Annotated in this window: 45 protein-coding genes, 1 tRNA gene and 1 pseudogene (2 of these 47 running past the window's edge); 18 read left to right on the top strand and 29 right to left on the bottom strand. The window is 66.0% G+C overall.

Annotated elements, in window-relative coordinates; genetic code table 11:
- The 4 genes from ACTZWT_RS18735 to ACTZWT_RS18750 form a co-directional block, all read right to left on the bottom strand.
- Nucleotides 1-1155, bottom strand: partial view of a substrate-binding protein gene (locus ACTZWT_RS18735; RefSeq protein ID WP_444771185.1) — the 5' portion only. It extends 69 nt beyond the left edge of the window; the window shows 1155 of its 1224 coding nt (coding positions 1-1155); its start codon is at nucleotides 1153-1155; its stop codon lies beyond the left edge, outside the window.
- 4 nt (nucleotides 1156-1159) lie between these two features.
- A complete protein-coding gene (locus tag ACTZWT_RS18740) occupies nucleotides 1160-2017 on the bottom strand; it encodes a branched-chain amino acid ABC transporter permease (protein ID WP_444771186.1) in 858 nt (285 codons plus the stop codon).
- Between the two features lie 32 nt (nucleotides 2018-2049).
- Nucleotides 2050-3564, bottom strand: a complete 1515-nt coding sequence (locus tag ACTZWT_RS18745; RefSeq protein ID WP_444771187.1) for an amidase — start codon at nucleotides 3562-3564, stop codon at nucleotides 2050-2052.
- A gap of 153 nt (nucleotides 3565-3717) precedes the next feature.
- Nucleotides 3718-4905, bottom strand: a complete 1188-nt coding sequence (locus tag ACTZWT_RS18750; RefSeq protein WP_444771188.1) for a substrate-binding domain-containing protein — start codon at nucleotides 4903-4905, stop codon at nucleotides 3718-3720.
- Nucleotides 4906-5064: 159 nt separating this feature from the next.
- Between ACTZWT_RS18750 and ACTZWT_RS18755 the strand changes: the two genes are divergently transcribed.
- Entirely contained in the window at nucleotides 5065-5508 is a 444-nt protein-coding gene (locus tag ACTZWT_RS18755; RefSeq protein ID WP_444771189.1) for a MarR family winged helix-turn-helix transcriptional regulator, read from the top strand.
- A gap of 61 nt (nucleotides 5509-5569) precedes the next feature.
- On the opposite strand, the gene ACTZWT_RS18760 is transcribed toward ACTZWT_RS18755, so the two are convergent.
- The 9 genes from ACTZWT_RS18760 to ACTZWT_RS18800 form a co-directional block, all read right to left on the bottom strand.
- Entirely contained in the window at nucleotides 5570-6511 is a 942-nt protein-coding gene (locus ACTZWT_RS18760; protein WP_444771190.1) for a LysR family transcriptional regulator, read from the bottom strand.
- A gap of 80 nt (nucleotides 6512-6591) precedes the next feature.
- A complete protein-coding gene (locus ACTZWT_RS18765) occupies nucleotides 6592-8265 on the bottom strand; it encodes a carbon-nitrogen hydrolase family protein (RefSeq protein ID WP_444771191.1) in 1674 nt (557 codons plus the stop codon).
- A gap of 60 nt (nucleotides 8266-8325) precedes the next feature.
- Complete coding sequence (locus ACTZWT_RS18770; RefSeq protein ID WP_444771192.1) at nucleotides 8326-9123, bottom strand: ABC transporter ATP-binding protein; 798 nt, start codon at nucleotides 9121-9123, stop codon at nucleotides 8326-8328.
- Nucleotides 9124-9158: 35 nt separating this feature from the next.
- Nucleotides 9159-10151, bottom strand: coding sequence for an ABC transporter substrate-binding protein (locus ACTZWT_RS18775; protein ID WP_444771193.1), 993 nt, complete (start codon nucleotides 10149-10151; stop codon nucleotides 9159-9161).
- Nucleotides 10152-10186: 35 nt separating this feature from the next.
- Nucleotides 10187-10972 carry an ABC transporter permease gene (locus ACTZWT_RS18780; protein ID WP_444771194.1) on the bottom strand — a complete coding sequence of 262 codons (786 nt, stop codon included), beginning with the start codon at nucleotides 10970-10972 and terminating at the stop codon, nucleotides 10187-10189.
- 598 nt (nucleotides 10973-11570) lie between these two features.
- Nucleotides 11571-12620 carry a glycosyltransferase family 4 protein gene (locus ACTZWT_RS18785; protein WP_444771195.1) on the bottom strand — a complete coding sequence of 350 codons (1050 nt, stop codon included), beginning with the start codon at nucleotides 12618-12620 and terminating at the stop codon, nucleotides 11571-11573.
- On the bottom strand, nucleotides 12620-13486 hold the full coding sequence (locus ACTZWT_RS18790) for a UDP-2,3-diacylglucosamine diphosphatase (RefSeq protein ID WP_444771277.1): 867 nt from the start codon (nucleotides 13484-13486) through the stop codon (nucleotides 12620-12622). The genes ACTZWT_RS18785 and ACTZWT_RS18790 overlap by 1 nt, the downstream gene beginning before the upstream one ends.
- A 239-nt stretch (nucleotides 13487-13725) precedes the next feature.
- Nucleotides 13726-14385, bottom strand: coding sequence for a DedA family protein (locus ACTZWT_RS18795; RefSeq protein WP_444771196.1), 660 nt, complete (start codon nucleotides 14383-14385; stop codon nucleotides 13726-13728).
- A gap of 6 nt (nucleotides 14386-14391) precedes the next feature.
- Entirely contained in the window at nucleotides 14392-14970 is a 579-nt protein-coding gene (locus ACTZWT_RS18800) for a class I SAM-dependent methyltransferase (RefSeq protein WP_444771197.1), read from the bottom strand.
- 330 nt (nucleotides 14971-15300) lie between these two features.
- Here ACTZWT_RS18800 and ACTZWT_RS18805 point away from each other — a divergent pair.
- Nucleotides 15301-15694, top strand: a pseudogene (locus tag ACTZWT_RS18805) (response regulator); the annotation flags it as partial.
- Between the two features lie 231 nt (nucleotides 15695-15925).
- Here ACTZWT_RS18805 and ACTZWT_RS18810 read toward each other — a convergent pair.
- From ACTZWT_RS18810 to ACTZWT_RS18830, 5 genes are all read right to left on the bottom strand, one after another.
- The gene (locus tag ACTZWT_RS18810; RefSeq protein WP_444771198.1) at nucleotides 15926-16174 is read right to left on the bottom strand and encodes a hypothetical protein; all 249 of its coding nucleotides are present in this window, start codon (nucleotides 16172-16174) and stop codon (nucleotides 15926-15928) included.
- 384 nt (nucleotides 16175-16558) lie between these two features.
- Nucleotides 16559-16648, bottom strand: a tRNA-Ser gene (locus ACTZWT_RS18815).
- A gap of 186 nt (nucleotides 16649-16834) precedes the next feature.
- The gene (otsA, locus tag ACTZWT_RS18820; RefSeq protein WP_444771199.1) at nucleotides 16835-18319 is read right to left on the bottom strand and encodes an alpha,alpha-trehalose-phosphate synthase (UDP-forming); all 1485 of its coding nucleotides are present in this window, start codon (nucleotides 18317-18319) and stop codon (nucleotides 16835-16837) included.
- A gap of 130 nt (nucleotides 18320-18449) precedes the next feature.
- The gene (gene otsB / locus ACTZWT_RS18825; protein WP_444771200.1) at nucleotides 18450-19256 is read right to left on the bottom strand and encodes a trehalose-phosphatase; all 807 of its coding nucleotides are present in this window, start codon (nucleotides 19254-19256) and stop codon (nucleotides 18450-18452) included.
- Nucleotides 19253-20728, bottom strand: a complete 1476-nt coding sequence (locus tag ACTZWT_RS18830; protein WP_444771201.1) for an MFS transporter — start codon at nucleotides 20726-20728, stop codon at nucleotides 19253-19255. The genes otsB and ACTZWT_RS18830 overlap by 4 nt, the downstream gene beginning before the upstream one ends.
- 444 nt (nucleotides 20729-21172) lie before the next feature.
- Between ACTZWT_RS18830 and ACTZWT_RS18835 the strand changes: the two genes are divergently transcribed.
- The 4 genes from ACTZWT_RS18835 to ACTZWT_RS18850 all read left to right on the top strand — a co-directional run bounded on the left by ACTZWT_RS18835 (nucleotide 21173) and on the right by ACTZWT_RS18850 (nucleotide 26626).
- Nucleotides 21173-21658: a (2Fe-2S)-binding protein gene (locus ACTZWT_RS18835; protein WP_444771202.1), complete on the top strand. Its 486-nt coding sequence runs from the start codon at nucleotides 21173-21175 to the stop codon at nucleotides 21656-21658.
- Nucleotides 21659-21759: 101 nt separating this feature from the next.
- Nucleotides 21760-24120: a xanthine dehydrogenase family protein molybdopterin-binding subunit gene (locus ACTZWT_RS18840; protein ID WP_444771203.1), complete on the top strand. Its 2361-nt coding sequence runs from the start codon at nucleotides 21760-21762 to the stop codon at nucleotides 24118-24120.
- Between the two features lie 173 nt (nucleotides 24121-24293).
- Nucleotides 24294-25094 carry an FAD binding domain-containing protein gene (locus ACTZWT_RS18845; protein WP_444771204.1) on the top strand — a complete coding sequence of 267 codons (801 nt, stop codon included), beginning with the start codon at nucleotides 24294-24296 and terminating at the stop codon, nucleotides 25092-25094.
- 416 nt (nucleotides 25095-25510) lie between these two features.
- On the top strand, nucleotides 25511-26626 hold the full coding sequence (locus ACTZWT_RS18850; protein WP_444771205.1) for a CaiB/BaiF CoA transferase family protein: 1116 nt from the start codon (nucleotides 25511-25513) through the stop codon (nucleotides 26624-26626).
- Nucleotides 26627-26869: 243 nt separating this feature from the next.
- On the opposite strand, the gene fahA is transcribed toward ACTZWT_RS18850, so the two are convergent.
- The 6 genes from fahA to ACTZWT_RS18880 all read right to left on the bottom strand — a co-directional run bounded on the left by fahA (nucleotide 26870) and on the right by ACTZWT_RS18880 (nucleotide 33641).
- Nucleotides 26870-28138 carry a fumarylacetoacetase gene (gene fahA, locus ACTZWT_RS18855; protein ID WP_444771206.1) on the bottom strand — a complete coding sequence of 423 codons (1269 nt, stop codon included), beginning with the start codon at nucleotides 28136-28138 and terminating at the stop codon, nucleotides 26870-26872.
- Between the two features lie 193 nt (nucleotides 28139-28331).
- On the bottom strand, nucleotides 28332-28988 hold the full coding sequence (maiA, locus tag ACTZWT_RS18860) for a maleylacetoacetate isomerase (RefSeq protein ID WP_444771207.1): 657 nt from the start codon (nucleotides 28986-28988) through the stop codon (nucleotides 28332-28334).
- Nucleotides 28985-30331, bottom strand: a complete 1347-nt coding sequence (gene hmgA, locus ACTZWT_RS18865) for a homogentisate 1,2-dioxygenase (RefSeq protein WP_444771208.1) — start codon at nucleotides 30329-30331, stop codon at nucleotides 28985-28987. The genes maiA and hmgA overlap by 4 nt, the downstream gene beginning before the upstream one ends.
- A 48-nt stretch (nucleotides 30332-30379) precedes the next feature.
- Nucleotides 30380-31330: an MBL fold metallo-hydrolase gene (locus tag ACTZWT_RS18870; protein WP_444771278.1), complete on the bottom strand. Its 951-nt coding sequence runs from the start codon at nucleotides 31328-31330 to the stop codon at nucleotides 30380-30382.
- 190 nt (nucleotides 31331-31520) lie between these two features.
- The gene (locus tag ACTZWT_RS18875; protein ID WP_444771209.1) at nucleotides 31521-31730 is read right to left on the bottom strand and encodes a DUF2783 domain-containing protein; all 210 of its coding nucleotides are present in this window, start codon (nucleotides 31728-31730) and stop codon (nucleotides 31521-31523) included.
- 237 nt (nucleotides 31731-31967) lie between these two features.
- Nucleotides 31968-33641 (bottom strand): FAD-dependent oxidoreductase, encoded by a 1674-nt coding sequence (locus ACTZWT_RS18880; protein WP_444771210.1) that lies wholly within the window; start codon nucleotides 33639-33641, stop codon nucleotides 31968-31970.
- Nucleotides 33642-33748: 107 nt separating this feature from the next.
- Between ACTZWT_RS18880 and ACTZWT_RS18885 the strand changes: the two genes are divergently transcribed.
- Nucleotides 33749-34246: a MarR family winged helix-turn-helix transcriptional regulator gene (locus ACTZWT_RS18885; protein ID WP_444771211.1), complete on the top strand. Its 498-nt coding sequence runs from the start codon at nucleotides 33749-33751 to the stop codon at nucleotides 34244-34246.
- A gap of 125 nt (nucleotides 34247-34371) precedes the next feature.
- Here the strand turns inward: ACTZWT_RS18885 and ACTZWT_RS18890 are convergent, their stop codons facing one another.
- Complete coding sequence (locus ACTZWT_RS18890) at nucleotides 34372-36252, bottom strand: autotransporter domain-containing protein (RefSeq protein WP_444771212.1); 1881 nt, start codon at nucleotides 36250-36252, stop codon at nucleotides 34372-34374.
- 546 nt (nucleotides 36253-36798) lie between these two features.
- Here ACTZWT_RS18890 and ACTZWT_RS18895 point away from each other — a divergent pair.
- From ACTZWT_RS18895 to ACTZWT_RS18915, 5 genes are all read left to right on the top strand, one after another.
- Entirely contained in the window at nucleotides 36799-37425 is a 627-nt protein-coding gene (locus ACTZWT_RS18895) for an OmpA family protein (protein WP_444771213.1), read from the top strand.
- Between the two features lie 297 nt (nucleotides 37426-37722).
- Nucleotides 37723-39858, top strand: a complete 2136-nt coding sequence (locus tag ACTZWT_RS18900) for a caspase family protein (protein ID WP_444771214.1) — start codon at nucleotides 37723-37725, stop codon at nucleotides 39856-39858.
- 103 nt (nucleotides 39859-39961) lie between these two features.
- Nucleotides 39962-40384, top strand: a complete 423-nt coding sequence (locus tag ACTZWT_RS18905; RefSeq protein WP_444771215.1) for a hypothetical protein — start codon at nucleotides 39962-39964, stop codon at nucleotides 40382-40384.
- A gap of 351 nt (nucleotides 40385-40735) precedes the next feature.
- Entirely contained in the window at nucleotides 40736-42379 is a 1644-nt protein-coding gene (locus ACTZWT_RS18910; protein WP_444771216.1) for a caspase family protein, read from the top strand.
- Between the two features lie 126 nt (nucleotides 42380-42505).
- Nucleotides 42506-43144 carry an OmpA family protein gene (locus ACTZWT_RS18915; RefSeq protein WP_444771217.1) on the top strand — a complete coding sequence of 213 codons (639 nt, stop codon included), beginning with the start codon at nucleotides 42506-42508 and terminating at the stop codon, nucleotides 43142-43144.
- 104 nt (nucleotides 43145-43248) lie between these two features.
- On the opposite strand, the gene ACTZWT_RS18920 is transcribed toward ACTZWT_RS18915, so the two are convergent.
- A complete protein-coding gene (locus tag ACTZWT_RS18920; RefSeq protein WP_444771218.1) occupies nucleotides 43249-43488 on the bottom strand; it encodes a hypothetical protein in 240 nt (79 codons plus the stop codon).
- A 22-nt stretch (nucleotides 43489-43510) separates the two neighbouring features.
- Between ACTZWT_RS18920 and ACTZWT_RS18925 the strand changes: the two genes are divergently transcribed.
- Nucleotides 43511-44359: an efflux RND transporter periplasmic adaptor subunit gene (locus tag ACTZWT_RS18925; protein WP_444771219.1), complete on the top strand. Its 849-nt coding sequence runs from the start codon at nucleotides 43511-43513 to the stop codon at nucleotides 44357-44359.
- Nucleotides 44359-47556: an efflux RND transporter permease subunit gene (locus ACTZWT_RS18930; protein ID WP_444771220.1), complete on the top strand. Its 3198-nt coding sequence runs from the start codon at nucleotides 44359-44361 to the stop codon at nucleotides 47554-47556. Before ACTZWT_RS18925 ends, ACTZWT_RS18930 begins: the two co-directional genes overlap by 1 nt.
- 427 nt (nucleotides 47557-47983) lie before the next feature.
- On the opposite strand, the gene ACTZWT_RS18935 is transcribed toward ACTZWT_RS18930, so the two are convergent.
- Entirely contained in the window at nucleotides 47984-48664 is a 681-nt protein-coding gene (locus ACTZWT_RS18935; protein WP_322514521.1) for a Crp/Fnr family transcriptional regulator, read from the bottom strand.
- A 270-nt stretch (nucleotides 48665-48934) separates the two neighbouring features.
- On the opposite strand from ACTZWT_RS18935, the gene ACTZWT_RS18940 reads away from it, so the two are divergent.
- The 3 genes from ACTZWT_RS18940 to ACTZWT_RS18950 all read left to right on the top strand — a co-directional run bounded on the left by ACTZWT_RS18940 (nucleotide 48935) and on the right by ACTZWT_RS18950 (nucleotide 54537).
- Nucleotides 48935-50902 (top strand): AsmA family protein, encoded by a 1968-nt coding sequence (locus ACTZWT_RS18940; RefSeq protein ID WP_444771221.1) that lies wholly within the window; start codon nucleotides 48935-48937, stop codon nucleotides 50900-50902.
- A gap of 173 nt (nucleotides 50903-51075) precedes the next feature.
- Entirely contained in the window at nucleotides 51076-53544 is a 2469-nt protein-coding gene (locus ACTZWT_RS18945; protein ID WP_444771222.1) for an adenylate/guanylate cyclase domain-containing protein, read from the top strand.
- A 75-nt stretch (nucleotides 53545-53619) separates the two neighbouring features.
- Nucleotides 53620-54537, top strand: a complete 918-nt coding sequence (locus tag ACTZWT_RS18950) for an efflux RND transporter periplasmic adaptor subunit (RefSeq protein ID WP_444771223.1) — start codon at nucleotides 53620-53622, stop codon at nucleotides 54535-54537.
- Nucleotides 54538-54555: 18 nt separating this feature from the next.
- On the opposite strand, the gene ACTZWT_RS18955 is transcribed toward ACTZWT_RS18950, so the two are convergent.
- On the bottom strand, nucleotides 54556-56193 hold the full coding sequence (locus ACTZWT_RS18955; protein ID WP_444771224.1) for a lysine--tRNA ligase: 1638 nt from the start codon (nucleotides 56191-56193) through the stop codon (nucleotides 54556-54558).
- A 39-nt stretch (nucleotides 56194-56232) separates the two neighbouring features.
- Nucleotides 56233-57090, bottom strand: coding sequence for a transporter substrate-binding domain-containing protein (locus tag ACTZWT_RS18960; protein WP_444771279.1), 858 nt, complete (start codon nucleotides 57088-57090; stop codon nucleotides 56233-56235).
- A 182-nt stretch (nucleotides 57091-57272) separates the two neighbouring features.
- Between ACTZWT_RS18960 and ACTZWT_RS18965 the strand changes: the two genes are divergently transcribed.
- Nucleotides 57273-57671, top strand: the 5' end (the start) of a protein-coding gene (locus tag ACTZWT_RS18965) for a glycosyltransferase (protein WP_444771225.1). It continues 1614 nt past the right edge of the window; only the first 399 of its 2013 coding nucleotides appear in the window; its start codon is at nucleotides 57273-57275; the stop codon falls past the right edge of the window.

Raw genomic sequence — 57671 nt, forward strand, 5'->3', positions numbered from 1 at the left:
TGCCGTGTACATGTTCATCTTGCAGTGGCGCTTGCCGGGGACCATCTCGGCCGGGCCGCCCGGGCCATCGGCGATCTTGGCGTGGTCGAGCGCGGCTGCGACGCCGTCGCGGTCGATCTTGCCGGCTTCCTTGACGGCAGCTTCCCACAGCTTGAGGCCGCGATAGGTGCCGGTGGCGGCGCTGCCGGCCGCGAACAGAAAGGTGCCGGGGAAGGCCTTGTCGTATTCGGCCTGGATCTTGGCGCTGGCCGGATCGTCCTTGGCGACCGCCTTGAAGTAATCGAGGCAGCTCGCCAGCCCCTCGATCTCGGCGGGCTGATTGATGGCCAGCGTGTTCTCGTCGTAATACACGCAGGCCAGCCGGCCACCGTTCTTGAGGAAGCCCGCTTCATAGAGCTGCTTGAACATCGGCCCGACGCCCGGCGGGATCACGGTGTTGAACACCACATCGACCTTGTTGGAGATGATGCGGTTGACGGTCGAGGAAAAGTCGATCTGGTCGAGCGGATAGTATTCTTCCAGCACCACTTCGCCGCCATTGGCCTCGATCACCTTGCGGGCATAGACGTTGAGCGTGTGCGGCCAGACGTAGTTGGCGGAGGGCAGCGCGAATTTCTTTCCGCCGTTCTTGATCAGCCACGGAATGAATTCGTCGCACTGCTGCGCCGGCGTCGGCCCGGTGCAGAACAGGTTCGCCGTGCACTCCTTGCCTTCGTAGAGCTGGGGATAGATGTACAGCGTCTTGCCGCGCGAAACGATGACGTCCTTGATGGCGTTGCGCATCGACGAGGTGACGCCGCCCAGCACCATATCGACCTTGTCCCGCTGGATCAGCTTGCGCACATTGCCGACCGCGACGGCTTCGTTGGACGCGGTGTCCTCGATATACAGTTCGAGCGGCCGGCCGAGCAGGCCGCCGGCATCGTTGATCTGCTTCACCACCATCTTGGCGACGTTGGCGTCGGCGTTGCCGGCATAGCCGATCGGGCCGGTGAGGTCGGTGGCGATGCCGACCTTGATCGGGGCTGCCGCGGCATTGGCCCAGTCCGGCCGCACCACCCAGCTGCCGACGCCGGTGGCGAGCGCGGTGCTGGCGAAGGCGAAGTTGGAGAGGAAGCGGCGGCGCGTGAAACCTTGATTGCTGTCGCTGGACATCAGGCTAGATCCCTTTTCCCGAAACGAGGCCCTGCGGCCGGAACTTGATGAAGATGATGGCGAGGACGAAGACGAGGACGTCCGCGATCACCGGCTGGATCACCCACGGCAGCGCCGCCGACAGCGTGCCGATCACCGCCGCGCCGGCGACAGGTCCCGCGAACGATCCGATGCCGCCGACCATCACGGCGACGAAGCCCTGAATCAGGAAGCGCAGGCCGAGATCGGCGAACAGCGAGAACACCGGGACGATCAGCGCACCCGCCAGGCCGGCCAGCGCCGCACCGAACGCGAAGGTGGCGCCATAGATCGCGTTGGTGGAGATGCCGGAGGCGCGCGCCAGTGCCGGATTTTCGAGCGAGGCGCGGACCCGCAGGCCGAACGAGGTGCGCGACAGCAGCAGATAGCTCGCCACCATCACCAGCGCGGTGATGACGATGATCACCAGCCGCCAGGTCGAGAAATGCATCGAGCCGAGCGCGACCGAGCCGCCGATCGGCTCAGGCACCGAGATATAGAGACCGCCGATCAGGCCGCGGACGATCTCGCGGATGATCAGGCCGAGCGCGTAGGTGCCGAGCATCGCGACGATCGGCGCGGCGTAGAATCTGCGCACGATCAGTCGTTCGAGCACGAAGCCGAGCGCGCCGACCACGAATGGCGCCGCGAGCATGCCGAGCCAAATCGGAAGACCCGCGGTGTAGGCCAGATAGGTGACGTAGGCGCCGAGCAGGACGAATTCGCCCTGCGCGAAATTGAAGATCCCCATCATGCTGGCGATGATCCCGAGCCCCAGCACCACCAGCACGACGATGGCGCCGAAGCTCAGGATTTCGAACAAGGCGACGAGCAGGTTTTCCATTCGGGCTTACCTGGAGACGGGGATCAGGCTCGTCACATCGTCTTCCAGTCGCCGGACTGCTCGAAGGCATGCGCCGCGCGATAGATCGTCGGCTCGTCGAAATGCTTGCCGACCAGCATCAGCCCGACCGGCAGGCCGTCGACCATGCCGCAGGGCAGCGACATCGCCGGATGATGGGTGATGTCGAACGGCGCGGTGTTGCTGATCATCTCGAAGGCGCGGCCGATGATCTCCTCCCGGCTGGCGCCGGGCGCCGGCAGCGGCGTCGCCTTCATCGGCGTTGTCGGCATCAGCAGCAGGTCGAACTTCGCCAGCGCCTGATCGTAGGCGGCGGTGACGCGGCGTGAGATGTTCTGCGCCTTGCCGTAATAGCGCGGGCCGAAGGTGTTGTTGATATAGGTGCCGAACAGCAGCATCATCTTGGTGGTTTCGGATAGCGAATCCGCCTGCCCCCGCCAGCCGCGATGCGCCTTCATCAGCGCGGTCGAATACAGGTCCGGACGGCTGAGGCCGTAGCCGTCGCCGAACATCATGGTCTGGGTCATGCCTTCGGTGCCAATCGGCATCCACACCGCGGCGGCGAGATTGTGCGCCGGGATGGAGATTTCCTCGACGGTCGCGCCGAGACCGGCGAGCCGCTTGGCGGCCTCGCGCACGCTCTCATTGACAGCGGGCTCGGCGCCGGCCTGTTCGAAACCTTCGCGGACGATGCCGATCTTCATGCCCTTGATGTCGTGGCCCAGCGCCTTGGTGTAGTCGTGCAGGATCGGCGCGCGGATGCGCGGGTCGTAGCCGTCGTCGCCGGCGAGCACTTCCAGCAGCAGCGCGTTGTCCGCGACGCTCGCGGTCATCGGTCCGGTGTGATCGACGAAGACTTCGATCGGCATGATGCCGGTATAAGGCACCAGGCCCCAGGTCGGCTTCATGCCGTAGATGCCGCTGAACGACGCCGGCATCCGGATCGAGCCGCCCTGGTCGCCGCCGATCGCCATGTCGGCCTCGCCGAGCGCGACCACCACGGCGCTGCCCGACGACGAACCGCCGGCCGAGTAGCCCATCTTGTGCGGATTGTGCACCGGACCGTTGGAGCCGGTATGGCTGCCGCCGGACATGCAGAAATGCTCGCAATGCGTCTTGCCGAGAATTTCGCCGCCGGCGTCGAGAATCCGCATCACGATGGTCGCGTCGAAATCCGGGACGAAGCCTTCGAGCGTCGAGGAGCCGTTCATCATCGGCACGCCGGCCAGCATGATGTTGTCCTTGAGCGCGATGGTCTTGCCTTTCAGCTTGCCCGACGCGGCACCCTTCACCGGAGCCTTGCGATACCAGGCATTGCGCGGGTCCTCGGTAGTGTCGGGCGTGTAGCCGGGCGTGCGCGGATATTTCACCAGCGGCACTTCGTCCGGCAGCGCCGCGACGACATTATAGGCATCGACTGACGGCTGCATCAGCGCCCGGAAGGACATCACGTCTTCATCGGTGAGCGACAGGCCGCACTGATCGGCGACGTCGAGAAGCTGCGTGGGTGTGGGAAGTGAAACTGCCAAGGTTGTCCTCCTGCGCATGGGCCGACCGGCGGCGCCGGTCCGGGGAAGACCGGTCGCGGCTCGCGGGCCGCCGCGTCATGGATACTACATACGGAAATATTTTCTATTTCAAGTATTATTTTGCGGCGGGTTTTCGGCGCTCGACCCGTCCCTTCAGAACGTGCGGATCAGCCTGAAGTCGAGGCCGTCGGCCTCGGCGAGATGGATGGTCATTCGCGCGCGACCGTCGCGGATGGTCACGGCGCCGCGGGGGCCGTTGTAGACGACGTTCTTCGCCGCCGAGAGCAGCGGACGCGCGGCCAGCGTCTGCGCCTTGTCGGCGACGGCTTCGAGAAAGCGCAGGCCTTCGTAGTTGGATTGCCCGACCGAGCCGATCGGTGGCGCGGTCGGCCCGAACGCACGAACGCAGGCGGCGCGAAACTCGTCATTGGCGCGGGACTCGTAGCAGCCGAAATAGCCCGAGGCGCAGAACAGGTTCTCGGTGTTGTCGGCGCCGATGCCGAGCAGCACGGTCTCGTCCATCGCGCCGGCGAGCCGCAGCGTGCGGGAAGCCAGGCCGGATTCGGCGAAAGCGCGATTGAAGGTGACGCTGTCGGTGCCGATCAGCGAGATCAGCACCACGTCGGGGCGCGCGGCGCGGATACGCGCGAGGTGGCGCTCGTGGTCGTCCTCGCCGAGCGGCACGAACTCCTCGCCGACCACCTGGCCGCCGGCGTTCTTGATGTACGTCTTGACCGCGCGGTGCGACAGCCACGGCCAGACATAGTCGCTGCCGATCAGATACCAGCGCTGCGCCTTCTTGACCTGGGTGAGCCAGTCGATCGCCGGCCGGCTCTGCCAGCGCGGCGTCTCGCCGATCGCCATCACGCCGGGGGTGCGTTCGCCGCCCTCGTAGACCGGGGTGTATATATAAGGCACCCGGCCGCGGATCGCCTTGCGCAGCGCGACCCGCACCGCGCTGATATGCGAGCCCATCACGATATCGACGTCGTCGAAGTCGACCGCCTGCGCCACCCGCCGCGCGACGTCCTCGATCGGGCCGCCGGCGTCACACATCACCAGCTCGATTTCGCGCCCGAGGATGCCGCCGCGCTTGTTGATCTCGGCCGCCGCCAGCAGCGCGGCATTGCTCGAGGCCGGCCCCCAGATCCCCGGCGCGCCCTGGAAGGTGACGAAATTGGCGATCCGCAATTTGTTGCGCGCCCGGCGAGCCGCCGCTCCGGTGCCGTCCCCCGGCCCCTCCACCCACGCCGCATCTGCGAGCGAAGACGCCCTTTCAAGCATACCGAGCGGCGGCGCCGACCCCGCGCCACCGCTTCCGAAATCCCCGATCGAAAGCACGCCCTCTCCTAATTTTGGCGCGAGGTCCTCCCGCGAAAGTCTGACCCTGCGCGGATTGGATGCTATTCGAAAATATTGAACATTCAACAATTGATGTGCATATAGATGCAGCAAACGCAGCATCCGATTCATTCAAGTCGAACGATAAAGTCTCAGCCCGTGGCCAGATCGCCCAGTTCCAACCCGCCGATCACCGAACATCTCGCTTATCTGCTGGCGCAGGCCAACCGGGAGATCAACCGTCAGCTCGAAGCGCGGCTGCGCGACGAGGGCGTGCCGGTCGAGCAATGGCGCATCCTCAAGGTGCTGTCCGACGGCAAGGGCCATTCGATGGGCGACCTCGCCGACGCAGTGCTGCTCAACCACCCGACCCTGACCAAGATGATCGACCGCATGGTGTCGGACTCGCTGGTGTATCGCGTGCAGGCTCCGGACGACCGCCGCAAGGTGCTGATGTACTCCTCCGAGCGCGGCAAAGCGCTGACCCAACGTCTCAATGCGCTGGCGCTCAGTCAGGAAGCCCACATCGCCGAGAATTACGGCGACAAGGCCACCGCCGAATTGAAGCGGCTGCTGGAGAGCCTGATCGACACCGCGACCTGACGGCGAAGCGCTCGCGCTCCGACCTGACGGCGAAGCGCTCGCGCTCCACACCTGGCGTCGCTCACGATCGCCTGCGACCCGGCTTGTTCTTCACCGAATTGAGGAACGCCCTGTCGGCCTCGATACGCTCCTCCAGGAAGGTGATGACGGCCTTGATGCGGGCGATGTGTAGCAGATCCTCGTGGACCGAAAGCCAGATATCGCGCGTCGTGAACAGCTCCGGCATGACCGGACGAAGTTCGGGGCGACCTGAGGCCACATAGGACGGCAGCATCGCGATTCCCTGCCCTGCGGACACCGCGATCGATTGCGCCACCAGGCTGGTGCTGCGGAAGATCGTATGAGGCGGTCGCAGGACATCGGAGAGCCAGCGGTTCTCCTTGCTGTAGATGTGGTCCTCGATGAAATCGATGAAGGCGTGGTCTTCGAGCTCCTTCAGGGTCTGAGGATCGCTCCGACCCTCGAAATACCGATTGGACGCGTACAGCGATATGCGGAATTCGCCGACCTTCTTGATCGACAGCCGCTTGCCGTGGGGCCTGAAGAAACTCACGAAAATATCGGCCTCGCGACGGCTGAGGTCGAGCAGGCGGGTATCGGTGATCAGTTCGACCTGGATCGACGGATAGACCTTGTTGAAATCGACGATGCAGGGCGTGAGATAGAAACTGCCGATTCCTTCCATCGCCGCGATCCGGACCGCGCCGCCGGCATCGGCGGTGTCGGTGCCGATCGCCTCGATGATGGAGTTCGCCTGGCTTTCCATGCCCTCGGCATATTGCAGCAGCCGCATCCCGATCTCGGTCAGGCTGAAGCCGGATTTGCTGCGCTTGAACAGCGTCGAATTCAGGCTTCGCTCGAGCTCCCGGATGCGCCGGCTGACGGTCGTGTGGTCGACCTTCAGCTTGGCCGCAGCGCGCACCAGGCTGCGTTGCCGGGCCACCTCCAGAAAGTAGACGACATCATTCCAGTCATAGCGGATCTTGCGTTGTGTCTTCGCCACGTTCTCTGCCGTCCTGCGGGGCGACCGGCGCTGCTGCGCCGATCGCGCGACCGTGATCGGCCGGTCACCCGTCAAGTCGACTAGGCCGCCACGATCGGAGCGTAGGTCTCCACCAGGCGGTTTGCAAACATGTCGACCTTCGGGATCATCAGCTTCTGGCGGCAGACCGCCAGATCGATGTGCTTGGGCATGACTGCGCCGAGTTTCATGACGCGGGGCGCGGCGATGTTGATATCCCATTGCGGGAAGCCGGTCGGCGGGATCACCACACTGCCGCCCGGATACGGACTGTCGACCCGGTTGGCGAGCACGACCGCGACACGGTTGTCCTCGGCACGCGGCACGGCGAGCAGTTCGCGCTCGAACGGTTCGCGCAACGCGGCGGGCCACAGAATGATGTCGGCGCCGCCGATCGCCAGACAGCGCGAGGTTTCCGGAAACACTGCGTCGTAGCCCGACATCACGCCGATCCGGCCGAACGGCGTCTCGAACACCGGATAGTCGCTGCCCGCGACCGCCCATATGCGCTCCTCAGCCGTGAGATGCGTTTTGCGGTAGCGACCGATCTCCTTGCCGTCCGGGCCGATCAGCACGGTAGTTACATAGAGCCCGGCGGCGGCGCGCTCGATGACCGGCGCCGCGATCAGGCAGCCGTAGCGCGCGGCGATCTTCGCGACTGCCACCAGATTCTCCGCCGTCCGGTCGGCCTGCTCGGACGCCTCCTCGACGGAGAGGATGTAGTGCTCGGAGAATGCGTATTCCGGCAGCACCAGCACCTTGGCGCCGAGCTTGGCGGTGTGGTCGACCATGTCGAGCACCTCCGACACGCTGCATTCCGGCGTGACGTGAATCTGCACCGCCGCGACCTTGGTGACGGATTTCGACGGGATCAGGGGACGGTCGGCGATTCCGTAGACCGGGGTCTGCTCATAGGGCAGCGCCATGATGCCGTAGGTCTCCGGGCGGCGGTCGGCGATCTTGTCGTTGGCCGTGTAGATCGATTTGTCGGCGGCGGCGTCGAGGTCGATCGTCGCGATCGACATGCCGTGCGTATCGTAGGGCACCTTGGACAGCACCCGGCCCTTCGGGTCGACGATCATGCTGCCGCCCGGATAATAGATCGAGCGCTCGTAGCCCGCCTTGGTGGCGGCCACCAGCCAGACGCCGTTCTCGTAAGCGCGCGCCGGACCCCACATGTCGGCCTGATCCATCGCGAAGAAATTCGCCATGTCGACGATCACCTCGGCGCCCTGCATCGTCATGGCACGGAAGATTTCGGGAATGCGTCCGTCGAAGCAGATCAGCAGGCCGATCCTGCCGAGGTCGGTGTCGACCACCGGGCAGCCGCGCTCGCCGAACGCGAACCAGTTCTGGTCGTGGGTGGCGAGGAACTGCTTGTGATAGTGGCAGGCGACCTCGCCCTTGCGATCGAACATGATGCCGGTGTTGAAGATCTTCTCTTTGACCGGATCCCATTCGGTGATGCCGCTGGCAATATAGACGCCGTGCTTGCGGCTGAGCGCCGCCAGCGCCTTGACGAACGGGCCGTCGGTCAACGTCTCGGCGAGTTCGCGGCAATGCTCCGGCGAATCGAACAGATAGCCGGTGTCCATGCACTCCGGGAACACGATCAGCTCGGCACCCTGGCGGACCGCGTCTTCGACGTAGCGGGTCGCGAGTGCAATGTTGAATTCGAAATCGCCCAACTTGGCGAGTGTCTGCACCGCAGCGGCGCGAAACCGGCGCTTCGTCATGTCAGTCTCCAGATTCTGATGGTGGTTCGGACTAGTCGGACCCGGCTCAGCCGGCGCCCGTCATTTCTTCACTTCCTGCCAGAAGCGATCGAGACAGTGGCGCTTGATCGCCATGAAGTCGTCGCCGGTGGTGACGGCACGGTCGCGTGGCCACGGCAGGCCGATCTCGACGATCTCGGCAACCTGGGTCGGCCGCCGGGTGAGCAGGACCAGCTTGTCGGCTTGCTCGATCGCCTCGTCGAGGTCGTGCGACACCAGCAGCATCGTGGTCTTCGTCTTCATGAAGATCTTCTGCAACTGCTCGCGCATCGACATCGTCATCTCGTAGTCGAGCGCCGAGAACGGCTCGTCGAGGAACAGCACCTCCGGCTCCGTCACCAGCGCGCGCAGGATTGACACCGTCTGTTGCTGGCCGCCCGACAGCGTGTAGGGATAGGCGTTGAGATCGATCCGGATCTCGAACTCCGCCAGCAGCTTCTCGATCCGCCGCTTGCGCTCGGCGCGCGGCACGCCCATCACCTTCAGCGGGTAATGGATGTTGTCGATCGCCTTCAGCCAGGGAAACAGCGCCTCGCGATAGTTCTGGAACACGTAGGAGATCCGCGTCTCGCTGATGCGCTGGCCGTCATAAAGCACCTCTCCGGCGTCCATCGGCATCAGGCCGGAGATCATGTTGATCAGCGTGCTCTTGCCGCAGCCGTTCGGGCCGAACACCGAGATGAACTGGCCGAGCGGCAGGTCCAGGTCGAAGCCATCGTAGACGACGGCGTCGTTGAAGGTCTTGCGCAGGCCGCGGATCGTCATCTTCGCCTGCCGGCCGGGCTTCGGCGCGGCGGGCATCGGTGCGGTATCGGTCATCTGCTTCGGCCGCAGTTGGAGGACGCTGCCCGCGCTCATTCGCCGATATCCGCCTTGGTCAGCAGTTTCTCGCGGACGTTGATCGGCCCCTGCACCACACCCTGGGCGATGAACACGTCGACCAGCGCCTGATAGGATTTGACGTCGGTGTCGTCGAGGTCCTTGAAGCCACGCAGATAGGGCTGCGCCACGAGGTCGAGCTGATCGGCCTTGATCGGCGTGTAGGCCGGCAGCACTGCCTTGTACTTGGTGAAATCGGCGTTCACCAGATCGGTCGCCTGATCGATCACCGCGACGACACGGCGGGCGACGTCCGGGCGCTCGGTCATGAATTTGGTCGTCATCACCGAAGCGCCGGAATAGAACGGGTCGGCGATGACGCTGGCGACCGGGTTGGTCATGGCGCGCTTGGCCTTGCCGGACGCCACCGCGATCGAGCCGACCGGCTCCAGCGACAGCGTGGCGTCGACCGTGCCGCCGACCACCGCCGGCACCTGCATGGCGACCGCGAGATCGACCAGCTTGACGTCCTTGTCGGGATCGAGGCCGGCGGCCTTCACCATCTGGCGCGAGATCGTCCGCCACTGGATGCCGGGCACGTGGCCGAGCGTCTTGCCCTTGAGGTCGGCGAAGCTTTTGATCTCGCTGTCGGGCTTGACGATCAGCCCGTCATTGATGCGGTCGACCTTGATGCCGCCGCCCTGCAGGCCGAACACCTTGAGCTTGCCGGGGAATTTCGACTCCGCGATCATCGCGATGCCGGCCGCGGCGCCGGGCGGTCCGAAATCGGCGCGTCCGGCGATCAGCGCGTCGATGATCTGGTTCGGCGATTCCATTTTGTTGGAGTCGATCTCGATGCAGGCCTTCTCGAACAGCTTCTGGTCGAGCGCGACGTAATAAGCGGTGGTCTGCATGATCGGCAGCCAGGCCGCAGTCACCTTGTCCATCTTGTCGCAGGCGGCCTGCGCACTGCTGACGGTCGAGAGCGCGGCCGTCATCGCGGCGGCGAACAGAACTGATTTCGACATCTTGGACTCCTTGTGAACGGGGGCGGCAGGGGTCGTCATTTGCCCGACCAGTGGATGACCGAACGTTCGAGAAACAGCAGGATCAGATTGAGCCCGTATCCCATCGCGCCGGTGATCAGGATCGAGCCGTACATGTCGGTGAGCGAGTAGGAGATCTGCGCGTCGATGATGCGGTGGCCCATGCCGTCGGTGGCGCCGATGAACATTTCGGCGACAATGATGACGACCAGCGCCAGCGACACCGCGGTGCGCAACCCGATGAAGGTCTGCGGCAGGGTTTCGAAGAAGATCACGTCGCGGAAGATGCGGAGCGACGACGCGCCCATCGAACGTGCCGCGAGAATTCGCGTCTGCCGGGCATTCATCACGCCGTAGGCGACGTTGAACACGATCACCAGCCAGGCGGCGAACGCCGCCACGGCGATCTTGGCGAGATCGCCGAGCCCGAACAGCAGCAGGAACAGCGGAAACATCGCCGTCGCCGGTGTCGAGCGGAAGAAATCGATGATGAACTCGACCGATCGATACACAGTCGCCTTGGCGCCGAGCACGATGCCGATCGGAACGCCCGCGATGATCGCGATCGCGATCGAATAAGCGACCCGAACCATCGTGCTCCAGAAATCTTCGGTCATGCTGCCGGACCAGATATTGGCCGCAGTGTCGCGAAGCGTGTCGACCGGCGACGGCAGCAGGTCCTGATTGACCCAGCCGCCGCGCGCTGCGAGCCACCAAACCCCGAACAACAGGATCGGGCCGACCGCCAGTTCGCTGGCGCGACGGAATCTCGCTGCGGTGGTTTTCGAAATGGCGAACGACACGATGTTCAGATCTCCGCAGTGACCAGATTGTTTGCTGGGCGGCTGGTCGGCTGGTCGGCTGGTCGGCTGGTCGGCTCATCATCGCTGATCGAGACCGTATGAAAATGCCGAATAGTGCAACGCGATGTGCAAGATTGCATATTCAAAGCAGCCAGATTGAAGATTAATTTGTAATCATACATTGTTGAGTTTGTGGGCACCCGGCGCCGGCCGCCCTTATTGTAATACCGCCCCTGTCGGCGCGCTGGACCAATCCCGTGTCCGCTCGCCGATCGATGGGATCGTTGCTGATGAGAGTGGAAGAACGGCCCCGGCGGGACCATGAACTTGAACGACGGACCCGAGGCCAAAACGGCGGTCGCCGCCAACTCAACAGGAGCACTTTGATGCTGCGCCCCAGCGGCGGGACTGCGTTTCTCGTCTGATGCGGAGAGAGGTGTCAGTCAATCCCCATTGAAAGATAATGCATTTTCTAACTTCCCAGGCACGCTGTGGCGCGGCTGCCGGAATTGCGCCCTCGTTCCATTCGCGCATGGCGCTGCCGTGCCTGTAGCGTCTTCGAGCGGACTGTCGGGGACAGAATCATTCAACCCAAGGATCACGCCAGCGCGCGTTCGTGAGCGACGGCGGTGGAGTCCTGCCCGGGCACACCGTGCGCCCGTCTGGTGTTGTCGAGGAACTGCCGCGCGCTCTCGCGCCAGGTGAAGTTCAAAGCGTGGGCCCGGCATTCTTCACGCCGCACTTGTAGTGCAGCCAGCGCCGCACGGCGCAGATCGCGATCGAGACAGCCGCAGCCCGACTTGCCGATGACGTCGAGCGGTCCCATCACCGGGAAGGCCGCGACCGGCAGACCACACGCCAGCGCCTCGAGGATCACCATCCCGAACGTATCGGTCAGACTCGGGAAGACAAAGACATCTGCCGATGCGTAGACGTCGGCAAGCGCTTGCCCGGTCCGCGTGCCGAGAAAGCGGACGTGTGGATATCTCGATTGCAGGGCCGCGCGCGACGGCCCGTCGCCGACCACGATCTTCGAACCCGGCAAATCGAGATCGAGAAAGGCGTCGAGGTTCTTCTCGACCGCGACGCGGCCGACATACAGGAACACCGGCGCCGGAAAGGCCAGCGGCCGCACGCTGTGCGGACGAAACAGCTCGGCATCGACACCGCGCGACCACGGCATCAAATTGCGGAAGCCATGCGCCTTCAGCGCTCGCTCCAGCGTCGGCGAGCCGACCATGGTGCCGTCACCGCTGTTGTGGAAGCGGCGCAGCGCCGCATAGCCCCACTTCAGCGGCACCGGTAACCGCGCAGCCAGATATTCGGGAAAGCGGGTGTGATAGCTGGTCGTGAACGGATAACCGCGCGTCTGGCAGACGTAGCGCGTGATCCACCCGATCGGCCCTTCGGTCGCAATGTGCACCGAGTCCGGGCGTATCCTGGAGATCGCGCGCTCGATCCGCCGCGCCGAGGCGAGCGCAAGATGGATCTCCCGGTATCCAGGCAGCGGCAGCGTGCGGAAATCGCTCGGCGTCAGGAAGTCGATATCGGCCCCGAGCGAGGGCGCTTCGCTGGCAAGATATTCCAACGAGCGCACCACGCCGTTGACCTGCGGACGCCAGGCGTCGGTCGCGACAAGCACGCGCATCACGCCACCGCTTTCGCGAATGGCACCACGCTCGCGTCACCCGGCATCGGGTGCGGCAGCGCGGTCCACCTGATGATCTCGAAGCGACCGTCATGATGCTCGACGACCCCGGTGCAGGATTCCACCCAGTCGCCGGTGTTGATATAGCGAACGCCGAAATCGTCATGCATGGCCGCGTGATGGATGTGGCCGCAGATCACGCCCTGAGCCTGGTGGCGCGCCGCTTCCGACGACAGCACCTCCTCGAAATGGCCGATGTGGCTGACCGCATTCTTGACCCGCAACTTCGCCCAGGATGAGAACGACCAATAGGCGAGCCCGAACCGGCTCCGGATCTTGTTCAGCCAGACGTTCGAGGCCAACGCTGTACGATAGCCGGCATCGCCGAGCAACGCGAGCCAGCGGGCGTGACGCACGACGAGATCGAAATGATCACCATGAACGACGAGATAGTCGCGCCCATCGATACCGCGGTGAATCGCGTACTCGACCACTTCGAGGCCGCCAAACGCCGAGCCGACATAGTCGCGCACGAACTCGTCGTGATTGCCGGCAACATAGACGACGCGCTTGCCCCGGCGCGCGAGGTCGACCAGTTCCTGCACCACCGCATTGTGCGCCGTCGGCCAGTACCAGCTCGACCTCAAACACCAGCCATCAACGATATCGCCGACCAGGTACAGGGTTTCGGCGTCATGGTGGCGGAGAAAGTCGATCAGCCGATCGGCCTGGCATCCTCTGGTCCCAAGATGGACGTCGGAAATGAACAGGCTCCTGACCCTGGTGACATCCCGCGGCAAGGAGCGGGCGGCGTCCGGGTGCTGCGCCGGCCGATCGCCGTCGCGGCGCTCGCGAAGAAAGGTCATCGCCGCGGCTTCCGCCAGGCCCGCGAGGACCTTCGTCACGTCACGGCTGGCGCGCCGCCTGAAGATCGAGCGATGCCAATAGACGCCGACGGCAATAACAAGCAGCGCGAGCTGGGCGCCACGATGCCGGCCGTCGGACGCCGCGACGCCGAACTGAAGGCTGGCGAGCAGGGTCAGCACCGCGGCCAAGAGATGCTCGAGCGCATGGGAGGCGGGTCTGAAACGGGACAACAGGGCTCTCATGCAAACTCCTCGGCGGGCACTGGCGCAGCGACTGCATGTGGCCGCGCAGAACGCGGCGACGCGATCAAACGCTTGTAGAGGCGAAGTCCCAGGATGATCGCAGCCTCTATGGCGATCAGAGCCGCCGCTACCCAGAAGCCGATGCCGACGGGATCGTGGCCGCTGCCGCGCAGCGCATAGCCAAGGGTGAGGAACGGCATGTTCCAGATCACAGTGCCGATCGCGGCGGCAGCAACGAAGGCGCGCGGCTCCAGTCGCAGTACACCTGCCGGCAGAGCCAGATAGATCCGCACCACCGGCAGCGTCTGGCCGATCAGCGTCACCCAGAAATGGTTGCCGCGATAAGCGTCGGTGAGCTGGTGATAGAGCGAGGTCCGCAGAAACACGTACTTTCCATAGCGTGTCACCAGCCCCTCGACGCGCTGCGAACCCAACGCACGGCCAATCCGGTACCAACCGATCGCCCCGATCACGGATCCGAGGCTTGTCGCCATGATGGTCATGGCGAGCATCGTGCCGTCGGGAATCGTCAGGCCGAGGAGCATCAGCAGGACATAGGACGGAAACAGCGGGATGAACTTCTCGGCGACCGCCAGGCAGCCAACGCCCAGCAGGCCGAAGCTCATAAACAGTGTAATTGTGTGCGACGGGTCCATGGTGCCTCAATCACGTTGGGGGCGGCGACTGATCCGGTACACCGACGCCGGCGGCAGGTTGCGAAAGGTCTGCCCAATGCAGGTTGCTTGCAGGCCGAGGCGATCCAGGATCACGTCAGCAACGGGACAGTGCGGGCCATAAGTGATCTGATAGAAGGCGCCGCCCGGGCGGAGATAGAAGAACGCACCGTCAAGGATCGCTTGCACCTTGTCCGGCGGCATCGTGAGCATCCCGAGCCCGCTGACGACGGCGCCAACCGGCGCCCCCTCGAACAGCTTTTCCCTGTGCAGCCAGGCTGCATCCATCCAAAGCACGCGAGCTCCGGGGAAGCGTTGCTGTAGTAGCGGGATGAAATCGGATCCGTATTCGATCAAAGTGAGATCCTGTTGCCTGACGCCGCGCTTGAGCAGTGCGCGGGTGAACACGCCGGTGCCGGGTCCGAGCTCGATGACGGGGCCGGTCTCGGCGGTGATCCCTTGCACCATCAGGGACGAGGCGGCAGACCCCGACGGGGCAACCGCGGCGACGCTCAGCGGATTGCGAATCCACGCGCGAAAAAACGGCAGGATGTCAGCCGCCGACATGCTGGATCTCCCGGACGATGAAAGTGCGGACGGATCCATGGTGATGATTGGGTAGCGAGGTCATTTACTTGTCTTTCCGTTTGCTGACTTCCGCCGTCGAATGCGGACGGCTCCCGCCGGTTGGGCAGTGTCCGGCGCAGCTGGATGATCAAGCCAGGCCCGACAGATGGCCCTCAGTCTCACGCGAACATTGCGGCAGTCTGTCGCGAACGCGTAGTTTGAAAAAAGTCACCAGCGACGGCTTCGCCTGACTGCCGCAAACTTGCCGCAATGAATTGGGCGTGGAATCGGCAGCCCCGACGGAGATCGGACGCAGGGAAGTGGCTGCGAATGCGCCTTCTGTTGGTGGAGGACCAGCCGGAAACGGTCACGGCGCTGCGAGCAACGCTCGCGCGCCACGACATGCTCATCGATCATGCGCCGAATCTATCCGGAGCCGAGGTGATTACCGGTGAGGGCGACTACGACGCGATCGTGCTCGATCGCCGACTGCCGGACGGTGACGGCCTGTCGCTGATTCCGAAGTTGCGCGAGAGCGGTAATGCGGTGCCAGCACTGGTACTCACCGCCCGCGACGAGCTAGCAGACCGGGTGTCGGCCTCGACAGCGGCGCGGACGATTACCCGGCAAGCCATTTGCGTTCGAGGAGTTGCTGGCACGATTGCGGGCGTTGCGCCGTCCGACTAGCGTGCAGAACGATGTCGGGCGGATCGGCCGCATGTCGCCTCGCACCTGCCATTAGGGAATCGCGCGGTCAGGTGTCACGGAACGCACCCAGCTTGCGAAAACGCATCTCTTCGAGGGCGATCGATCTGCAGGCCTCCTTGACATTAGCGAGGTTGTCGAACGCCGCGCCACAGGCCGTGCAACGAACGGGTTCATGGTCTTCATCCGGCGCGCTGATCAGATAGCCCCCGCAATCGCTGCAGTGAAACTCGAGTTGAAGTGATAATGATCAGGATGGTCCGGCGTCGACGCGTGGTTGAGAATTGAGATCGAGCGTCTTGGCGCTGCACGCCTCGTCGCCTTGAGGCCGAAAGAGCAGATCGCGGTATTGAGGATGGCGGCTCGCCAAATCGGTCAGCGAGCCCCCGCCGTCCTCGATAATCCTACGGTACTCTAACAGGAACGGCAGAAAATCACCGCCATCGACGGGTATTTGGCCAACCTCGGAGGCCATTGTCGTCTCGGGCACTTCGTCCATGTCGATACCAAGCGAACGCCACGACCGAAGGACCGGCACCCAACATGCGTGCTGCATCGGCACAATCTCCGTTGGCCGATCCCTACCCTCTTGAAACTCGCGATGCCTCAGCAGCCACGCAAGAGGCGTGCGCCGTTGCATGGTTACCGACAACCCAGCCTGCGATGATGTCGTCGTTCGACATGTTGCCCTACCTGACCGGCGAGGAGGCCGGGAGCCGGTCTGCAATGGTGCCTGAGGATGTGAGCCTGGGTTCAGCGATAGTCCAAACGCTTGGATGAATCAGTGGGCGATGGCGACACAATGCGGGCCACCACGGGGCACTTCGGCCGCCAGCCTTGACAAGTCATTGAAATAACAGAAGAATGCCGAGCATCCGAACACTGGCGGAGAGAGTGGGATTCGAACCCACGGTACGGTTTCCCGCACACACGCTTTCCAAGCGTGCGCCTTAAGCCACTCGGCCATCTCTCCGGGCGCCCTCTCATGACCGCGCCGGGCGGATTTGGCAAGGCATCGCGGCCGCGGCTGGCGGATTTCACCTAAATTATTGATTTGATGGAGCGCTCCCGCATCGGAAAGCTCGGGCCGCAGATCCGCCGGGCGCACATCGTCGCGCGAATCCTGGCAGCAGTGCCCGGACGCGGCGCCGGCTGCCTCCTATTGCAGCCTCGCGCCGCCGAATGCCGAAGGGCCGCCCCGCGACCAGCCTCCCGCCATCTTCAGCGCCGGCGGCTGGCTGGCAATTTCCCGGGCGGCTTCGCGGTTGGCGCCATGGGCGTCTTCCAGGGACGCGACGAAATCCGCGAACCAGGATTGCACGCTGCCGCGGCGCAGCTTGGCCATCATCGCTTCCCAGCGCAGCCGGCGCTCGGTCAGCGGCATCGACAGCGCGGTGGCGATGGCGCGCGCCATGCCCTCGACGTCGTGGGGATTGACCAGCAGCGCGGTGTCGAGTTCGTTGGCGGCGCCGGCGAATTTCGACAGCACCAGCACGCCGGGATCGATCGGGTTCTGCGCGGCGACGTATTCCTTCGCCACCAGATTCATACCGTCCTGCAGCGGCGTTACCAGGCCGACCTGCGCGGTGCGGTACAGACCCGCCAGCACGCCCTGGCGGAAACCCTTGTTGAGATAGCGGATCGGCGTCCAGTCGGCTTCGCCGAGCCGGCCATTGACGTCGCTGACGAGCCTGGCGAGTTCGCCCTGCAGATTGCCGTAGGCCTCGATCGTGCCGCGCGACGGCGTCGCGATCTGCAGCAGCGATACGGTGCGCTGCAGTGACGGCCGCGAGGTCAGCATGCGGTCGAACGCATTGACGCGGTTGATCAGGCCCTTCGAGTAGTCGAGGCGATCGACGCCGATCACCAGCTTCTCGCCGTGAAGGCTCTTGCGCAGCCGCGAAACGTCCGGATGCGCCGTTGCCTTCTGGGCCTGCTGCGCAAAAAGATCGGCATCGATGCCGATCGGGAAGACTTCGCAGCGCGATGTTCCGTGCGGCGTGACGATCACGCCGTCGGTGACGCCATAGGCAAGTTCGGCTTTGACGTAAGAGAGGAAGTTGCTGCGGTCCTCTTCGGTCTGGAAACCGATCAGATCATAGGCGAGCATCGCCTCGATCAGTTCGCGATTGTGCGGCACGCACCCCATCGTCGCCGGCGACGCCCACGGCGTGTGCAGGAAGAATCCGATCGGCTGGGTGACGCCGAGTGCGCGCAACTCGGCGCCGAGCGCGAGAAAGTGGTAGTCCTGAATCCAGAACGCGGTATCGGGCTTGCGGAAGCGCATCAAGGCGCGCGCCATAAAGCCGTTGACCTCGCGATAAGAATGATAATCGTCCGATGAAACGCGGATCAGATCGGCGCGCGAATGCAGCGCCGGCCACAGCGCGGAATTGGCGAAGCCTTCGTAATAGCCGCCATAATGCGCGGCGGGCAGGTCCAGCATCGCCAGCGCGCCGGCGCCGAGCGGTTCGATCTCAGCGAAAGGCTCCCTTTGTACGCCATCGCGCACACGACCACTGGAACCGACCCAGATTGCTCCTGATTTTTCGACGATGGGGAGCAGCGCGGCGGCCAGACCGCCGGTCATTGGCTCATTTGCCGAGGCCCTTGCGACCCGGTTTGAAACGACCACTAGGTTCACTTGTCCCTCCGGCGCCCAACCCTTTGATGATTGTCCATATTAACAACCGTTCATCGAGTTCGTTCCATGGCCCGATTCCATCAACATTGCGGCCATGACATGAAAAGACGCGGAACCCAGAATCTTGCGGCTAAGTTGTGACAAACTGTGGATCGAGCAGTTGCGCGAGCCATGCCCGCACATCGCGCGGCTCGTCGAAATGGCCGGCCACGATATCGCTGTGGCGTCCCACCGAAAATGCGATGCCACGCAGTTCCGGCATGATCGCAAATACCGTTTCGTCGGTCACGTCGTCGCCCAGAAATACCGGCCGTCGGCCCTTGAAAGGTTCGTGCTTCATGAGTTCCAGCACGCCGGTCGCCTTGGTGACGCCGGCATGTTTGATCTCGCACACCGACTTGCCGGGCAGCACTTCGAGCGGGGCGTGCGGGTTCTCGGCGCGGATCGCGGCGACGGATTCGTAGATCGCCTTTTCGGTGTGCGGCGCCAGCCGGTAGTGTAGCGCGAGCGAATAGCCCTTGTCCTCGAGCAGAATGCCGGGGCTGATCCGCGCGATCGCGGCGAGCCGGCTCTTCAACTCGGGATCGAGCGGCGGCACATTGGTGGCGGCGTAATCGCCGCTGGACAACAGCCGCATCTCGGCGCCGTGGCCGCCGACCGCGGGCAGCTTCAGCGGCGCGAAGATCAGATCGATATCATTGATCGAGCGGCCGCTGACCAGCGCCAGCGCGCCGGAGGTGCGCTCGTGCAGCGCGCGCAGGGTCTGCTCCAGTTCCGGCGGCACCCAGACTTCGCGCGGCGTCGGCGCCATATCGAGCAAGGTGCCGTCGATATCGAGCAGCAGCGCACATTGGTCGAGATGCGGAACCAATGCGCCGGGCACCGGCACCGAGTTGGTGTTCTGCCGTGGAGTGTCGTCGGCCAAATTCGAAGTCATCCGTTTTCCTCTACAGCGGCCAGCGGCCGCGCCACTTGTTCGAGCGACTTGCGTTCAGCCGCCACACCATAACGCCAACCGACCATTGCGGCGACGATCATCAGACCCGCGCCGAGCAGATAGCCGGCGAACACGGTGGCGCGTGACCCGGTATCGATCAGCACGCCGAACAGCGCCGGGCCGGCGACGCCGCCGATCCCGGTGCCTATCGCGTAGAATATTGCGATCGCCAGCGCACGAACCTCGAGCGGGAAGGTCTCGCTGACCGTGAGATAGGCAGCACTCGCGGCCGGCGATGCGAAGAAGAAGATCACCATCCAGGCGATCGTCTGAGTCTGCGCGGTCAGCGCCCCGATCGAGAACAGATAGCCCGACCCTGCGAGCAGAATTCCCGAGACGCCATAGGTGAACGCGATCATCTTGCGGCGGCCGATCGTATCGAACAATCGTCCGAGCAGCAACGGCCCGAGGAAATTGCCGGCCGCGAACGGCAGGATGTACCAGCCGATATGGCTGACGGGGATCCCGAAGAAGTCGGTCAGCACCAGCGCGTAGGTGAAGAAGATCGCATTGTAGAAGAACGCCTGCGCCACCATCAGCGTCAGCCCGACGAACGAACGCTGCCTGTATCTGATGAGCAGCGTGTGCGCGACCTCGCGCAGCGGCGTGTGGCTGCGCGTCTGCAGCCTGATCCTCGATTTGATGCGATGCTCCGCCTCGGGCGCGGCGCGTGCCGTGCGCTCGATGGCGGCCACGATCGCTTCGGCCTGTTCCGGACGGCCGTGGATCATCAGCCAGCGCGGGCTTTCCGGAATCCAGAGCCGCATCACGAAGACCACCAGGCCGAGCACGGCGCCGGTAAAATAAGCCACCCGCCAGCCATATTCGGGATCGATGACCGCCGGGTCGAGCAACACGATGGCGCAGACCGCGCCGAGCGCCGCACCGATCCAGAAGCTGCCGTTGATCATCAGATCGGTCCAGCCGCGATAGCGCGCCGGCATTAGTTCCTGGATCGTCGAGTTGATCGCGGTGTATTCGCCGCCGATGCCTGCGCCGGTGAGAAATCGAAACAGTGCGTAGCTCCAGACATTCCATGACAGCGCCGTCGCAGCGGTCGCGGCGAGATAAAGCGCGAGCGTAATGAAGAACAGTTTCTTGCGGCCGATCCGGTCGGTCAGCCAGCCGAAGCCGAGCGCGCCGATCACCGCGCCGGCGAGGTAGGCGCTGTTGGCGAGGCCGACATCGAGGTTCGAGAACTGCAGCTGCTGTTTCAGCGCCCCCGACAGCGTGCCCGCGAGCGTCACTTCGAGGCCATCCAGAATCCAGGTGATGCCGAGCGCGGCCACCACTCGGGTATGAAAGCCGCTCCACAGCAGTCCGTCCAGCCGCGCCGGAATATCCGTTTCGACGACACCGCCGGCATCGGCCCGCGTCGTCTCGCTGATCACGGCGCTGGTCGGAATGGCCATTCACCTCGCTCCGGCGTTGAGCCACGCCGCAAGCGCCGAACGTGGCGATCCGCCGCGGGCGGCGGATCGGTTGCGAAGACAACGGAAGCAGACGGCATCGGTTCCCCACGATTCGGGAACAGCATCGCCCCGTAAGCTTCGGGCGCGACGCGCCGGGATCGTTCAGCGGGCCACCAGCCGGCGCCGGCTTGCTGCGCTGCAAACAGATTTTCGACCGATTGCGCCGACGCCCTGCGGGTTACTTCCGTGTCAGCCCCCTGAGACTGCTTCTCCCAGTGCCGCCCTCTGTAATCCATCACTCTGCAGTATCTCAGCAGGTCGTCATCGCAGTGTCATCAGGCAGCGCGCGCATCTCTGAAACGGACGCCGCGAAAATCCCAGTTGCAAAGTCCCGCGGCCGTGCTTCTAATTGGAACAATTAAAAATTCACCGGGAGGACTGCGCGTGTCCAAAGTCTCAATGACTGTCAACGGGAAAGCCGTCACGGCGGAGGTCGAGGATCGTACCCTCCTCGTCCAGCTGCTGCGTGATCATCTGAACCTGACCGGCACCCATGTCGGCTGCGACACCAGCCAGTGCGGCGCCTGCATCGTGCATATCGACGGCCGCGCCGTGAAGTCCTGCACCACGCTGGTCGGCCAGGCCGATGGCGCCAATATCACCACGATCGAAGGCATCTCCCGTGGCGACGAGTTGCACCCGATGCAGGCCGCGTTCCGCGACAATCACGGCCTGCAATGCGGCTACTGCACGCCCGGCATGATCATGTCGGCGATCGACATCGTCAACCGGCACGGCGCCGACCTCGACGAAGAGACCGTCCGCCAGGAGCTCGAAGGCAATATCTGCCGCTGCACCGGCTATCACAACATCGTCAAATCGGTGCTCGACGCCGCCTCCCGCATGAAGATGGCGCAGGCCGCAGAATAGGCGCTGCCGCCTTCGCCGTTTCGTCACCGATCAAATCAATCGAACGCTGCGCCCGCGTCGTCAACGTCGCGGCCGACGCAGTCGGACAGGGAGCAAATGCAATGGGCATCGAGGGTATTGGCGCCAGAGTCGCGCGCAAGGAAGACCGGCGCTTCATCACCGGCAAGGGCCGCTACGTCGACGACATCAAGATCATCGGCATGACGCATGCGTATTTCCTGCGCAGCCCGCACGCCCACGCCAAAATCAGGAGCATCGACGTCGAGGCCGCCAAGGCGATGCCGGGCGTGGTCGACGTGCTCACCGGGCAGCAGATCGTCGACGACAAGGTCGGCAATCTGATCTGCGGCTGGGCGATCCACTCCAAGGACGGCTCGGCGATGAAGATGGGCGCGTGGCCGGCGATGGCGCCGGAGACGGTGCGCTTCGTCGGCCAGGCGGTCGCGGTCGTCATCGCCGAGACCAGAAACCTCGCCCGCGACGCCGCCGAGGCCATCGTGGTCGATTACGAGGAACTGCCCGCCGTCGCCGACATCAAGGCCGCGATCGCGCCCGGCGCGGCGCAGCTTCACCCCGAAGCGCCCGGCAACATCGTGTACGACTGGGAGATCGGCGACCAGAAGGCGGTCGACGAGGCATTCGGCAAGGCCGCCAATGTGGTGACCTTCGAGCTCACCAATAACCGGCTGGTGCCGAACGCGATGGAGCCCCGCGCCGCACTCGCCGACTACAACGAGGCGGAAGAGCACTTCACGCTGTACACCACCTCGCAGAATCCGCATGTCGCCCGGCTGGTGCTGTCGGCATTCTACAACATCGCGCCAGAGCACAAGCTGCGCGTGGTGGCGCCCGACGTCGGCGGCGGCTTCGGCTCCAAGATCTTCATCTATCCGGAAGAGATGGTGGCGCTGTGGGCCTCCAAGAAGACCGGCCGCCCGGTGAAATGGACCGGCGACCGCAACGAGGCGTTCCTGACCGACGCTCACGGCCGCGACCACGTCTCCAAGGCCGAGATGGCGTTCGACGCCGACAACAGGATGCTGGCGCTGCGGGTGAAGACCCATGCCAATTTCGGCGCCTACATGTCGCTGTTCTCGTCCTCGGTACCGACCTATCTGTACGCCACGCTGCTGTCGGGCCAGTACAACATCCCGGCGATCTATGCCGAGGTGATCGGCGTCTACACCAACACCACGCCGGTCGACGCCTATCGCGGCGCTGGCCGCCCCGAGGCGTGCTATTTGCTGGAGCGGCTGGTCGAGACCGCGGCACGGCAGCTCAAGGTCGACCCGGCCGAACTGCGGCGCAAGAACTTCATCACCCAGTTCCCGCATCAGACCCCGGTGATCATGGCCTATGATGTCGGCGATTTCGGCGCCTCGCTCGACGCCGCGCTGAAGGCCGCCGATTATTCCGGCTTCCAGGCGCGCAAGGAGAAGGCCAAGGCGGAAGGCAAGCTGCGCGGGCTCGGCTTCTCCTGCTACATCGAGGCCTGCGGCATCGCGCCCTCGAAAGCGGTGGGCTCGCTCGGCGCCGGCGTCGGCCTGTGGGAATCCGCCGAAGTGAGAGTCAATCCGGTCGGCACCATCGAGATCCTGACCGGCTCGCACAGCCACGGCCAGGGCCACGAGACGACGTTCGCGCAACTCGTCGCCGATCGCCTCGGCATCCCGATCAACCAGGTCTCGATCGTGCACGGCGACACCGACAAGGTGCAGTTCGGCATGGGCACCTACGGCTCGCGCTCCGCCGCCGTCGGGATGTCGGCGATCTTCAAGGCGATGGAGAAGGTCGAGGCCAAGGCCAAGAAGATCGCGGCGCATCAGCTCGAAGCGTCGGAAGGCGACATCGTGATCGAGAACGGCGAGTTCAAGGTCACCGGCACCGACAAGTCGATCGCGCTGCCGATGGTGGCGCTCGCCGCCTACACCGCGCACAATCTGCCGGACGGCATGGAGCCCGGCCTGAAGGAGAGCGCGTTCTACGACCCGACCAACTTCACCTTCCCGGCCGGCTCCTATATCTGCGAGCTCGAAGTCGATCCCGGCACCGGCAAGACGACGTTCGTCAACTTCGTCGCGGTCGACGATTTCGGCCGGCTCATCAACCCGATGATCGTCGAGGGCCAGGTCCATGGCGGACTCGTCCAGGGCATCGGCCAGGCGCTGCTGGAGCAGGCGATCTACGACGACACCGGCCAGCTCATCACCGCTTCGTTCATGGACTACGCGATGCCGCGCGCCGACGACGTGCCGTCGTTCAAGGTGTCGCACACCGAGACGCTGTGTCCGGGCAATCCGCTCGGCGTCAAGGGCTGCGGCGAGGCCGGCGCGATCGGCGCTTCGGCGGCGGTGATCAACGCCATCACCGACGCGATCGGCAACAACAAACTGGAAATGCCGGCGACGCCCGACCGGGTGTGGCACGCGATCCACGCGCCGCTGCAGCAGGCGGCGGAGTAAGCGCTCCGTCATTGCGAGCACCCGGATCCGCGCTTCGCGCGGTCCGGGCACAGGCTCCGCGAAGCAATCCAGAGGCTGCGCATGCGAACTGGATTGCTTCGTCGCTTCGCTCCTCGCAATGACCGGAAATTTGGCTTGATCGTTTCCGATTCTGATCTCTTGGGAGATTTGCAATGTACGCCACCAACTATCACCGCCCCTCCACCGTCGATGAAGCCGTTGCATTGTTCGGCAAGGGTAGCGACCCGAAATATCTCGCCGGCGGCCACACGCTGCTGCCGGTGATGAAGCAGCGCCTCGCCGGGCCGAGCGACGTCATCGACATCGCGCGGATTCCGGGGCTGATCGGCATCGAGGCCAGCGCCGACGCGCTGACCATCCGGGCGGCGACGACCTATTACGACATCATGCACAATGCCGACGTGAAGCGGACGATCCCGGCGATCGCGCATCTCACTTCGGTGCTGGGCGATCCCGCGGTGCGCTATCGCGGCACGATCGGCGGCTCGGTCGCGACCAACGACCCGGCCGCCGACTATCCGGCCGCGGTGCTGGCGCTGAACGCCACGGTGAAGACCAACAAGCGCGAGATCCCGGCGGACCAGTTCTTCAAGGGGCTGTTCATGACCGCGCTCGAGGACAACGAGATCATCACCGCGATCTCGTTCCCGATCCCGGAGAAGGCCGGCTATGCGAAGATGCGCAATCCGGCGTCGCGCTTCGCATTGACCGGCGTGTTCGTCGCCAAGCACAAATCCGGCGAGATCCGGGTCGCCGCCACCGGCGCATCGCAGAACGGCGTGATGCGGGTGCCGGTGATCGAGGACGCGCTGAAGGCGAACTGGTCGGCGTCGGCGCTGGACAACGTCAAGGTGTCGGACGACGGCCTGATGGCCGACATCCATGGCAGCTCGGACTATCGCGCCAACCTGATCCGCGTGATGGCGCAGCGCGCCGTCGAGGCGGCGGGCTGAACGTCGCGTTCTGCTTTGGGCTTCACCTCTCCCCGCGTGCGGGGAGAGGTCGGATCAGCGCGAAGCGGTGATCCGGGTGAGGGGGCGTCTCGCCAAGGCCGAGAGTCTCCGACTCGCGTCGCCCCTCACCAACCCTCTCCCCGCGAAGAGCGGGGCGAGGGAGCGCGCTGCCGCTCGCGCGACCGGCGGCGTACCTTCGCGGTCGCTGCGCCGATCGCATTGCGCCCGACACGATAATTCCACACGACGGCAGGCGGCGCGCGATTGGCGCGCCGTTTTGTTTTGTGCGGCGCGGTCGCATGGCGGCATGCAGCGCTGCGCTGAAAAGCCGCTTGCCCTTGATGCACCGGCCGTGGTGATTTCGCCGCAACGACAACCGCTCCGCGCGATGCGGACAACAACAATGGACACCCAAGGTGCAAGACACAGCGACCGCCTCCACCAAGCCGCAGACCTCCGGCCGCGCCAGCGGACCGCTTGCGGGCATCCGCATCGTCGAATTCGCCGGCATCGGCCCGGGCCCGTTCGGCGCGATGCTGCTGGCCGACATGGGCGCCGAAGTGATTACCCTTTCGCGCGCCGGCCAGACGCCGCGCGGCGCCGCTGCCCGCGGCCGCAAGATCGTCGTGGTCGATCTCAAGGACAAGGCCTCGCTCGACGGCGTACTGGCGCTGCTCGACAATGCCGACGCGCTGATCGAGGGCTATCGCCCCGGCGTGATGGAGCGGCTCGGCCTCGGCCCCGACGTGGTGCTCGGCCGCAATCCGAGACTGGTCTATGGCCGAATGACCGGCTGGGGCCAGAGCGGCCCGCTGGCGCAGGCCGCCGGCCACGACATCAACTACATCTCGATCACCGGCGCGCTGGCGGCGATCGGCCCGGCGGAACGGCCGGTGCCGCCGCTCAACCTGGTCGGCGATTTCGGCGGCGGCTCGATGTATCTGGTCGTCGGGATGCTCGCCGCGCTGCTCGAGGCGAAATCGTCCGGCAAGGGCCAGGTGGTCGACGCCGCGATGTGCGACGGCGCCGCCTCGCTGATCACGATGTTCTTCGACATGACCGCGGCCGGCCGCTGGAAGGAAGGCCGCGAGAGCAACATGCTCGACGGCGGCGCGCATTTCTACGGCGTCTACGAATGCAAGGACGGCCATTTCGTTTCGATCGGTTCGATCGAGCCGCAGTTCTACAAACTGCTGCGCGAACTCGCCGGGCTGAGCGACCCGCAATATGACGGCCAGATGGATCCGAAGAACTGGCCGGCCTTGAAGGAAAAGCTGACCGCGGTGTTCAAGACCAAGACCCGCGACGAATGGTGCAAGCTGATGGAAGGCACCGACGTCTGCTTCGCACCGGTGCTGACGATGGCGGAAGCGACGCAACATCCGCACATGGTGGCGCGCGAGGTGTTCATCACCCACGAGGGCCACACCCAGCCGGCGCCGGCGCCACGGTTCTCGCGCACGCCGTCGTCGGTGCGCACGCCGCTAAAGGCGGATCTGGCCGGCCTGGCGAAGGAGTGGGGCGGGAAGTAAGCGGCAGCAGCTACAATCCCCGCCTGTAGGGTGGCGCTGAACGAAGCGAAGCCCACGCGTTACTCAAGTGGCGCAGCGCAGGCGCGTGGGCACGGCGCTGCGCGCCTCTTGCCCACCCTACGACCTCTCGTTCGTCATTCCGGGGCGCGCGTAGCGCGAACCCGGAATCTGGAGGTGCCCTGAACATCGGGACTCCGGGTTCGCGAGCTGCGCTCGCGCCCCGGAATGACGAACGCGAGGTTGTCAGTTGGCGGCCGCCAGAATCGTCCCCTCGACCTCGCCGAAACCGACGCGGTAGCCGTCGGCCTGGCACCAGCCGCGCAGCACGAGCGAATCGCCGTCTTCGAGGAAGCTGCGGACTTCGCCGCCGGGGAGCTGCAGCGGCTCGGCGCCGTTCCAGCTCAATTCCAGCAGGCTGCCGAGTTGATCCTTCTCCGGGCCGCTGACGGTGCCGGAGCCGAGCAGGTCGCCGACGCTCATCGCGCAGCCGCTCGACGCATGGTGAACGAGCTGCTGCACCGACGACCAGTACATGTATTTGAAGTTCGTGGCGCTGATCCGCGCCGGCGCATTCATCGCCGGCGTGCGCAGGCTCACTTCCAGCGCCATGTCATAGTTGTAGGCGCCGTGCTGCTGCAGATAGGGCAGCGGCACAGGGTCCTGCGCCGGGCCCTGCACGCGAAACGGCTCCAGCGCCTCGCGCGTCACGATCCACGGGCTGATCGAGGTGGCGAACGCTTTCGCCTGGAACGGCCCGAGCGGCACATACTCCCATTGCTGGATGTCGCGCGCGCTCCAGTCGTTCAACAGCGTAAAGCCGAAGATCATCGCTTCCGCCTGCTGTTCGGTCAGCATCGTGCCCATCGCCGACGCCTGCCCGACGACGACGCCGATCTCCAGTTCGAAATCGAGCCGCTTGCACGGCCCGAAGCTCGGCAGCTCGGCGGATGGTGGCTTGAGCTGCCCACGCGGGCGATGGATCCTGGTGCCGCTGACCACGACGGTGGAGGCGCGGCCGTTGTAGCCGATCGGGATGTGCAGCCAGTTCGGCAACAGCGGATTGGACTTGTCGCGGAACATGGTGCCGACATTGGTGGCGTGTTCCTTCGACGAATAGAAATCGGTGAAGCCTTCGACCCGCAGCGGCAGATGCAGCTTCGCGTCACTCATCGGAACAAGCGCCCGCGCGCGCAGCGCCGCGTCGTCGCGCAGCTCGGCATTGTCGTGGCGCAGCAGCGCGCTGATCCGCGCCCGCGTCGTGCTCCATGTCTGCGGACCGAGCGCCATGAAGGCGTTGATCGACGATTGAGCGAACACGCCGTCCGGCAGATCGAGCAGCTTGGCGTTCTGCAAAGCGGCGAGATCCAGCACATACTCGCCGATCGCGACGCCGACGCGCGGTGACGGGTCGGACGCGGTCGAGAACACGCCGTAAGGCAGATTTTGAATCGGGAAGACCGACTCGGGCTTCACGTCGATGAAGGAGCGCAGGCGCGGATCGTTGGGATGCATGATAGTCTCGACTTCGTTGGGTGGGGCAGTCGTTCACAAGTATGCCGTCATGGCCGGGCTTGTCCCGGCCATCCACGTCTTCTTTGCGGCAACGCAGCTTTCGTGGATGCCCGGGACAAGCCCGGGCATGACGGGTTGAGAGATTGAGCTCGAAGTCTTTGGATTGCTCGGCTCCTCGTAATGACGGAACAAGCTATTCCGCATCCGGCTGCCGGCCCGGCTCCGCCGCCACGAAGGCGTCGAGCTTCATCGCTTCGGCTTCGATCTGGCGGATGCGTTCGAACGGGGCGAGGTCGGCGTCGAAGCGGCGGGCGTTGAACACTTGCGGGACGATGCACAGATCGGCGAGCGTCGGCTCGTCACCATAAGCAAACGGCCCCGGCGTCTGCGAAAGCCTCGCCTCGATCGCCGCAAAGCCCTGCTCGATCCATTGCTTCGACCAGCGCGCGCGCTCGATGTCGTCGACGCCGAGCTCGGTCAGCCGTTTCAGAATCCGCAGATTGCCGAGCGGATGGATGTCGCAGGCGACCGCGTAGGCCATTTCGCGCACGATCGCACGGGCCCTGGGATCTTTCGGCAGCAGCGGCGGCTCGGGATGGGTCTCGTCGAGATATTCGATGATCGCCAGCGATTGCGCCAGACTGAAATCGCCCTCGCGCCAAAACGGCACCGAGCCGGCCGGATTGATCCAGCGGAAGGCTTCGAGATTCTGCTCGCCGTTGCGCAGATGCACGTAGCGCTGTGCGACGACGACGCCCTTCAGATTGAGCGCGATCCGCACGCGGTACGCCGCGGAAGAACGGAAGTAGCCGTACAGCACCGCGGCGTCGTGATCGGCAGCCGTCGTCATGGCCGGCTCGGGTCGAAGCGCTTCTCCAGGCCGCGCCAGCAATCGGCGTAGTCGTCCTGCAGCGTGCCCGCGGTCGCCGCATATTCGGTGACGCGCTGCGGATAGCGGGTCTCGAGCATGAAGGCCATCGTGCCGGTGAGTTTCACCGGCTTCAGCTCGCCGTTGGAAGCATGATCGAACGCCTCGCGATCGGGCCCATGCGGCAGCATCATGTTGTGCAGCGACGCGCCGCCGGGCACGAAGCCCTGCGGCTTGGCGTCGTAGACGCCGTAGATCAGCCCCATGAATTCCGACATGATGTTCATGTGATACCACGGCGGCCGGAAGGTGTTCTCCGCCACCATCCAGCGCTCCGGGAAGATCACGAAGTCGATATTCGCGGTACCGGGCGTCTCCGACGGCGAGGTCAGCACGGTGAAGATCGACGGATCGGGATGATCGAAGCCGATCGCGCCGACCGGCGAGAAGGTACGCAGATCGTATTTGTACGGCGCGTAGTTGCCGTGCCACGCCACCACGTCGATCGGCGAATGCGGCAGCGTCGTCCGCCACAGCGATCCGCCCCATTTCACGAACAATTCGGTCGGCGTGTCTTTCTCTTCGTAAGCGGCGACCGGCGTCAGGAAGTCGCGCGAATTGGCCAGACAATTGGCGCCGATCGGGCCGCGCTCCGGCAGCGTGAAGGCGCCGCCGTAGTTCTCGCACAGATAGCCGCGCGCCGGGCCATCGATCAGCTCGACGCGGAATTTGACGCCGCGCGGGATCACCGCGATCTCGGCGGGCTCGATGCTGATGACGCCGAATTCGGTGACCAGCCGCAAGCGGCCCTGCTGCGGCACGAACATCAATTCGCCGTCGGCATCGTAGAAGTGCTGATCGACCATCGAGGCGGTGATCAGATACATATGCGCGGCCATGCCGGCCTGCGTATTGACGTCGCCGGCCGTGGTCATCGTGCGGACGCCCTGCACGAAGGTGACGTCCTCCGCAGGCATCGGCGGCGCGTCCCAGCGCAATTGCGCGATCGGCATGTCGTGCTCGAGGCACGGTGCGGACCGCCACAACCCACTATCGGCCTTGGCGAAGCGACCGGAGTGCTTCACCGAGGGCCGGATACGATACAGCCAGCTTCGCTCGTTGGCGCCGCGCGGCGCGGTGAACGGCGAGCCTGATAATTGCTCGGCATAAAGCCCGTAGGCCGCGCGTTGTGGCGAGTTGCGCCCGACCGGAAGCGCGCCGGGCAGCGCCTCGGTCTCGAACGAATTGCCGAAGCCGGACATGTAGCCCGGGGTGATGCCCTGCGAGGCCTGGCCGATGATCTGCGGCGCGGCGTTGATGTTCATGTCATCCTCCAATTCCGTTACGCATGATGTCGCCCCCGGCCGGAATTATCAGCCCTGCAGCGCGGCCCACATCTCCTGGTCGCGCTCGGCGGTCCAGATCACCGGATCGTCGATGCCCGAGGCCTCGTCGAACGCGCGCGAGACGTTGAACGGCAGGCAGTGCTCGTAGATCGCGAAGCTCGAAAACTTCGGGTCCATCTTCTCGCGGGTCGCGTCCCAGGTCTCCTTGAGGCTGAGGCCCTTGGCGACGGAGATTTCGGCGGCGCCATACAGCGTGCCGACGAAATCGCGCGTCATCGCGATCGCCTCGCGGGTGGTTTCCAGGCCCTTCAGTGCGTCGCCGCGCCCCGGCGCAATCGCCTTGGGGTTGAACTCGCGGATCTCGTTCAGCGTCATCGGCCATTCGCGCAGATAAGCGTCGCCGCAGTAACAGGCCGAGTGATATTCGACGAGGTCGCCGGTGAACATCACCTCGGCGTCGGGCACCCAGGCGACGATGTCGCCGGAGGTGTGCCCGGCGCCGAGCTGCATCAGCCGCACCTCGCGCTTGCCGAGATAGATCGACATCTCGCCGTCGAAGGTCAGCGTCGGCCAGGTCAGGCCGGGAATGCTTTCGGCGTCCTGGAACAGCCGCGGGAAGCGGCCGTATTCGGAATCCCAGTCCTGCTGGCCGCGCTCTTCGATCAGGCGAAAGGTCTCCTGCGAGGCGACGATGCCTTCGGCCCCATAGGCCGAGGCGCCGAGCACGCGCACCGCGTGATAATGCGACAGCACGACGTATTTGATCGGCTTGTCGGTGACGGCGCGGACGCGCTCGATCACCTTGCCGGCCATCGCCGGCGTCGCCTGCGCGTCGAACACCAGACAGCCGTCCTCGCCAACGATCACCGCCGAATTCGGGTCGCCCTCCGCAGTGAAGGCGTAGAGATCGGGGCCGATCTCGGAGAAGGTGACCTTCTTTTCGGCGAGGTCGGTGGTGGAAGCGAAGCCCTTGGCCATGTGGTGGTCCTTAGTGTTGGTCGTCAAACTCTGACTCGGTTCTCTGATGCGCGTTCTACGAAGCCTCTCGGTTCGTCATTCCGGGATGCGCGCCTCGGCGCGCAGGCCCGGAATCCATAGTCCCGGCGGTGGTTATGGATTCCGGGTTCGCGCTACGCGCGCCCCGGAATGACGAACTTGAAGATTGCGATTATTGCTCACTCACGACACTCCGCTTCGCCAGCGTCACCGCCTCACGCAGCAGATCGAGGTCGCCGATGTGGTTGGCGAGGATCAGCACCAGCGCTGCGTCGAGCGCCGCGCTCTGGTCGTCGCCGAGCCCGCGATGCGCCTCGACGATCAGCCGATAGGCAGCGTCGGGATCGGCGAAATTGCTGCTGGTCGAGAGCGCGGCGGTCATTGGGCGGCCCTCCCTGGCGAGGCGGCGCGCTCCCTCTCCCCGCCTGCGGGGAGAGGGTCGGGGTGAGGGGGCGTCTCGACGAGTCGCAGAGGCTCGGCCGCGTGGAAGCGCCCCCTCACCCGCCCGGCTTCGCTGCGCTTCGCCGGGCGACCTCTCCCCGCGCGCGGGGAGAGGTTCGGCACTGCGCGTCGCTGTGCATGTTCGAAACTCGTCAGGTGGAACATCATGTCCACGCCCTCATCGTCCGCTCGCCCGTGCCAGCGCGGCGTCGAGCGCGGCCGGTGTCGGGTGCCTGAACCGGGCGGCGACGTAGCCGTCGGGGCGGAGCAGATAGGCCGAACCCGGCGTAGTGTCGTAGCGCCTCGCGAAGGCGCCGTCGCTGTCCCGCAGCGGCGCGTCGCTGCCGTTGACAGCACCGATGCGGATGCTGCGCAAGCCCGCCGGCAGCGGCGGCGACGCGCCATTGGCGCTTTCCAGCAGCACGAAGCCACAGCCGCTCGCCTTGAACGCCTCGGTCAGAAACATCGGCTCGCCATCGGCAGCCGTCAGCGGCGCGTCGAGCATCGCGGCGCCGGGCTTCGGGCCGGCACTCCACGAATCGGCATCGGGGGTCGACAGCGGACTATCGTAAACCGACGGCGTCGACAGCCGGCCGGCATTGACCATGCGCTTGGCGAAGTCGACCTCTTTGGCGAGCGCGAGCGCTGCGTCGCGCAGCCGGCGCTCCTGCTTCGAATGCGGCGCAATGAAATCGGTCGAGCGGGTCGAATGCCGGATGTTGTCGTCGGCGGCCTGGCCGCGTTCGATCTCGTAAGAGTCGAGCAGGCTCGCGGGCGCCTCGCCGCGCAGCACCATGGCGAGCTTCCAGGCGAGGTTTTCGCCGTCTTCCAGCCCGGAGTTTGCGCCGCGCGCGCCGAAGGGCGAGACCTGATGGGCGGAATCGCCGGCGAAGATCACCCGCTCGTGCAGGAAGCGCTGCATCCGGCGGCACTGGAATTTGTAGACCGAGATCCACTCGAACGAGAAGTCGCCATGGCCGAGCATCCGCTCGATCCGCGGCCGGACATTCTCGGGCAGTCGCTCGACCGCCGCATCGGCGTCGGCGCCGATCTGCAGATCGATCCGCCAGACATCGTCGGGCTGGCGATGCAGCAGCGCCGACTGGCCGGCATGGAACGGCGGATCGAACCAGAACCAGCGCTCGGTCGGGAATTCCGCCGTCATCTTGACGTCGGCGATCAGGAACTGGTCCTCGAACACTTCGCCGGCGAACTCGGCGCCGACCAGGCCGCGCAGCGCCGAGCGCGCGCCGTCGCAGGCCACCACATAGTCCGCCGCCAGTCGATACGGCCCCTCGGGGGTGTCGATCGTCAGCACCGCGTGGTCGTTGTGCTGCGCCAGCGCTGTCACCTTGTTGCGCCATCGCAGATCGATCTGCGGCAATTGCTGCACGCGCTCGACCAGAAAGGCTTCGGCGTAATATTGCTGCAGGTTGATGAAGGCCGGCATCCTGTGGCCGGTCTCGGGCAGCAGATCGAAGCGGTACACCATCTCGTCGCGGCGGAAGACCTTGCCGACCTGCCAGACCACGCCCTTGTCGAGCATCTGGGAGCCGACGCCGAGCCGGTCCCAGACTTCGAGCGAGCGCTTGGAGAAACAGATCGCGCGCGAGCCCTCGCCGATCCGGTCGGCGTCGTCGAGCAGCACGACGCTCTGCCCGCGCTGCGCCAGATCGATCGCCAGCGACAGCCCGACCGGGCCGGCGCCGACGATCACCACCGGATGGCGCCGCCCACCATCGAGAGCTGCGCGGTCCTGATCGGGGTGGCGGCGGTAGCCGAACTGGAAATGCTCCTGGGCCTGAAGGGGCATCGGCCTCAGCCTGTTCGACCCGGGAAACCGGGAAGGCATGGGCGGCCCGGCAAAGCGCTGGTCAAGGCGTCCTCCTGCATGATAGTTTCATTTGCAACCATCTAAGCCGGCCTCGCCGCGCCGCGCAACCCGAGCCGGAGATTTTTTTGAGCAAGCTCGATCTGTTTTCGTTCGTGCCGTTTCAGCTCAACCGGCTGGCCGCCGAGGTCAGCGCGGCGCTGGCCTGCGAATATCAGCAGCGCTACGGGCTCGATATTCCGGGCTGGCGGATTCTCGCCACGCTCGGCTTCCGCGACGACGCCTGCACGGCGCAGTTCATTTCGCAGTGCACCAGGACGCACAAATCAACCATCAGCCGTGCGGTGACCGCGCTGCTCGAGCGCGAACTGATCGAGCGCGTCGAGAACGAGGACGATCGCCGCGAATTCCGGCTGCAACTGACGCACAAGGGCCGCGCGCTGTATCACGAGCTGGTGCCGCGGCTGAAGCGGCGGGAACAGGAGATCCTGTCGTGCCTGTCGGCGCGCGAGCGCGCCGGTCTGGCAGATGCGCTCGGCAAGATCGAGCGGCATCTCGACCTGATCCAGGCGAGCCATGATCAGGACGTGCCGGCGGCGATCAAACCGCGGCTGTCGGCCGGCTGACGATCGGTCGGCTCGGGCCGACGGCCGGCAGTCCTGAATAGACAGTCTTGAGCAGACAGTTTTGGAACGCGAAAGGCCCCGGCTTGCGCCGGGGCCTTTGTCGGTGGGGGTGACCCGCGCAGGGCTCAGTACTTCGCCACCAGCACGGTCGGGGCGAAGCGGTAGTTCAGGCCGACGGTCGAGATGAAGCCGTTCTGCTTGACATCGATCGTCGAGTTCGGCGTCTCGTAGCGCTCGCGGCCCATGTCGAAGTAGTTGGTTTCGGTGCGCACCGTCCAGTTCTTGCTGAGCGCGAACTCCGAGCCCACTCCGATGGTCCAGCCGGCGCGGCTGCGGCTGGCGTTCTCGCCGCAGCCGGGCAGACCCAGCGGGTTGAACGGTCCGGTGTTGCAGGTGGTGGTGACCTTCAGGTCGCCGAAGGCGCCGCCGCCGCGGACATACCACAGCGACCGATCCCACAGCGCATAGCCGAGCTTGGCGGTCGCGGTCCCCATCCAGCTGACGTTGGTTTCGCAGGTGAAGAACACGCTGGACGGGCACGGGCGCGCGCCGTTGGCATTGGTCGCGTTGAGAGCTCCCTCGACGCCGACCACCCATTTGCCGAACTGATAGTCGTAGCCGATCTGGCCGCCGCCGATGGCGCCGGCGAAGCGCGGATCGGTGGTGGTGCCGCCCGGCTGGAAGGTCCAGTCGGTCCGGCCGTTCAGCATGCCGAAGCTGCCGCCGATGAAGAAACCGGTCCAGTTGTAGGCCGAGTGGATCAGCACCGGCGCCTTGGCCGCCTTGGTGTAGAGCGGCGCGGCGACCACCGCCTCGGGGGCGAACTGATAGCGCACGCCGCCGTTCAGGCTGTAGCCGTCGATGTGATCGCCGGTGCGGTAGTCGGCACGGACGTAGCCGAGCAGCCCGGTGTTGACGATCTGACCGGCGACGCCGAGGCCGAACTGGCCGTAGGTGCCGAGGTTGGAACTGGAGATATTGCCGGTCACCGACGGAATAATGCCGTTGGTGGCCGCTGAAGCCGCCGCGCCGTTGAACGACGACGTCACCGCACCCCTGAACTCGTGATAGACGCTGGCGATCGCGAACGGCTGCCAGATCATGTTGCCGGAGGCGATGCTGGTGCCGCCGCGCAGGCTGAAGCGACCGAGCGTGCTGTTAATGTCGTCGACCTGCAACTGCCCCGGGAAGGTCACGCCCGGCGTGAAGCTCGCGGGCAGCACCACCGACCCGGTGACGTTGAGCGGATCGACCTTGACCTTCGAGACCACGATACCGGCCGAAGGCTCGATGAACCAGTTGTTCGGCAGCGCGTGATTGTAGCCGACATTGCCGGTGAAGGAGAGGCCGCGCGCATCCAGCTTCTGGCCGAAGATGCCGCCGACGATCGGGTCGCTCACCGAGTTCTGGTAGTAGTCGAGGCGGACCTGGCCGTCGGCGAAGAAGCCGCCCTTGGTCATCGCCACATAGACGCCGGCGAACGGCACCTGCAGCGTATCCTCGAAAGTGCCGCCGAGCGGATTGAGCACGCCGGCCGACGATTTGTCGCGCGACTTGGCGCCGAGATAGCCCACCGTCGAGCCGAGATGCAGGTTCCAGCCATTGTAGTTCAGGATCGAGGTATCGGCCCCGACCTGGACGCCGGCGAAGCTCAGCTTGTTCTCGTTGTCGCAGGTTACCGTGCCCGGCAGGGCGCCGACGCCCGAGACTCCGACATTGGTGGTCGTGCTGGTCGATTTGGTGGTGACTTCACCGCCGATCGCGCGGGTCCAGACCCCGCCGCCCTCCTGATTCGGCCCCGGATTCGGCGGCGCGCTGACGAAGGCGGTCGACTGGGTGAGAAACGCGGTGTTGGCGGTGTTGATCGCCGACACCAGCGAGTTCACGGCGCCGCCGGCGGCGAACGGAAGAACCGATGAGGGATTGAAGCCGGGCACCAGACCCGGGACGAAACTGCCGGTGCCGGTACACGCTGCAATGGCGCCGGTGGAAACGGAGGTAGCCATCGCGAAAGCGAAGCCTGCCAGAATTCGTGCCCGAGCGTTCCGCATACCTGTCGATCCCCCATCCACAACCTGAAATCCCGTCGGCACCCCGCCGCCGAGGCCGACGGGATGTTTCGCATTATTTCTAAGTCACAGGCTTCGGCATCGGCAAGGACGAGGGCCGGCCGGAGGGATGCAGGACCCGACAATTCAAGGTCATGTGCTATTGCAGCAACATCTGTGACGTCGGTTACTATTCACGCTGGTAGTACCATCTGGGCGGACGCATTCGTCGAGTACGCACTCGATATCAGCCCCTCCGCCTGCTCGCTCCGGGCGATTCGCGTACCGACTAAATTCGTGAACTGCTTGAACATTTGGCGCCGGTCCGGCGTCCAAGGTGAGAGGGAGACGTGCCCACCCTGCGCACCGCCGCCGTTACCGGACGCGCCTCCAATCTCCGCCCTGAGTGATCTCCGTCACAGCGATCGGCAGGACTCGGGGGGCATACTGATCACCATGAGGACCGGGGTATCGCGGAGCGTCCCCGGCCAGATGGAGCGAACCATGATGATTCGGCAGATCAATATCAGCCTGGCGCTGGCCGCCGCCGTTCTGGCAGGCAGCCTTGGTATCAGTATGACCGCGACGCAGGCCGGCGAGGTGTCCTCGCAGCAGATTCGCGATCAGCTCAAAACCTCCAAGACCCGCAGCCTGAGCGGGGCCCGTGCGGCAATAAGTCCGGAAGATCTCGCCACGATCAAGCGGGTCAGCCGGACCCGCTCGCTGTCGGCCGGCGACCGCAACCAGATCGCCGCGATCGCTGCCAAGCGGCCGACGATCGATCTCGAGATCAACTTCGACTACAATTCCGCGACCCTGTCGCCGCGGGCCGAGCCGCAGCTCAAGAGCCTCGGCGACGCCCTGACCAGCAGCGACCTGAAGAACGCGATCGTCATGCTGGCCGGCCATACCGACGCCAAGGGCGGCGATGATTACAATCAGAACCTGTCGGAACGACGGGCCGAAGCCGTCAAGAGCTACCTGATCGAGCGCTACCGGATCCGGCCCGACAATCTGGTCGCAGTCGGCTATGGCGAGAAACAGCTCAAGACCTCGGCCGATCCGTTCGCGGCGGAAAACCGCCGCGTCCAGATCGTCAATATGGCCGAGCACGACGAAGCGACGAATTAGCCGAGGCCGCGTGCCGCCATCAATCGCCCCCGGCGCCGGTGATTGATCGGGCGCCGGGTTGGCGATAGGATGAGGCAGGTATCCGATCTTGCTTCAGGCGACCGGAACGCGCGTCACGCAGCTGCGTCACGTTACTTGTTCACGTTACTTGTGACGTGTGTCGCGTTAGTCGTGTCGCGTGACGTGTGTCACGTGACTTGCGTCGTGTGACGTGTGTCACGCCCGCATGCGTCGCGCACTGTTACGCCTTGAATGAATGAGGATCTACCCGGCGGCGAGCCGCCCGCAGGAATCGACATGATCGAGCGTCTTGGTCCGATTGCAGCGACGATTGGCGCAGCCATCCTGGCGGTGGCGATGTCGTCCGGCGCTGCGCTGGCCGAAGCCAGGCGCGTCGCGATGGTGGTCGGCAATTCGCTGTATCAGAGCGTTCCGCAACTCCCCAACCCGTCGCGCGACGCCGACGCCGTCGCCCGGATGTTCAAGGACGCCGGTTTCGACGTCACCCGGGTGATCGACGCCGGCAACCTCGATTTCAAACGCGCGATCCGCAAGTTCGAGACCGACGCCGACCAGGCCGACGTCGCCGTGGTCTACTACGCCGGACACGGCATCGAGATCAGCGGAACCAACTACCTGATCCCGATCGACGCGCGGCTGGCCAGCGACCGCGATGCCGAGGACGAGGCGATTCCGCTCGAGCGACTGGTCTCGTCCGCCGACGGCGCCCAGAAGCTGCGCGTGGTGATTCTCGATGCCTGCCGCGACAACCCGTTCACGGTGCGGATGCGCCGCGAGCGGAAAGTGGCGAGCCGCAATGTCGTGTCCGGCCTCGGCAAGGTCGAACCGACCAGCACCGATACGCTGATCGCCTATGCGGCGAAGGCCGGCTCCACCGCCGAGGACGGTTCCGGCGATCACAGCCCGTTCACCACCGCGATCCTGAAGAACCTCACCGTGCCGGGGCTCGATATCCGGCTGGCGTTCGGCCGGGTGCGCGACGAGGTGATGAAGGTCACAGGCAACAAGCAGGAGCCGTTCGTGTACGGTTCGCTGGGCGGCGGCAACGTGTCGCTGGTGCCGGCACCGGCAGTGGCGCAGGAGGCGACGGCGAGCGACGTCAAGGCCGACTACGATCTGGTCGCCAGGATCGGCTCGCGCCGCGCCTGGGAGGTGTTCCTCGCCACCTACAAGACCGGCTTCTATGCCGATCTGGCCCGCGCCCAGATCGCGAGCCTGACGGATCAGGTCCCGGGCAGTGCACCGCCGGCGGCAGGTCAGGTCAAGACCGCGGCGGTCGATCCCGACACGGTGGCGCCGGGGCGCGAAGTCAATTCACGGGAAGCGCTGGACTGGGACCGCGTCAAGGACAGCAACGACATCGCGGCGCTGCAGAAATTCATCAAGCGCTATCCGGATTCGCCGCAGTCGATCACCGCCCAGAGCCGCCTCGAACTGCTGCAGCAGATCGCCCGCGAGCGGCAGGAGCGTGCCCGCGCCGAGCGCGAGGCGGCGGCGCGAACCGCGGAACTGGCGAAGCTCCAGGCCGCGCAGAAAAAGGCCGAGGAAGCCGCCACGCGCAAGCGGGAGCAGGAGGAACGCCGCGCCCAGAAGGCCGAGGCCGAAGCCAAAGCCAAGGCGGAGGAAGCCGAGCGCAAGGCGGCCGAAGCGAAACACAAGGCAGACGAAGCCGAACGTCAGAAATCCGCGAAGGAGGCCGCAGCGTTGCGCGCGGAGAGCGAAAAGCGGGCCAAGCAGGCCGAGGATGAGCGGCGCAAGGCCGCGGAGGCGGCCATTCAGGAGACCGTCTGCAAGGATCAGCAGGCCAGATTCGAAGAGCTGAACGGCAAGAGCGATAAGCCCTCGGCGCTCGACGACATGACGGCGTTCGCCAAGTCGATCACCTGCAGCCGGTTGCAGCCGATGGTCGCCATGGCGATCGACCGGCTGAAGCTCGAAGCCGAAAAGCGCGCCGCCGCACTGCCGAACTCGCCGCAGCTCGTTCGCTCGGCCCAGACCGAACTGGCGCGGATCGGTTGCCTCGGCGACAAGCCCGACGGCGTGCTCGGCGACCAGACCAGAACGGCGCTCGGGCGCTATCTGAGTATCAAGAGTCAGCCTTCGGGCGACATCAGCGTCACCGAGGCGCTGGTGTCCGACCTCGGCAAGCAGTCCGGCCGGGTGTGCCCGCTGGAGTGCAAAGCGGGCGAGATCGCCAAGGAGAACAGCTGCGTCGCGAACAAGACGCCCGACGAGCCGAAGGCGGCGGCGACGCGCCGCCAGCGCGACGATGACGATCGCGCAGGGCGCAAGCCGTCACGCCGCGAGGCCAAGCAGGAGCGCCGGCAACCGCGGCCCGAGCCGCGCGCCCGCCAGCAGGCCACCTCGCGGCCGAGCGGCGGCGCCGCCGCGATGATCGGCGTCGGCTTCTGAGTGCGACCGAACCGGGCGATCCGGCCGTGACACCGGACGATGGGGCAATCCCGGCACTGTCGACGCCGGCCATGCGAGAAGGCCATGAGTGAAGAGGTGATCGATGCACGACTATCCACGCCTGACGCGACACGCGATCGCCGCGGCCGGGTTCGCCGCGACCGCCGCCGTGCTTCAGGTCTCCGCCACCCAGGGCGCAGTCGCCAGTAACGAGGCCATCACCACGCCGGTGAAGCTCGGCGTCATCGAACAGGGCGTCGCCACATCCGAAACCGAAGCGGCGGCCGCCGACAATCGCGGCGCTGCGACGGGCAATTCGTCGTCAGGCTCCGCGCCGGCCGCAATGCCGATCCAGGCGGCCGGGACAGCATCGGCCTCCGGCGCGATGGCGAAAGCGCCGGCAGCGAAGCGCATGCGCGGCGCGACGGCCCCGCGATCCCTGCGCCGTACCGAAGCCGGCGAGGCGCGCGGCGGAGCATCGTGGCAGCGGCGTCACTTCGTGCTGATGCTGGGCATCGGCTATTGACGCCAGCAGCGTCGCGCCGGCGCCGTTTCCGGAACAGCGCGTCGCGCGCGCACGATCCATCACATGCAACATCCATCACATGCATGATCCATCACATGGATGTCTTCCGCCAACAGCTCGCCAACCGGCGTCCCTCGGCCTGCCGCGCAGCCGCCGGAAAGATACGCGCGTAACAAGCCGAGCGTGACGGCTCGACGACACCACCTGAACTCACCATGCCGCCGAAAGCCGACGTCGCGGCTGATTGACAGTGGCGACCGGCACAGTTTGATAATATGAAGACCATTGATTGAAATCAGGTCGCCATCCGGCTCCGCCTGGATCGGCGCCCCATCTCAGGACCGGGGTTGAATGAAGATCCGCATCGCGTTGCTCGTCCTCCTCACCTTGCTGACGGCACCGGCGACCGGATCGCTTGCCGCCGATGGCGGGCGCGTCGCGCTGGTGATCGGCAACGCCAAATATCCGGACTCCGAAAAGCCGCTCAAACAGCCCGTCAACGACGCGCGCGATCTGGCGGACGAGCTGAAGCGCGACGGCTTCGATGTCGAGGTCGGCGAGAACCTGACCGGCGACGCGATGCGGCGCGCCTTCGACCGGTTGTATAATCGCGTCAAGCCCGGCTCGGTCGGGCTGGTGTTCTTCAGCGGGTTCGGCATCCAGTCCGGCCGGCAGAGCTACATGATCCCGGTCGACGCCCAGATCTGGACCGAGCCGGACGTCCGCCGCGACGGCATCAGCCTGGAGACCGCGCTCGGCGAACTCAACAGCCGCGGCGCCTCGGTCAAGATCGCGCTGATCGACGCGTCGCGCCGCAATCCGTTCGAACGCCGGTTCCGCAGTTTCTCGGCCGGCCTCGCCCCGATCATCGCGCCCGGCGGTTCGCTGGTGATGTACTCCGCCGCACTGAGTTCGGTGGTCAGCGACAATGGCGGCGATCACAGCCTGTTCGTCAGCGAACTGCTCAAGGAAATCCGCGTCCCGGGACTGAGCGCCGAGGAAGCGCTCAACCGCACGCGCGTCGGCGTCACACGGGCGTCGCGCAGCGAACAGGTGCCGTGGATCTCGTCGTCGCTGGCGGAGGATTTTTCTTTCGTGCCCGCCGCGGCGACCGCCGCGAACGACAGCGCGACGAAGGCCGGCCCGACGCCCGGCGCGATCGTCGATCGCACGCCGCCCGGAACGCCGGTCGAGACCAAACCGGCGCCGCCGACTCCGCCGGTCGCGGCAACGCCTGACCCCAAGCCTGCTGCGCCTGAAAAATCGGCCACGCCTGCGGCGCCCGCCACGGCTGCTGCGCCCGCCAACAATGCGCCCGCGAAGCCCGTCGAACTCGCCAAGCAGATCGAGCTTCCGAAGCCGATCGACGTGCCGAAGGAGCTGCCCAAAGAGCTTTCGAAGGAACTCGCGAAGGACCTCGCGAAGGACCCTGGGACCACCAAGGCCGCCCCGGCCGGCGATCCGAAGCAGGACGACGACAAGGTCAAGCTGGCGCTGCGCGACGACCCGACGGTCCAGAGCCTGAGCAGCCGGATCGAGGAAAATCCGTCGGACGCCAACGCGCTTTACCGGCGCGGCCAGGTCTATGCCAGCAAGGGCGCCTACTGGTCGGCGATCAAGGATTTCGACGACGCGATCCGGCTCAACCCGCGCGACGTCGAGGCCTACAATAACCGTTGCTGGGTGCGCACCATCGTCGACGAACTGACCACGGCGCTGCGAGACTGCAACGAGGCGCTGCGGCTGCGCCCGAATTTCGTCGACGCGCTGGACAGCCGCGGCCTGCTCAACCTCAAGAACGGCCAGAACAAGAACGCGATCGCCGATTTCGACGCCGCCCTCAAGATCAATCCGCGGCTGACATCGTCGCTGTACGGTCGCGGCCTCGCCCGGCAACGCGCCGGGATGAAATCCGAAGGCGAAATCGACATCACCACCGCCAAGGGGATGGACCCGAACATCGTGAAGGAGTTCGAGAGCTACGGGATACGCTGACTGCGACGCACCGCCTCACCGCGGCATTGAACCTCCTTTGCCCCGCAAGCGACGATTGATCGAGGCGGATCTTGATACACCTCAACCTTGTTGCAGAGATCGCCTGAGGGCGGAGGGGATAGCGCCATGTCGAATACATCCAGTCTCGGGATTTTCCGCGCAGTTCTCGGTATCGGCGCCGCACTGGCGTTCGGGTCCGGCATGGCGTTCGCCGCCGACGACGTCACCGAAGACCAGATCCTTCGCGCGCTGGCGCCCAAGAAGCCGCTGACGCGCAGCCTGTCGGTGTCGCGGCCGGCGGCCGATCCGGCCGAGCGGCAGTTCGTCGATACGCTGCGCAATCGCCCCACCCGGTCGCTGTCCTCGGGCGAGCGCGAGCAGATCGCCGCGATGGCCATGGACAAGCCGAACATCGATCTGGAAATTACCTTCGACTACAATTCGGCGGATATCAGCCGCAAGGCCGAGCCGGCGGTCGAGGCGCTCGGCAAGGCGCTGTCCAATGCTGATCTCAAGGGATCGACCTTCGTGGTCGCCGGCCATACCGACAGCATCGGCAGCGAACCGTACAATCAGGAACTCTCCGAGCGCCGGGCCGATACGATCAAGCGCGTCCTCGTCGAGAAATACGGCGTCGCCGGCGCCGATCTCGTGACCGTGGGCTATGGCGAGAGCAAGCCGAAGAATGCCGCCAATCCGACCGACCCGTCGAACCGGCGGGTGCAGGTGGTCAACATGACCAATCAGACCACTGCCGCCAAGTGATACCGGACACAGGACATGTGACCGCGTCTCGGCAATTCGGCGCTCCGCTCCCGGCGGGGCGCTTTTGTCCTTTTTCCCCTTCATCGCGGTGTGTAGATTGTGGCTCACGGCAGCGCGGACGTTTGGTTTTCAGTGTTCTTCGATTCGAATTCGCTGAACGATCGAACTGATGAAGCGAAGTTCCGAATCGAGACCTGATCGAGTGCGCGCATGACCAAGGTGTGGATCGAGCCGGCCGTCCTGTCCTGTTCTTCCAGATCGACTGTCGATTCCGAGTCGACGATGATTTCATCGACGATGGTTTCGGCCGGCCCGCGCCGGGCCCGGACTTCCGCGGCGAACATCGCCGTCGCGACCCTCGCCCTCGTGACGCTTGGTTTTGCGACGCTCGGTTTTGCGGGTGCGGCGATCGCGGCCGAGAAGGCCGAGCCGCCGCCGCCGGGCGTGCAGGTCACCGTCGCCAAGGCCACCAACGCCTGCTTCTCCGACATGGTCCGTGTCACCGGCTTCGTGGTGCCGCGCCGCGAGGCCGTGGTGATCGCCGACAGCGAGGGCAAGGTCACCGAGGTGCTGGTCCGCGAGGGCGACGTCGTCACCGACAATCAGGAGCTGGTGCGTACCGTCGGCGCGACCGGCCCGAAATCGCTGCGCGCGCCGGCCGCCGGACTGATCACCGAGCTGCGCACCGCGGTCGGCGCACCGGTCTCGCCGCTCGCCGGGCCGGTGGCGCGCATCGCCGTCGGCAATGAAATCGAGATCGAGGCCGAAGTGCCGAGCATCCACGCGCTCAAGGTCACGCCCGGCGCGCCGGCGCGCATCGGCCGCGACGACGGCCCCGATCTGGTCGGCAAGGTGCGGCTGCTCGCGGCGACGATCGACCGCAAGACCCAGCTCGGCAAGGTCCGGATCTCGGTCACCAACACGCCGTCGCTGAAGATCGGAATGTTCGTCCGCGCCACCATCGACGCGCGGCGGAGCTGCGGCGTCGCGATCCCGCGTTCGGCGATCGACCACCTCAAGGTGCAGGTGGTGAAGGGCGGCACGGTGGAAACCCGCCGGGTCAAGGTCGGGCTGGTATCCGACAGCAGCATCGAGATCCTCGACGGTATCCGCGAAGGCGAGCTCGTCGTTGCCGATGCCGGCACCTCGCTGCACGACGGCGACCTGATCAAGCCGATCTTCCTCGACGAATTCGACCGATCGCGAGCACGCTAATGGGCCTCAACGTCTCCTCCTGGTCGATCCGGCATCCGCTGCCCTCGATCGTGTTCTCGATCATCCTGCTGGCGCTGGGCTGGATCAGCTTCACCAAGCTCGCGGTGACCCGGCTGCCGAGCGCCGACATCCCGGTGATCTCGGTGGCGGTGGCGCAGTTCGGCGCCGCCCCCGCCGAGCTGGAAGCGCAGGTCACCAAGACCATCGAGGACGGCGTCTCCGGCGTCGAGGGCGTGCGCCACATCGCCTCGTCGATCACCGACGGGCTGTCGGTCACGACGATTCAGTTCGCGCTCGAGACCAACACCGACCGCGCGCTGAACGACATCAAGGACGCCATCACAAGAGTCCGCAGCAACCTGCCGCAGAACGTCAACGAGCCGCTGATCCAGCGCGTCGACGTGATCGGCCTGCCGATCCTCACCTACGCGGCGATCTCGCCCGGCAAGACGCCGGAGCAATTGTCGTGGTTCGTCGACGACGTGGTCAAGCGCGCGCTGCAGGGCGTGCGCGGCGTGGCGCAGGTCGAGCGCATCGGCGGTGTCGAGCGCGAGATCCTGGTGTCGCTCGATCCCGACCGGCTGAAGGCCGCAGGCCTGACCGCGCTCGACGTGTCGCGGCGGCTGCGCGGCACCAATGTCGACCTCGCCGGCGGCCGCGCCGAAATCGGCCGCAACGACCAGGCGATCCGCACGCTGGCTGGTGCGAAGACGCTGAACGATCTCGCCGGCACCATGATCAGCCTGCCGTCCGGCGGCGAAATCCGGCTCGACGACCTCGGCACCGTGACCGACACCATCGCCGACCGCCGCACCTTCGCCCGCGTCAACGGCGAGCCGGTGGTCGCGCTCGGCATCAAACGCTCCAAGGGCGCCAGCGACGTCGTCGTCGCGGAAGCCGTGCAGAAGCGGATCGACGCGCTGAAGGCGGCGCATCCCGACGTCGACCTCAAGCTGATCGACACCTCGGTCGACTACACCAAGGGCAATTACGAAGCCGCGATCTCGACGCTGTTCGAGGGCGCGATCCTCGCGGTGATCGTGGTGTTCCTGTTCCTGCGCGACCTGCGCGCCACCGTGATCGCCGCGATCTCGCTGCCGCTGTCGATCTTCCCGGCGTTCTGGGCGATGGACATGCTGGGCTTTTCGCTGAACCTGGTCAGCTTCCTCGCCATCACGCTCTCCACCGGCATCCTGGTCGACGACGCCATCGTCGAGATCGAGAACATCGTCCGCCACATGCGGATGGGCAAATCGCCCTATCAGGCGGCGATCGAGGCCGCCGATGAAATCGGTCTCGCGGTGATCGCGATCTCGCTGACCATCATCGCGATCTTCGCGCCGGCGAGCTTCATGTCCGGCATCGCCGGTCAGTTCTTCAAGCAGTTCGGCATCACCGTCTCGGTGCAGGTGTTCTTCTCGCTATTGGCGGCGCGTTTCATCACGCCGGTGCTCGCCGCGTATTTCCTGAAGAACGTCTCGCACGAGGAAAAGCCGCCGGGCCGCATCCTGCAGGGCTACACCCGCATGGTGACCTGGTCGGTGAAGCACTACTACCTCACGGTGCTGATGGGGCTCGGGGTGTTCGCCGCGTCGATCTGGAGCATCGTGCTGCTGCCGCAGGGCTTCCTGCCGGCGCAGGACACCGCGCGCTCGGTGATGGCGATGGAGCTGCCGCCCGGCACCCAGATCCGCACCACCGAGAAGACCACCGAGCGGATCGTCACGCTGCTGCGCCAGCGGCCCGAGGTGCGCAGCGTGTTCGTCGACGGCGGAAGGGTGCCGCCCGGCATCCAGGAGGTCCGCCGCGCTTCGCTGATCATCAACTACACGCCGAAGGGCGACCGCAAGATCACCCAGCGCGAACTCGAACTGGCGATCAGCAAGGATCTCGATCAGATTCCCGACATCCGCTACTGGTTCCTCGACGAGAACGGCTTGCGCGCGATCTCGCTGGTGGTGACCGGCGCCGACAGCAACATCGTCAACAACGTCGCCCAGGAACTGGCGGCGCAGATGAAGCGCATCCCGATCATCTCCAACGTGATCTCCGAGACCTCGCTCGACCGGCCCGAGCTGCGGATCCAGCCGCGCGCCGATCTCGCCGCCCGGCTCGGCGTCTCGACCGAGAGCCTGTCCGAAACAATCCGCGTCGCCACCATCGGCGACGTCGGCCCGGCGCTCGCCAAGTTCGACGCCGGCGACCGGCTGGTGCCGATCCGGGTGCAGCTCGAGGACGGCGCGCGCGGCGAGCTCGGCGTGCTGGAGCAGCTCCAGGTGCCGATCTTCGGCGGCCGCGGCTCGGTGCCGCTGTCGGTGGTCGCCGACATCAAGTTCGACCAGGGCCCGACCAGCATCAACCGCTACGACCGCGAACGTCAGGCCACTGTCGCCGCCGATCTCGTCGGCAACGCCGCGCTCGGCGACGCCACCAGGCTGATCAACGATCTGCCGGTGATGAAGTCGCTGCCCAAGGGCGTCCGGGTCAGCCCCTCCGGCGACGCCGAGAGCCTGAACGAATTGTCGGAAGGCTTCGCCACCGCGATCTCGGCCGGCCTGATGATGGTCTATGCGGTGCTGGTGCTGCTGTTCGGCACCTTCCTGCAGCCGATCACCATCTTGTTCTCGCTGCCGCTGTCGATCGGCGGCGCGATCGCCGCGCTGCTGGTCACCGGCAAACAGCTCACCACGCCGGTGTGGATCGGCATCCTGATGCTGATGGGCATCGTCACCAAGAATGCGATCATGCTGGTCGAGTTCGCGCTGGAGGCGATCCGCGACGGCAAGCCTCGCGAAGCAGCGATGATCGACGCCGGCCAGAAGCGCGCCCGCCCGATCGTGATGACCACCATCGCCATGGTCGCCGGCATGATCCCGAGCGCGCTGGCATTCGGCGCCGGCGGCGAATTCCGCTCGCCGATGGCGCTGGCGGTGATCGGCGGCCTGATCTTTTCGACGGTGCTGTCGCTGATCTTCGTGCCGGCGATGTTCATGATGATGGACGATGTCGGCCGCCTGTTCTGGCGGTTCGGCAAGCTGCTGCTCACCCATCACGGCGACGACGAGGACACCGGCAGGACGCCCGGCCCGCCCGCGCCGCCGAAGCCCACCCCCGCGCCGGCCGCAGCCGCGCCGGCGAGCCCGGCGCCGGCCAGCGCCGCGCCGGCGAAGAGCCTGTCTTTCTGGCGAAGCAAGTAAGCGACGCGGAGAGCCGCGTTTGGCCTTTGATTGCGCGCGGCAAACGCTGCGTGTCGGCTCGCACAACTGGAATCTGTGATTCCTCGAGCCGTTCTGCTTTTGATGGAATCAGCGCTCGCGATCCGATTGCCGCCGTCATCCTGAGGCGCCCGCTGGGCCGCGCTGTGCGCGGCGCGGCGGGCCTCGAAGGATGGGCCGCGGGCACCTCGGGCCGCATCCTTCGAGGCGCGCTACGCGCGCACCTCAGGATGACGATTCTGCACTCGAGGAGGCGCATTGTTTCAATCTGTCGATGAAGTGCTCTAGTTTCGGCTGAATAACCGTAGCCGACGCGCGGCCGTGACGTGAGCACAGTGCGTAGGGAATCGACTCCGCGCTGCTACGCAGCGCATTCCGGAATGTCGACTGTGGGGTTTGGCGAACCTGCTCAGCGCTCCTGGCTGCGCGCGACCTGGGTCAGGCGGCTCATGTTCTTCAGCAGGATGCGGCCGCGGTGCAGATCGAGGATGCCGTCCTTGCGCCAGCTCTGGAGCTGACGGTTGACGCTCTCGCGCGCGGCGCCGACGAACACGCCGAGCTGCTCCTGCGAGATGTGAACCTCGGCGCCGAAATCCGCCGCCAGCGCGCACAGCCGCCGGGCCAGACGTACCGGCAGCGGCTGCAGCACCGATTCCTCCATGCGCTCGCTCATCCAGCGAATCCGCTGGCACAGCAGCGCGATCAGCTTCACCGCGAGCTTCGGCTCGCGCTCCAGATGGCCGAGGAAATCCTCCCGCCGCAGCACGAACAGTTCGGTGGATTCGCCGGCGGTGGCGTCGGCGGTGCGGCTCTGGCCGTCGAGCACCGCGACCTCGCCGAACAGGTCGCCGGGGCCGAGGAAATTCAGCGTCAGCCGGCTGCCGTCGGAGGCGCCGGTCTCGATCCGGATCTGGCCGCGCCGCACGCCGAACAGCGCATCGCCGTCATCGCCCTTCTGGAACAGCATCTCGCCGGCGTCGAGCTGCTGGGTGTGACAGAGCCCGGCGATCCGCTGCAATTCCTCGGGACCGAGATCGGCGAACAGGGGATTCATTTTCAGGATCACCGCGAATTCGGCCTGTGTACTCATCGCGATGATCGCCCCCCAGAATGTCACCTACCGTTTAGCCGCACCAGCGGCGCAATGGTTCAAAAGAAATGTGCCGCGGGTCACAGAAAGTTCGGTTTTCACTGCGGTATTTTGCCCGGCCGCTACACACGAGGCTCGCCGCCGATCTGAAATTGCGATTTGATCACGCTCGATCCGATCGGACACAGCGGTCGCCGCGTCGGACCACGCCGCGGGTCGTGACGCTGCGAAGTGATACACGCGCGCGACATCGCGCCTTGGGAAGTGGTGATGAAAATCAGCAAGCTTGCCGGCATCCTGATCGCGGTGATTGTCGCCGCGGTTGCGCTGCTGCTCATCGTCGGAATTCCATCGGGCGCCTTGACCTCGGCGATCCAGTCCCGCGTCGAGCGCGACACCGGCTACCGGATCGCGATCGGCGGTGGGAGCAAGGTGAGCCTGTTTCCGGGCTTCAGCGTCACGCTGAACGATGTGACGCTGCAGAACCCGAACGATCGCAATCCCGACAGCCGCCTCACGATCGGGCGCGTCCGCGCCGAACTGCCGCTCGGCAGCGTGATCTCGGGCAAGCCTCACGTTACCGAACTGACGCTGACCAAGCCGGAGCTTCGCGTCCCGCTGATCCGCGAGCGCGCGCCGACCGCCTCATCACCCCCGCCCCCCGCCGGCCGCACCGGCCGAAAGATCGACACCGTCATCGACCGCGTCATTGTCGAAGACGGCGTGGTGGTGATGGCGAATGCGGCCGATCGGGTCGAGGACCGGATCGAGGGCATCAATGCCGAGATCACCATCGATGCGGAACGCCGCGTCAGCGCCGTCGGCGGCGCGCAGCTCGGCGGCCGGCCGGCGAAATACGAGATCAAGGCGGCGCTGCCCGCCACGGACGCGCAGCCGGCGCCAGTCGAACTCGAGCTCGACGCGCCGGATCTGCTGCGCGCGCCGCTCGCCGCCAAGGCCGAGGTCCGGCTGCGCGGCACGCTGCTGCAGATCAACGGCCTGTCCGGCACGCTGGGCGACGGCGCCTTCAACGGCTGGGCCTCGGCCGATCTCGCCGGCAAACCGCAGCTCAAGCTCGACCTCGATTTCCAGCGCCTCGACCTCGGCAATCCGCGCGCGCCCGCGCAACCCGCCGGCGCGCCGTGGAGCGATGCCCGGATCGACCTGTCGGGCCTGAACTATGTCGACGCCGAGCTGCGGCTGTCGGCGGCCGAGCTCAATCTCGGCGCGGCGCATTTCGCCCCGGTGTCGATCGACGCCAAGCTCGTGGGCGGCGTGGTCACCGCGCAGTTCTCGCAGGTCGGCGTCTATGGCGGCGAGGCAGAGGGCCGGCTCGGAATCGACGCCTCGCAGCGGACGCCGTCGTTCAGCCTGAGCGGCGACCTCGACGGCGTCCGGGCGCTGCCGCTGCTCGGCGGCCTCGCCGAATTCGACAGGATCGACGGCAAGATGCAGGCGAAGCTGGCGCTGCGCGCAGGCGGCGACAGCCAGCGCGCCATCCTGTCGAGCATCGCCGGCACCGCTTTCGTCAATGTTCGCGACGGGGAAATCCGCGGCGTCAATGTCGCGCGGATGATCCGCAAGCTGACCACCTCGACGCTGTCGGGCTGGCAGGAAAGCGGCACCGAAGCCACCGACCTGACGCAGCTCGGCGCGTCGTTCCGGATCGCGCAGGGCAAGGCCGCGACCGCCGACCTGGCACTGGCCGGGCCGCTGGTGCGGATGACCGGCGCCGGCACGATCGATCTCGGCGCCAAGACGCTGGCGCTCAGGGTCGAGCCGAAGCTGGTGCTGACGACGCAGGGCCAGAGCGCGCCCGGCGAGCCGCAGGCCGGTCCAGCCGCCGAGCCGGTCGGGCTCGGCATCCCGGTGATGATCGAGGGGCCGTGGGCGTCGCCGCGGATCTTCCCCGACGCCGCCGGCATCCTCGACAATCCGGACGCGGCCTATGCCCGGCTGCGCCAGATCGGCACGGGCCTGTTCGGCGCACTCGGCGGCGGCGCGAACAGCAGCGCGGGCGGCGCGCAGGGGACAGACAATCCGCCCGGCGGCGCGCTCGGCGAGAGCATCGGCCGGCTGATCCAGCAGGGCCTTCAAGGAGGCGCCGCGGCCGGATCCCCGCGCGACGCGACGCCATCGCAGCCGCCGACCGCGCAACAGCCCGGCGCTGCGCCCGCCGACCGGACCGACGACGCCACCATGAACGCGATCATGAAGCAGTTGTTCGGCCGCCAATAGGCCGCCCTCCCCGTCCCGAGCCGCCCCGCCCGAGCCCGCGGCAGCGCTCGCCCCGCATTCTGTGATAAGACCAAGCTGGTCCCGCGCGGCCGCCGGTCGGCGGCGTGCCCTGCGGCGTGGGGCCGCTGGTGTCGATCCCGCAGCGCGTAGCGGCGCGGCTGCAAAGGAACAGAATGCCCGGCCTCGAGACGATCACCCGAACGCGACGTCGCGGCCTGTTCGCGAAATACGTCACGTCGCTGGTCGGGCTCGTGGTGTTCGTGCTCGCGGTCAACGGCGCGCTGGAAATCTGGTTCAGCTATCGGCAGACCCGCGCGGCGCTGATCGATGCGATGGCGGAGAAGGCCGAAGCCACCGCGCGACGGATCGAACAGGCGATGACCGAGCTCGAGCGCCAGATCAGTTGGACCACGCGCGCCAGCGTGCAGACGCTGGAGCAGCGCCGCACCGACTACACCCAATTGATGCAGCAGGTGCCGGCGATCAGCCAGCTCGCGCTGATCGACGGCCAGGGACGCGAGGCGCTGCGGCTGACCCGCGCGGCGGCGCCCGGCGTCGGCGCCGAGTTCTGGCGCGATCCGCAGGTCGCGCAGGCCGCCGTGACCGGCGTGTCGTTCGGCCAGATCCGGTTCCGCAACGGGCGGCCCTTCATCGTCGTCGCGGTGGCGCATGCCGGACGCGACCCGGCGGTGACCGCGGCCGAGATCGACCTGCGTTTCCTGTCCGGACTGATCGGGGACGCCCAGGCCGGCAAGGTCGGAATCGCCTATGTGATCGACCCCGCAGGCCGATTGCTGGCGAGTTCACGCGACAGCGACACCCTCGGCGAAGACATCGCGGGCCGGCGCCAGGTCGCGGCGCTGCTGCGCGACCCGCCGCAGGTGCTGGCGGCAGGACAGGACGGCGACGGTCGCGCCATGCTGGTGGCGTCGCGCCCGGTGGCGAAGCTCGGCTGGTTCGTGCTGTTCGAGCAGCCGCGCAGCCAGGCCTTCGCGTCGATCGGCGAAGTGCTGCTGCGGATCGCCGGCCTGATCGCGCTCGGCCTGATCGTCGCGATCATCGCCAGTATGGTTCTGGCGCGGCGGATGCTGGTGCCGATCGACGCGCTGCGCGCCGGCGCGAGCCGGCTCGGCGGCGGCGATTTCGGCCAGCGCATCGAGGTCCGCACCGGCGACGAATTGGAGGATCTGTCCGATCAGTTCAACAGCATGGCCGGGCAATTGCAGGAGACCTATGCGGGACTCGAAAGCAAGGTCGAGGAGCGAACCCGCGACCTCGAGCGATCGATCAACGAACTGAAGGCGCTCGAAGAGGTCGGCCGCGCGATCGCGTCCTCGCTCGATCTCGACGCGGTGCTGCCGACGGTGGCGGCGCGCGCGCTGGAGATCGCCCGTGCCGATGCAGTTCTGATCTTCAGCTACGATCCGACCCGGCGGCGGTTCGACCTCGCCGAGGCCAAGGGCATCGAGGCGCCCTCCGACGGCGAAGCGGCCTATGCGTCAATCGAGGCCGACGGCAGCATGCTCGGCGACGCGGCGCAGTCCGGCCAGCCGATCGCGGTGCCCGATCTGTCCGCCGCGCCCGACCATCCGCTGAATCAGCTGGCGCTCGCGGCCGGCTTCGCCGCGGTGCTGGTGGTGCCGCTGCTCGATCAGCAGGGCGCGCTCGGCGCGCTGGTGGTGCTGCGGCGCAGCGCCGGCGACTTCCCCGACAATCTCATCGGGCTGATGCGCACCTTCGCGCATCAATCGGAGCTGGCGATGCGCAACGCGCGGCTGTTCCGCGAGGTCGACCACAAGGGCCGCGAACTGGCCAGCGCCCACGACACCGTGCAGCTTCAGGCGGCCAAGCTGCGGGAGCAGACCGATCAGCTCAAGGACTGGAACCGCTCGCTCGAGGAGCGCGTCGAAAAGCAGCTCGGCGAGATCGAGCGGATACGAAAGCTGGAGCGCTTCCTGGCGCCGCAGGTGGCGCAACTGATCGCCTCTTCCGACGGCCATGATGCGCTGCTCGACAGCCATCGCCGCGAAGTCACCGTGGTGTTCTGCGATCTGCGCGGCTTCACCGCCTTCACCGAAGCCTCCGAACCGGAGGAAGCGATGAACGTGCTGCGCGAATATCACGCAGCGCTCGGCGAACTGATCTTCCGCTACGAGGGCACGCTCGACCGCTACGCCGGCGACGGCGTGATGATCCTGTTCAACGCCCCGATCCCGTTCGCCGACCACACCAGGCGCGCGGTGAAGATGGCGGTGGAGATGCGCGACGCGCTGGCCAAACTGACCGAAAAATGGAGCCATCGCGGCCACAGCCTCGGCTTCGGCATCGGCATCGCGGTCGGCTACGCCACGATCGGCCAGGTCGGCTTCGAGCGCCGGCTGGAATACGCCGCGATCGGCAGCGTCACCAACCTCGCCTCGCGGCTGTGCGCCGAGGCCGCGCCGGGCCAGATCATCGTCAGCCAGCGCGCCTATGCGATGGTCGAGGACTGGGCCGAGGCGCGGCCGATCGCGCCGCTGACGCTGAAAGGCTTCAGCCGCCCGATACCGGCCGTGGAAATTCTGTGCTGGCGTGAAACCCCGGACGCCGATGCCGACACCAATGACACACGCCCCGCGGCCAGTGCCGGCCGCGCCTCGTGAGCGCTTGGCGCGACGGGCGCGCATGACTAGAGTTGAAGGCTATTCGGAATCCGGGACGGGACAGAGGTTGTGACCATGAGCTTTGGGATCGCGAACGACCCTGCCCGCGGCGTTCTCCAGTGCGGCGTGAGCGCGCTGCTGATCGCAACGCTCTGCGCGCTCGCGCAGCCGGCGCGCGCCGCCGACGAGGAGCCAGATGCGGTCAAGGGCCAGGCGGTGACGGTGCTGAAGGCGGCCAAATCCTGCTTCCCCGCGATCGTCGAAGTCTCCGGCTTTCTGATCCCGCGCGACGAAATCTCGATCCGCCCCGACCGCCCCGGCGCGCGGGTCACCGAGGTGATGGCGGACGCCGGAGAGATCGTCGCGCAGGGCCAGGCGCTGGCGAAACTCGCCGGCCCCGATGGCGGATCGACGATCTCCGCGCCGGTCGCGGGCCTCGTCTCCAGCTCCACCGCGGTGATCGGATCGCCGGCTTCGGCCAAGGGCGAGGCGCTGTTCACCATCATCGCGCGCAGCGAATTCGACCTGGTGGGCCAGGTGCCGACGCGCGATCTGGCGCAGCTCGCGGTCGACCAGACCGCCGCGGTCAAGATCGTCGGCGTGCCCGACGAGATCGAGGGCCGGGTGCGGCGTGTGTCGGCGACGGTCGAGCCCAACAGCCAGCTCGCCAGCGTGTTCGTCGGAATCAGCTCGACCAAGCGGCTGTTGTCCAACGCATCGGGCCGCGCGATGATCAAGACCGGCGAGAGCTGCGGCATCTCCGTGCCGCTGACCGCCGTGCTCTACAGCACGGGTGGCACCGTGGTGCAGGTGGTGCGGCGCCAGACAGTCGAGACCAAGCGCGTCGAGGTCGGACTGATGAACGGCGGCAATGTCGAAATCCGCGAAGGCCTGCAGGAAGGCGACGTCATCGTGGCCCGCGCCGGCGCCTTGCTGCGCGAAGGCGACCCGGTGCGCCCGGTGGTCGCCGACGCGAAGCCGGCCGAGAGGTAAGCGCCTGCGGCGAACCGGCTACGCGCTGCGCGCCAGCGCGCCGTCGATCATTGCGACGGCGTTGTTCAGGCCATACACCGCGACGAACGAGCCGAAGCGCGGGCCTTTTTCCTGGCCGAGCAGCACCTGGTACAGCATGTTGAACCAGTCGAGCGACACGCCCGGCTTGCCGTCCTTCGCCGCCTTCTTGTGATCGAGGAACGGCTCGCGGCGGCCGATCTCGTAGACCACGTCCTGGATCGCTTCCGCAGTGGACTCCGGCGCCAATTGCGACAGCGCGTCGCGCAGGTCCTGCAAGGCGGCGCGCTCCTGATCGGTCGGGTCGCGGAACGTCTTGGTGGGCGCCACGAAGTCGCGATAGTAGTTGATCGCGTAGCCGACCATGGCGTCGAGCTTCGGATGGGTCTGCGGCGTCACGCCCGGCCGGTAGCGGCCGATGAAGCCCCACAGCGTCTCGGCGTTTTCGGCGTTCGACGACGACACCAGCGTCAGCAGGAGCTGGAACGTCACCGGCATGTCGGATTTCGGCGGATTGCCGCTGTGAATGTGCCAGACCGGATTGGCGAGCTGCTGCTTGGCGTCCTGCCGGGCAAAGCCGTCGAGGAACTGCTGGTAGTCGTCGACATTGCGCGGGATCACGTCGAAATACAGCCGCTTGGCCGCCTTCGGCTCGCGATACATGAACAGCGACAGCGATTCCGGCGAGGCGTAACGCAGCCATTCGTCGATGGTCAGGCCGTTGCCCTTCGACTTGGAGATCTTCTGGCCCTTGTCGTCGAGGAACAGTTCGTAGTTGAAGCCCTCCGGCGGCGTGCCGCCGATCGCCTGGGCGATCTTGCCGGACAGCTTCACTGAGTCGATCAGATCCTTGCCGGCCATCTCGTAATCGACGCCGAGCGCGGTCCAGCGCATCGCCCAATCCGGCTTCCACTGCAATTTGCAATGCCCGCCGGTGACCGGAACGGTGACGCGCTCCCTGGTCTCCGGATCGTCATACGAGACCGTGCCGGCCGCGACGTCGTGTTCGGCGATCGGTACCTGCAGCACCACGCCGGTGCGCGGACAGACGGGGAGAAACGGCGAGTAGCTCGCCGCGCGCTCCTCGCGCAGGCTCGGCAGCATGATCGCCATCACCTTGTCGAGCCGCTGCAGCACCGTGAGCAGCGTCGCATCGAACCGGCCGGACTTGTAGTAATCGGTCGCCGAGGCGAATTCGTAGTCGAACCCGAAGGTGTCGAGGAATGCGCGCAGCCGCGCATTGTTGTGGGCGCCGAACGATTCGTGGGTGCCGAACGGATCGGGCACGCTGGTCAGCGACTTGCCGAGATGCTGCTCCAGCATTTCCTTGTTCGGCACGTTGTCCGGGACCTTGCGCAGCCCGTCCATGTCGTCCGAGAAGGCCAGCAGCCTGGTCCTGATCTTGTCGTCGGTCAGCACCCGGAAGGCGTGGCGCACCATCGTGGTGCGGGCGACTTCGCCGAAGGTGCCGATATGCGGCAGGCCGGAGGGGCCGTAGCCGGTTTCGAACAGCACTTCGTCCTTGGGCTGCTTCTTCAGCCGAGCCACCAAAGCGCGGGCCTGCTCGAACGGCCAGGCGTTGGATTGTTCGGCGAGCGTGCGCAGGTCGGCAGCGCTGGGCAGATCGGTCGTGGTCATCAAGGTCTCCAACCGCGCGAGGCGGGTCTTTCGGATTGGTCAGAACGGGCTGACGGAAAAATAGCGCAGCCACAGATCGGTGTAGCGGCCCTTTTCCCAGACCCGGAACAGCGCCCAGTTCAGCGACTGGCGCAGCAGATCGTTGCCCTTGCGGACCGCGATGCCGACGCCCTCGCCGAAATAGCGGCTTTCGGTAAACGGACCGCCCGAGAAGGCGCAGCAATTCTCGGAATCGGTGCCGTTGATCCAGAACGCCAGCGAGATTGCATCGCCGAAGATGAAGTCGACCTCGCCGCGCTTCAGCGCCGCGCGCAAGGCCTCGTCGTTCGGGTAGGAATGCAGCTCGGCGTCGGTGAACATCGCCTTGAGATAGGCCTCGTGGGCGGAGCCTGAAATCGCGCCGACCTTCTTGCCCTCGAGATATTCCGGGCGGATCTCCGGCAGCACCGCGTCCTTGCGGGCGACGAATCTTCCGGGCGCGCGGTAATAAGGATCGGTGAAGTCGACCTTGCCGCGGGTCTGCGGCGTCACCGCCAGCGAGGCGATGATGGCGTCGCCGCGATTGCTCGCCAGCGCGTCCAGCAGTGTCTCGAACCGCCGCATCTGCACCGTGCAGGTGACCTTCATCTCCTCGCACAGCGCACGCGCCAGATCGACATTGAAGCCGGCCGGATTGCCGTCGGCGCCGGTGAAATTGAACGGCGGATAGTCGGTCTCGGTGAGAAACCGGATCACGGTGAGGCGCGACAGATCGGGCCGCTCCGGCCGCCGCCGCGGGTCCCAGAACCCCGGCACGGCATGCGCCGTCGCCGCGGCGGTCGCCTTCGCTTCGGCCTCGGTTTCGGCGGCGTGCGCAGCGTGGAGCGGCAGCAGGGCACCGAACAGCACCAGCGCCATCAGCCATGGCCGCGCCGCGGCTGAGAGCAATGGCCGCGCCGCGGCTGAAAGCAATGGCCGCGCCACGGCCGAACAGCCGTTGATGAAACACTCAATCCATGGTTGCATAGTCGGGGTCCGCACCGGCGACCTTATAGACCATCCGGCGCGAGACGCGAGTGCCGTTTGCGTAAGGGCGTTCCATGGTCGTCGCCGACCGCGCCGGACACAACGTTACGGGAGCGCGGCGCGACGAAGACGCGCGGTCTTCGCCATGGCCGAAGCGGCCGGGCTTTCTCGCGAGCTGGATCGGGCCGGCCACGGACGGCGATGCGGGCGTGTCGCAGAGCCCCGAACTGGACTGCCTGCGCGGCGTGCTGGCGCCCGATCTGCTGCAGGCTGCCCGTCGGCGCGCGCAGCAACTCGGGATCGGCGCCGACCAGGTGCTGATCCGCTGGGCGGTGATCGACGAAGCGGCTTACCTGCAGCGACTGGCCCGGCATCTCCGGATCGCCCGCGAGGATTTCGCGCGCGTCGACCGCGACGACACCCCGCTTCATGACGACCAGATGCGCTTCGCCGCCGCATCCGGCGTAATGCCG

Origin of the sequence: Rhodopseudomonas sp. NSM, from assembly GCF_052445935.1 — a bacterium.
In the GTDB taxonomy this organism is placed as follows: Bacteria; Pseudomonadota; Alphaproteobacteria; order Rhizobiales; family Xanthobacteraceae; genus Rhodopseudomonas.

Excerpts from the sequence above, each read along its gene's own strand:
- ACTZWT_RS18740 (WP_444771186.1), bottom strand. The coding sequence starts at position 2,017 with ATGGAAAACCTGCTCGTCGCCTTGTTCGAAATCCTGAGCTTCGGCGCC.
- ACTZWT_RS18765 (WP_444771191.1), bottom strand. The coding sequence starts at position 8,265 with ATGACGAAGCGCCGGTTTCGCGCCGCTGCGGTGCAGACACTCGCCAAG.
- ACTZWT_RS18770 (WP_444771192.1), bottom strand. The coding sequence starts at position 9,123 with ATGACCGATACCGCACCGATGCCCGCCGCGCCGAAGCCCGGCCGGCAG.
- ACTZWT_RS18775 (WP_444771193.1), bottom strand. The coding sequence starts at position 10,151 with ATGTCGAAATCAGTTCTGTTCGCCGCCGCGATGACGGCCGCGCTCTCG.
- ACTZWT_RS18785 (WP_444771195.1), bottom strand. The coding sequence starts at position 12,620 with ATGCGCGTGCTTGTCGCGACCGACGCCTGGCGTCCGCAGGTCAACGGC.
- ACTZWT_RS18790 (WP_444771277.1), bottom strand. The coding sequence starts at position 13,486 with ATGACCTTTCTTCGCGAGCGCCGCGACGGCGATCGGCCGGCGCAGCAC.
- ACTZWT_RS18795 (WP_444771196.1), bottom strand. The coding sequence starts at position 14,385 with ATGGACCCGTCGCACACAATTACACTGTTTATGAGCTTCGGCCTGCTG.
- ACTZWT_RS18800 (WP_444771197.1), bottom strand. The coding sequence starts at position 14,970 with ATGTCGGCGGCTGACATCCTGCCGTTTTTTCGCGCGTGGATTCGCAAT.
- ACTZWT_RS18810 (WP_444771198.1), bottom strand. The coding sequence starts at position 16,174 with ATGGACGAAGTGCCCGAGACGACAATGGCCTCCGAGGTTGGCCAAATA.
- otsB (WP_444771200.1), bottom strand. The coding sequence starts at position 19,256 with ATGACTTCGAATTTGGCCGACGACACTCCACGGCAGAACACCAACTCG.
- ACTZWT_RS18830 (WP_444771201.1), bottom strand. The coding sequence starts at position 20,728 with ATGGCCATTCCGACCAGCGCCGTGATCAGCGAGACGACGCGGGCCGAT.
- ACTZWT_RS18840 (WP_444771203.1), top strand. The coding sequence starts at position 21,760 with ATGGGCATCGAGGGTATTGGCGCCAGAGTCGCGCGCAAGGAAGACCGG.
- ACTZWT_RS18845 (WP_444771204.1), top strand. The coding sequence starts at position 24,294 with ATGTACGCCACCAACTATCACCGCCCCTCCACCGTCGATGAAGCCGTT.
- fahA (WP_444771206.1), bottom strand. The coding sequence starts at position 28,138 with ATGCATCCCAACGATCCGCGCCTGCGCTCCTTCATCGACGTGAAGCCC.
- maiA (WP_444771207.1), bottom strand. The coding sequence starts at position 28,988 with ATGACGACGGCTGCCGATCACGACGCCGCGGTGCTGTACGGCTACTTC.
- hmgA (WP_444771208.1), bottom strand. The coding sequence starts at position 30,331 with ATGAACATCAACGCCGCGCCGCAGATCATCGGCCAGGCCTCGCAGGGC.
- ACTZWT_RS18870 (WP_444771278.1), bottom strand. The coding sequence starts at position 31,330 with ATGGCCAAGGGCTTCGCTTCCACCACCGACCTCGCCGAAAAGAAGGTC.
- ACTZWT_RS18875 (WP_444771209.1), bottom strand. The coding sequence starts at position 31,730 with ATGACCGCCGCGCTCTCGACCAGCAGCAATTTCGCCGATCCCGACGCT.
- ACTZWT_RS18880 (WP_444771210.1), bottom strand. The coding sequence starts at position 33,641 with ATGCCTTCCCGGTTTCCCGGGTCGAACAGGCTGAGGCCGATGCCCCTT.
- ACTZWT_RS18890 (WP_444771212.1), bottom strand. The coding sequence starts at position 36,252 with ATGGCTACCTCCGTTTCCACCGGCGCCATTGCAGCGTGTACCGGCACC.
- ACTZWT_RS18895 (WP_444771213.1), top strand. The coding sequence starts at position 36,799 with ATGATGATTCGGCAGATCAATATCAGCCTGGCGCTGGCCGCCGCCGTT.
- ACTZWT_RS18900 (WP_444771214.1), top strand. The coding sequence starts at position 37,723 with ATGATCGAGCGTCTTGGTCCGATTGCAGCGACGATTGGCGCAGCCATC.
- ACTZWT_RS18905 (WP_444771215.1), top strand. The coding sequence starts at position 39,962 with ATGCACGACTATCCACGCCTGACGCGACACGCGATCGCCGCGGCCGGG.
- ACTZWT_RS18910 (WP_444771216.1), top strand. The coding sequence starts at position 40,736 with ATGAAGATCCGCATCGCGTTGCTCGTCCTCCTCACCTTGCTGACGGCA.
- ACTZWT_RS18915 (WP_444771217.1), top strand. The coding sequence starts at position 42,506 with ATGTCGAATACATCCAGTCTCGGGATTTTCCGCGCAGTTCTCGGTATC.
- ACTZWT_RS18920 (WP_444771218.1), bottom strand. The coding sequence starts at position 43,488 with ATGTTCGCCGCGGAAGTCCGGGCCCGGCGCGGGCCGGCCGAAACCATC.
- ACTZWT_RS18930 (WP_444771220.1), top strand. The coding sequence starts at position 44,359 with ATGGGCCTCAACGTCTCCTCCTGGTCGATCCGGCATCCGCTGCCCTCG.
- ACTZWT_RS18935 (WP_322514521.1), bottom strand. The coding sequence starts at position 48,664 with ATGAGTACACAGGCCGAATTCGCGGTGATCCTGAAAATGAATCCCCTG.
- ACTZWT_RS18940 (WP_444771221.1), top strand. The coding sequence starts at position 48,935 with ATGAAAATCAGCAAGCTTGCCGGCATCCTGATCGCGGTGATTGTCGCC.
- ACTZWT_RS18945 (WP_444771222.1), top strand. The coding sequence starts at position 51,076 with ATGCCCGGCCTCGAGACGATCACCCGAACGCGACGTCGCGGCCTGTTC.
- ACTZWT_RS18950 (WP_444771223.1), top strand. The coding sequence starts at position 53,620 with ATGAGCTTTGGGATCGCGAACGACCCTGCCCGCGGCGTTCTCCAGTGC.
- ACTZWT_RS18955 (WP_444771224.1), bottom strand. The coding sequence starts at position 56,193 with ATGACCACGACCGATCTGCCCAGCGCTGCCGACCTGCGCACGCTCGCC.
- ACTZWT_RS18960 (WP_444771279.1), bottom strand. The coding sequence starts at position 57,090 with ATGGCGCTGGTGCTGTTCGGTGCCCTGCTGCCGCTCCACGCTGCGCAC.